Annotated in this window: 55 protein-coding genes (1 of these 55 cut by a window edge); 30 read left to right on the top strand and 25 right to left on the bottom strand. The window is 58.5% G+C overall.

Features of this window, described 5'->3' with window-relative positions; genetic code table 11:
• A protein-coding gene (locus AC3WP4_RS08255; RefSeq protein WP_102616531.1) for an MFS transporter crosses the window boundary here: on the top strand, positions 1-525 show its final stretch. The gene continues 1098 nt to the left of window position 1, outside the view; the window shows 525 of its 1623 coding nt (coding positions 1099-1623); the start codon falls outside the window, past its left edge; its stop codon occupies positions 523-525.
• Between the two features lie 94 nt (positions 526-619).
• Positions 620-1762 (top strand): FMN-dependent L-lactate dehydrogenase LldD, encoded by a 1143-nt coding sequence (lldD, locus tag AC3WP4_RS08250; RefSeq protein WP_102616530.1) that lies wholly within the window; start codon positions 620-622, stop codon positions 1760-1762.
• A gap of 215 nt (positions 1763-1977) precedes the next feature.
• Here lldD and AC3WP4_RS08245 read toward each other — a convergent pair whose 3' ends face one another.
• From AC3WP4_RS08245 to AC3WP4_RS08230, 4 genes are all read right to left on the bottom strand, one after another.
• On the bottom strand, positions 1978-4452 hold the full coding sequence (locus AC3WP4_RS08245; protein WP_102616529.1) for a TonB-dependent siderophore receptor: 2475 nt from the start codon (positions 4450-4452) through the stop codon (positions 1978-1980).
• A 105-nt stretch (positions 4453-4557) separates the two neighbouring features.
• Entirely contained in the window at positions 4558-5511 is a 954-nt protein-coding gene (locus AC3WP4_RS08240) for a FecR domain-containing protein (RefSeq protein WP_102616528.1), read from the bottom strand.
• Positions 5508-6029 (bottom strand): sigma-70 family RNA polymerase sigma factor, encoded by a 522-nt coding sequence (locus AC3WP4_RS08235; RefSeq protein WP_102616527.1) that lies wholly within the window; start codon positions 6027-6029, stop codon positions 5508-5510. The genes AC3WP4_RS08240 and AC3WP4_RS08235 overlap by 4 nt, the downstream gene beginning before the upstream one ends.
• 92 nt (positions 6030-6121) lie before the next feature.
• On the bottom strand, positions 6122-6490 hold the full coding sequence (locus AC3WP4_RS08230; protein ID WP_074875946.1) for a DUF427 domain-containing protein: 369 nt from the start codon (positions 6488-6490) through the stop codon (positions 6122-6124).
• 260 nt (positions 6491-6750) lie between these two features.
• Here AC3WP4_RS08230 and AC3WP4_RS08225 point away from each other — a divergent pair, with 260 nt between their 5' ends.
• The 4 genes from AC3WP4_RS08225 to AC3WP4_RS08210 all read left to right on the top strand — a co-directional run bounded on the left by AC3WP4_RS08225 (position 6751) and on the right by AC3WP4_RS08210 (position 10604).
• Complete coding sequence (locus tag AC3WP4_RS08225) at positions 6751-8700, top strand: DNA topoisomerase III (protein ID WP_102616526.1); 1950 nt, start codon at positions 6751-6753, stop codon at positions 8698-8700.
• 104 nt (positions 8701-8804) lie between these two features.
• On the top strand, positions 8805-9326 hold the full coding sequence (locus AC3WP4_RS08220; RefSeq protein WP_102616525.1) for a GNAT family N-acetyltransferase: 522 nt from the start codon (positions 8805-8807) through the stop codon (positions 9324-9326).
• 521 nt (positions 9327-9847) lie between these two features.
• Positions 9848-10177, top strand: coding sequence for a hypothetical protein (locus AC3WP4_RS08215; protein ID WP_074875936.1), 330 nt, complete (start codon positions 9848-9850; stop codon positions 10175-10177).
• A gap of 124 nt (positions 10178-10301) precedes the next feature.
• Entirely contained in the window at positions 10302-10604 is a 303-nt protein-coding gene (locus AC3WP4_RS08210; RefSeq protein ID WP_074875934.1) for a hypothetical protein, read from the top strand.
• On the opposite strand, the gene cynR is transcribed toward AC3WP4_RS08210, so the two are convergent.
• Positions 10590-11495: a transcriptional regulator CynR gene (cynR, locus tag AC3WP4_RS08205; RefSeq protein WP_102616524.1), complete on the bottom strand. Its 906-nt coding sequence runs from the start codon at positions 11493-11495 to the stop codon at positions 10590-10592. The two genes, AC3WP4_RS08210 and cynR, sit on opposite strands and share 15 nt — an antisense overlap.
• A 125-nt stretch (positions 11496-11620) precedes the next feature.
• Here cynR and cynS point away from each other — a divergent pair, with 125 nt between their 5' ends.
• Positions 11621-12088 carry a cyanase gene (gene cynS, locus AC3WP4_RS08200; protein WP_074875931.1) on the top strand — a complete coding sequence of 156 codons (468 nt, stop codon included), beginning with the start codon at positions 11621-11623 and terminating at the stop codon, positions 12086-12088.
• Positions 12089-12277: 189 nt separating this feature from the next.
• Positions 12278-12940, top strand: a complete 663-nt coding sequence (locus tag AC3WP4_RS08195) for a carbonic anhydrase (RefSeq protein ID WP_074875929.1) — start codon at positions 12278-12280, stop codon at positions 12938-12940.
• Between the two features lie 76 nt (positions 12941-13016).
• On the opposite strand, the gene AC3WP4_RS08190 is transcribed toward AC3WP4_RS08195, so the two are convergent.
• The 3 genes from AC3WP4_RS08190 to glsB form a co-directional block, all read right to left on the bottom strand.
• Positions 13017-13367: a BON domain-containing protein gene (locus AC3WP4_RS08190; RefSeq protein ID WP_074875927.1), complete on the bottom strand. Its 351-nt coding sequence runs from the start codon at positions 13365-13367 to the stop codon at positions 13017-13019.
• A 166-nt stretch (positions 13368-13533) separates the two neighbouring features.
• Positions 13534-15036, bottom strand: a complete 1503-nt coding sequence (locus AC3WP4_RS08185; protein ID WP_102616523.1) for an aldehyde dehydrogenase family protein — start codon at positions 15034-15036, stop codon at positions 13534-13536.
• A 162-nt stretch (positions 15037-15198) separates the two neighbouring features.
• Positions 15199-16107 carry a glutaminase B gene (gene glsB / locus AC3WP4_RS08180; RefSeq protein WP_102616522.1) on the bottom strand — a complete coding sequence of 303 codons (909 nt, stop codon included), beginning with the start codon at positions 16105-16107 and terminating at the stop codon, positions 15199-15201.
• A gap of 463 nt (positions 16108-16570) precedes the next feature.
• On the opposite strand from glsB, the gene AC3WP4_RS08175 reads away from it, so the two are divergent.
• From AC3WP4_RS08175 to AC3WP4_RS08165, 3 genes are all read left to right on the top strand, one after another.
• Positions 16571-16789 (top strand): HvfA family oxazolone/thioamide-modified RiPP metallophore, encoded by a 219-nt coding sequence (locus tag AC3WP4_RS08175; protein WP_076031394.1) that lies wholly within the window; start codon positions 16571-16573, stop codon positions 16787-16789.
• Positions 16790-16843: 54 nt separating this feature from the next.
• Positions 16844-17359, top strand: a complete 516-nt coding sequence (locus AC3WP4_RS08170) for an HvfX family Cu-binding RiPP maturation protein (protein WP_102616442.1) — start codon at positions 16844-16846, stop codon at positions 17357-17359.
• 126 nt (positions 17360-17485) lie between these two features.
• The gene (locus AC3WP4_RS08165) at positions 17486-18184 is read left to right on the top strand and encodes a dienelactone hydrolase family protein (RefSeq protein WP_102616441.1); all 699 of its coding nucleotides are present in this window, start codon (positions 17486-17488) and stop codon (positions 18182-18184) included.
• A gap of 137 nt (positions 18185-18321) precedes the next feature.
• Here AC3WP4_RS08165 and AC3WP4_RS08160 read toward each other — a convergent pair whose 3' ends face one another.
• The 3 genes from AC3WP4_RS08160 to AC3WP4_RS08150 form a co-directional block, all read right to left on the bottom strand.
• Entirely contained in the window at positions 18322-19296 is a 975-nt protein-coding gene (locus AC3WP4_RS08160) for a nitrilase-related carbon-nitrogen hydrolase (RefSeq protein ID WP_102616440.1), read from the bottom strand.
• A 263-nt stretch (positions 19297-19559) separates the two neighbouring features.
• On the bottom strand, positions 19560-20492 hold the full coding sequence (locus AC3WP4_RS08155) for a GlxA family transcriptional regulator (RefSeq protein WP_102616439.1): 933 nt from the start codon (positions 20490-20492) through the stop codon (positions 19560-19562).
• 142 nt (positions 20493-20634) lie between these two features.
• On the bottom strand, positions 20635-20835 hold the full coding sequence (locus AC3WP4_RS08150) for a YbdD/YjiX family protein (RefSeq protein ID WP_074875912.1): 201 nt from the start codon (positions 20833-20835) through the stop codon (positions 20635-20637).
• Positions 20836-21008: 173 nt separating this feature from the next.
• On the opposite strand from AC3WP4_RS08150, the gene AC3WP4_RS08145 reads away from it, so the two are divergent.
• The gene (locus AC3WP4_RS08145; RefSeq protein WP_102616438.1) at positions 21009-21494 is read left to right on the top strand and encodes an adenosine-specific kinase; all 486 of its coding nucleotides are present in this window, start codon (positions 21009-21011) and stop codon (positions 21492-21494) included.
• 67 nt (positions 21495-21561) lie between these two features.
• Positions 21562-22614: an alpha/beta hydrolase family protein gene (locus tag AC3WP4_RS08140; protein ID WP_074875908.1), complete on the top strand. Its 1053-nt coding sequence runs from the start codon at positions 21562-21564 to the stop codon at positions 22612-22614.
• 136 nt (positions 22615-22750) lie between these two features.
• Here the strand turns inward: AC3WP4_RS08140 and AC3WP4_RS08135 are convergent, their stop codons facing one another.
• Both AC3WP4_RS08135 and AC3WP4_RS08130 read right to left on the bottom strand, forming a co-directional pair.
• A complete protein-coding gene (locus AC3WP4_RS08135; RefSeq protein ID WP_102616437.1) occupies positions 22751-23320 on the bottom strand; it encodes a DJ-1/PfpI family protein in 570 nt (189 codons plus the stop codon).
• Positions 23321-23586: 266 nt separating this feature from the next.
• The gene (locus AC3WP4_RS08130) at positions 23587-24255 is read right to left on the bottom strand and encodes a polysaccharide lyase family 7 protein (protein ID WP_102616436.1); all 669 of its coding nucleotides are present in this window, start codon (positions 24253-24255) and stop codon (positions 23587-23589) included.
• A gap of 344 nt (positions 24256-24599) precedes the next feature.
• Between AC3WP4_RS08130 and AC3WP4_RS08125 the strand changes: the two genes are divergently transcribed.
• The 4 genes from AC3WP4_RS08125 to AC3WP4_RS08110 all read left to right on the top strand — a co-directional run bounded on the left by AC3WP4_RS08125 (position 24600) and on the right by AC3WP4_RS08110 (position 30156).
• Entirely contained in the window at positions 24600-25691 is a 1092-nt protein-coding gene (locus AC3WP4_RS08125; protein WP_102616435.1) for a DUF3616 domain-containing protein, read from the top strand.
• A gap of 439 nt (positions 25692-26130) precedes the next feature.
• Complete coding sequence (gene gfa / locus AC3WP4_RS08120; protein ID WP_074875900.1) at positions 26131-26709, top strand: S-(hydroxymethyl)glutathione synthase; 579 nt, start codon at positions 26131-26133, stop codon at positions 26707-26709.
• Positions 26710-26943: 234 nt separating this feature from the next.
• Positions 26944-27975, top strand: coding sequence for a glycosyltransferase family 4 protein (locus AC3WP4_RS08115; RefSeq protein WP_074875898.1), 1032 nt, complete (start codon positions 26944-26946; stop codon positions 27973-27975).
• Positions 27976-27999: 24 nt separating this feature from the next.
• Positions 28000-30156 (top strand): amylo-alpha-1,6-glucosidase, encoded by a 2157-nt coding sequence (locus AC3WP4_RS08110; protein ID WP_102616434.1) that lies wholly within the window; start codon positions 28000-28002, stop codon positions 30154-30156.
• An 8-nt stretch (positions 30157-30164) separates the two neighbouring features.
• On the opposite strand, the gene AC3WP4_RS08105 is transcribed toward AC3WP4_RS08110, so the two are convergent.
• The 3 genes from AC3WP4_RS08105 to AC3WP4_RS08095 all read right to left on the bottom strand — a co-directional run bounded on the left by AC3WP4_RS08105 (position 30165) and on the right by AC3WP4_RS08095 (position 33039).
• Positions 30165-30422 carry a DUF1652 domain-containing protein gene (locus AC3WP4_RS08105; RefSeq protein WP_074875896.1) on the bottom strand — a complete coding sequence of 86 codons (258 nt, stop codon included), beginning with the start codon at positions 30420-30422 and terminating at the stop codon, positions 30165-30167.
• Positions 30423-30627: 205 nt separating this feature from the next.
• Complete coding sequence (locus AC3WP4_RS08100) at positions 30628-32286, bottom strand: arylsulfatase (RefSeq protein WP_102616433.1); 1659 nt, start codon at positions 32284-32286, stop codon at positions 30628-30630.
• Between the two features lie 306 nt (positions 32287-32592).
• Positions 32593-33039 (bottom strand): hypothetical protein, encoded by a 447-nt coding sequence (locus AC3WP4_RS08095; protein WP_102616444.1) that lies wholly within the window; start codon positions 33037-33039, stop codon positions 32593-32595.
• Positions 33040-33263: 224 nt separating this feature from the next.
• Between AC3WP4_RS08095 and AC3WP4_RS08090 the strand changes: the two genes are divergently transcribed.
• From AC3WP4_RS08090 to AC3WP4_RS08080, 3 genes are all read left to right on the top strand, one after another.
• The gene (locus AC3WP4_RS08090) at positions 33264-34532 is read left to right on the top strand and encodes an OmpP1/FadL family transporter (RefSeq protein ID WP_102616432.1); all 1269 of its coding nucleotides are present in this window, start codon (positions 33264-33266) and stop codon (positions 34530-34532) included.
• Between the two features lie 47 nt (positions 34533-34579).
• Positions 34580-35257: a DUF3313 domain-containing protein gene (locus tag AC3WP4_RS08085; RefSeq protein WP_102616431.1), complete on the top strand. Its 678-nt coding sequence runs from the start codon at positions 34580-34582 to the stop codon at positions 35255-35257.
• Positions 35258-35320: 63 nt separating this feature from the next.
• Positions 35321-35749 carry a hypothetical protein gene (locus AC3WP4_RS08080; protein WP_102616430.1) on the top strand — a complete coding sequence of 143 codons (429 nt, stop codon included), beginning with the start codon at positions 35321-35323 and terminating at the stop codon, positions 35747-35749.
• Positions 35750-35775: 26 nt separating this feature from the next.
• Here the strand turns inward: AC3WP4_RS08080 and AC3WP4_RS08075 are convergent, their stop codons facing one another.
• Both AC3WP4_RS08075 and AC3WP4_RS08070 read right to left on the bottom strand, forming a co-directional pair.
• Entirely contained in the window at positions 35776-36678 is a 903-nt protein-coding gene (locus tag AC3WP4_RS08075) for a universal stress protein (protein ID WP_102616429.1), read from the bottom strand.
• Between the two features lie 148 nt (positions 36679-36826).
• The gene (locus tag AC3WP4_RS08070) at positions 36827-37447 is read right to left on the bottom strand and encodes a cell wall hydrolase (RefSeq protein ID WP_102616443.1); all 621 of its coding nucleotides are present in this window, start codon (positions 37445-37447) and stop codon (positions 36827-36829) included.
• A gap of 174 nt (positions 37448-37621) precedes the next feature.
• Here AC3WP4_RS08070 and AC3WP4_RS08065 point away from each other — a divergent pair, with 174 nt between their 5' ends.
• Both AC3WP4_RS08065 and moaA read left to right on the top strand, forming a co-directional pair.
• The gene (locus tag AC3WP4_RS08065) at positions 37622-38473 is read left to right on the top strand and encodes a CAP domain-containing protein (RefSeq protein ID WP_102616428.1); all 852 of its coding nucleotides are present in this window, start codon (positions 37622-37624) and stop codon (positions 38471-38473) included.
• Positions 38474-38671: 198 nt separating this feature from the next.
• Complete coding sequence (gene moaA, locus AC3WP4_RS08060) at positions 38672-39670, top strand: GTP 3',8-cyclase MoaA (RefSeq protein ID WP_102616427.1); 999 nt, start codon at positions 38672-38674, stop codon at positions 39668-39670.
• 2 nt (positions 39671-39672) lie between these two features.
• On the opposite strand, the gene AC3WP4_RS08055 is transcribed toward moaA, so the two are convergent.
• Entirely contained in the window at positions 39673-40461 is a 789-nt protein-coding gene (locus AC3WP4_RS08055; protein ID WP_102616426.1) for a DeoR/GlpR family DNA-binding transcription regulator, read from the bottom strand.
• A gap of 458 nt (positions 40462-40919) precedes the next feature.
• Here AC3WP4_RS08055 and speF point away from each other — a divergent pair, with 458 nt between their 5' ends.
• Positions 40920-43115: an ornithine decarboxylase SpeF gene (gene speF, locus AC3WP4_RS08050; protein ID WP_102616425.1), complete on the top strand. Its 2196-nt coding sequence runs from the start codon at positions 40920-40922 to the stop codon at positions 43113-43115.
• A gap of 363 nt (positions 43116-43478) precedes the next feature.
• Positions 43479-45155: an MFS transporter gene (locus AC3WP4_RS08045; RefSeq protein WP_074875878.1), complete on the top strand. Its 1677-nt coding sequence runs from the start codon at positions 43479-43481 to the stop codon at positions 45153-45155.
• A gap of 203 nt (positions 45156-45358) precedes the next feature.
• Here AC3WP4_RS08045 and AC3WP4_RS08040 read toward each other — a convergent pair whose 3' ends face one another.
• Positions 45359-45781: an HD domain-containing protein gene (locus AC3WP4_RS08040; RefSeq protein WP_102616424.1), complete on the bottom strand. Its 423-nt coding sequence runs from the start codon at positions 45779-45781 to the stop codon at positions 45359-45361.
• A gap of 65 nt (positions 45782-45846) precedes the next feature.
• On the bottom strand, positions 45847-46218 hold the full coding sequence (locus tag AC3WP4_RS08035; RefSeq protein ID WP_102616423.1) for a PH domain-containing protein: 372 nt from the start codon (positions 46216-46218) through the stop codon (positions 45847-45849).
• Between the two features lie 195 nt (positions 46219-46413).
• Between AC3WP4_RS08035 and AC3WP4_RS08030 the strand changes: the two genes are divergently transcribed.
• A complete protein-coding gene (locus AC3WP4_RS08030) occupies positions 46414-46842 on the top strand; it encodes a hypothetical protein (RefSeq protein ID WP_102616422.1) in 429 nt (142 codons plus the stop codon).
• Between the two features lie 18 nt (positions 46843-46860).
• On the opposite strand, the gene AC3WP4_RS08025 is transcribed toward AC3WP4_RS08030, so the two are convergent.
• The 4 genes from AC3WP4_RS08025 to AC3WP4_RS08010 form a co-directional block, all read right to left on the bottom strand.
• The gene (locus AC3WP4_RS08025) at positions 46861-47340 is read right to left on the bottom strand and encodes a VOC family protein (RefSeq protein ID WP_102616421.1); all 480 of its coding nucleotides are present in this window, start codon (positions 47338-47340) and stop codon (positions 46861-46863) included.
• 103 nt (positions 47341-47443) lie between these two features.
• The gene (locus AC3WP4_RS08020; RefSeq protein WP_102616420.1) at positions 47444-49213 is read right to left on the bottom strand and encodes a SulP family inorganic anion transporter; all 1770 of its coding nucleotides are present in this window, start codon (positions 49211-49213) and stop codon (positions 47444-47446) included.
• Between the two features lie 49 nt (positions 49214-49262).
• Positions 49263-50084: a polyphosphate kinase 2 gene (gene ppk2 / locus AC3WP4_RS08015; protein ID WP_074875868.1), complete on the bottom strand. Its 822-nt coding sequence runs from the start codon at positions 50082-50084 to the stop codon at positions 49263-49265.
• Between the two features lie 43 nt (positions 50085-50127).
• On the bottom strand, positions 50128-50790 hold the full coding sequence (locus AC3WP4_RS08010) for a VIT1/CCC1 transporter family protein (RefSeq protein ID WP_074875866.1): 663 nt from the start codon (positions 50788-50790) through the stop codon (positions 50128-50130).
• 347 nt (positions 50791-51137) lie between these two features.
• Between AC3WP4_RS08010 and AC3WP4_RS08005 the strand changes: the two genes are divergently transcribed.
• The 5 genes from AC3WP4_RS08005 (at position 51138) to AC3WP4_RS07985 (ending at position 56659) form a co-directional block, all read left to right on the top strand.
• A complete protein-coding gene (locus tag AC3WP4_RS08005; RefSeq protein WP_102616419.1) occupies positions 51138-52448 on the top strand; it encodes a flavin-containing monooxygenase in 1311 nt (436 codons plus the stop codon).
• A gap of 24 nt (positions 52449-52472) precedes the next feature.
• Positions 52473-52889 carry a RidA family protein gene (locus AC3WP4_RS08000; protein ID WP_008027166.1) on the top strand — a complete coding sequence of 139 codons (417 nt, stop codon included), beginning with the start codon at positions 52473-52475 and terminating at the stop codon, positions 52887-52889.
• A 153-nt stretch (positions 52890-53042) separates the two neighbouring features.
• Entirely contained in the window at positions 53043-53720 is a 678-nt protein-coding gene (locus AC3WP4_RS07995; RefSeq protein WP_074875863.1) for a DUF1028 domain-containing protein, read from the top strand.
• Positions 53717-54865: an acetylornithine deacetylase gene (argE, locus tag AC3WP4_RS07990; protein ID WP_102616418.1), complete on the top strand. Its 1149-nt coding sequence runs from the start codon at positions 53717-53719 to the stop codon at positions 54863-54865. Before AC3WP4_RS07995 ends, argE begins: the two co-directional genes overlap by 4 nt.
• Before the next feature lie 378 nt (positions 54866-55243).
• The gene (locus AC3WP4_RS07985) at positions 55244-56659 is read left to right on the top strand and encodes a purine-cytosine permease family protein (protein WP_102616417.1); all 1416 of its coding nucleotides are present in this window, start codon (positions 55244-55246) and stop codon (positions 56657-56659) included.
• The last annotated feature ends 87 nt before the right edge of the window (positions 56660-56746 follow it).

Raw genomic sequence — 56746 nt, 5'->3', positions numbered from 1 at the left:
GACCCGGTGGGCAAGGCGAAATTTGACAGCCCTTGCGACAAGGTCAAAACCTTCCTGGTGAAACAGGGCCTGCCCTATAACAGCGAAGCTCTACCGGCCGGCAGCGCCGTACAGGTGAGCGTCGGTGACGTGAAGCTCGAAGGCTACGATGAAGCGGCCCTGCGTGGCGCCGTGACGTTGGCCGGGTATCCGTCACAAGCCGATACGCAGCAGGTCAACAAGTCCATGATCGTGATGTTGATGGTGGTGCTGATCATCATTTCGGCCATGTGCTACGGCCCGCTGGCAGCGCTGATGGTCGAACTGTTCCCGACCCGCATCCGCTACACCTCGATGTCCCTGCCCTACCACATTGGTAATGGCTGGTTCGGCGGTTTCCTGCCAACGGTGTCGTTTGCCTTGGTGGTGTACACCGGGGATATCTTCTACGGGCTGTGGTACCCGGTGTTGATAACCGGGGTGAGCCTGGTCGTGGGGATGATCTGCTTGAGTGAGACCAAGAACGTGGATCTGGATAAAAACTGAGCTCACCACAATCCTTGTGGTGAGGGGATAAATCCCCTCGCCACAGGTAAGCTCGACGACATCGGCAGCCCCGCCACTCACAGACCGAGGCACCATGATCATTTCATCCGCATCTGACTATCGCGAGGCAGCACGTCGCAAACTCCCGCGTTTTTTGTTTGATTACATTGATGGCGGCGCCTACGCAGAGCATACGCTGAGGGCCAATAGCGCTGATCTGACCGGCATCAGCCTGCGTCAGCGCATTCTGAAAAACGTCGAAACCCTGAGCCTTGAAACCACCCTCTTCGACCAACCGCTTTCGATGCCCATCATATTGGCCCCGGTCGGCCTGACGGGCATGTTCGCCCGTCGTGGCGAGGTGCAGGCGGTGAAAGCAGCGGAGAACAAAGGCATCCCGCTTTGCCTGTCAACGGTTTCGGTGTGCTCGATCGAGGAAGTCTCGGCACAAAGCCAACAGCCCATCTGGTTTCAGCTGTATGTGTTGAAGGACAGGGGCTTCATGAAAAATGCACTGGAGCGGGCGAAGGCCGCCGGTGTGAAAAACCTGGTGTTTACCGTGGACATGCCCACGCCCGGCGCCCGCTACAGGGACGCACACTCGGGCATGTCCGGCCCTTTTGCATCTTCGCGGCGAATGCTTCAGGCCATGACCAAACCCGACTGGGCATTCAACGTCGGTCTCATGGGGCGTCCGCACGACCTGGGCAATATCTCGAAGTACCTTGGCAAGGCCGTAACCCTCGAAGACTACATGGGCTGGTTGGCCAACAACTTCGACCCTTCGATCAGCTGGAGCGATCTGGAGTGGATTCGTGAATTCTGGGAAGGCCCGATGATCATCAAAGGCATCCTTGACCCTCAGGACGCCCGGGATGCGGTCAGCTTTGGCGCGGATGGCATTGTCGTGTCGAACCACGGTGGGCGACAACTGGACGGCGTGCTCTCCACCACCAAGGCATTGCCGCCCATCATGCAAGCCATCGGTAATGATTTGACGGTGCTGGTCGACTCGGGAATCCGCTCGGGGCTTGATGTTGTACGGATGTTGGCGCTGGGCGCAAAAGGCGTATTGCTGGGGCGTTCCATGGCCTATGCACTGGCCGCCGATGGTCAACGCGGAGTGGAAAATATGCTGGATATCTTCGCCAAGGAAATGCGCGTCGCCATGACCTTGACCGGGGTGACCTCGATTAGCCAGATTGATGAATCCACGCTGGTGGATGCTGTTCGATGAGAGATCAAAAGCCAAAGCCTGGCGCGGTATCTGTAGGAGCGAGCCTGCTCGCGAAATACGTCCGGACACCGCGTTCATTCAGACTGCACGCGTTATCGTTCACGTCCTTCGCGAGCAGGCTCGCTCCCACAGGGGGAATGCGTACGCTTTAAGCAGCCGTGACCGAAGAAACGGATATGCCCCCCAACATCAAGTGAACAGCATCACCATCACCGTCAGAAACTCGCCTTGACCGACACCATGAAGTTGCGAGGATCACCGTAGTAATTACCGAAGGTCTCGGTACCGATAGTGGCGTAGTAACGCTTGTCGAACAGGTTGTTGCCGTTCAACGCCACCGACCAGGTGTCATCGATGCGGTAGCCGATGCGACCGTTCCAGATCGCATAACCCGACTGGCTGATCTTCTTCCCGCTGACCGGAGACACCCGGAAATTATCGCTTTGCGCATTGACACCAGCACCGACAGTGAACCGCTCGAGCGACCCGCTCAGGGCATAATCGCCCCACATGCGCAACACATGCCGAGGCACATAACTGTTGAACGCTGCGCCATTGAGACTGGTGTCGATGTCGTCGAGGGTCTTGGTCTGCGTGTAGGTGTAACCCGCGAGCAACTGGAGTCGCTCGATGACTTCACCACTGATCTCGGCCTCGAAACCCTGGGCGCGAACTTTTCCGGCGTTGACGTAGCAGTAGCCATCCGATGACGGGCAACTTGAGTTGTAGTCAGTCTGCGCCTGGTCCTTCTGGATAGTCCGGAACAGGTTGAAAGAGCTGTTCAGGCGACCGTCGAACCAGGCGCCCTTGATGCCCAACTCATAGCTCTGGCCTACGAGCGGTTTGAGAGCGGACCCGTCTTCCGATCGGAAATTGCCTTGCGGGGTAAAAATATCCGAGTAGCTGGCATAGGCCGTCAGGTTTTCGTTCAGGTCCAGCAGCAGGCCGGCAAACGGCGTGACCTGGCCCGTCTCCGTAGTGCTGGAGTGTTCCGAGGTGCCGGAATTAATGAACACCGAATCGGTGTCTGAGCTGTACCAACTCACCCGACTGCCAGCCACCAGGGTCAGAGGATCCGCCAGCTTCAGGCGCAACGTAGAGTAAACGCCCTTCTGCCGGATGACTGAATTGACCGGCCCACCGCGTGACGAGTTGTCGATGAAGTAACTGTCGTCCGGCTCCGGAATATGTTTGTCGGGATTGAACACATTCTGTCGCTGGGGCAGAAACGCCACCGAGTAGAAGTCGTCTTTTTTCGAACGGCTGGCGTTGAACCCCACCACCAATTCATGTTGCTGACCGAACGCGCCGAACTTGCCATCCACGTACGCGTCAAGTCCGTAATCGACCTGATCGTAGTCGTACATGCTACCGAGGACGCCGGTGGTGCCTACGCCGGGTGTCACCGATCCGGAGGCGAACGCGTATTTGATGTCCTGAGTGTTCTTTGTATAAACGCTGGCGACCTTCAACGCCCAGTCTTCATTGATCTGATGTTTCAGGTCGCTGAAGACGGTGGTTCGCTGGCTGCGCCAGGTGTTCCAGGAAGGGTCGAGGCAGGTCGAGCGACTGAGTTTCAGATCACTGCCGTCCTTGTAACGCGGCAGGCCGCCCCAGCAAGGGCTGGCGTCAATGTCTTCATAGGCAACGCCCAGGCCGAGGGTCGTATCGGGATTCAGATCGACGTCGAGCGCGCCGTAGTACACCTGGTCCTTGCGACTGGCGTCGTCAACAAAATAGTGTCGGCTCTGCTCGGCGACGACGGCGCGTCCGCGAATGGTGCCGGACTCATTCAGCGGGCCACCGGTGTCGACCTGTCCGCGATAGTTGTCCCAACTGCCGCCGGACAGCGTGATGTCGGTATGTGGATCGGCCTGACCGCGCTTGCGAACGAAGTTCACCCCGCCAGCGGTGCCACCCGAGCCTTTCATCATCCCCGCGGCACCCCGCAGGATTTCGACCCGATCGTAATACGCCATGTCACCGCTGAAACTGTCGGCCTGGACATAGAGATTGCCCATATCCAGCGGCACGCCGTCGTACTGGTACTGGCCCGACATCCGGAACCCGCGCGAATAGAAATATTTGCCGCCCATGGTCGAGTCGTAGACGGTAATGCCCGGGGTCTTTTCCATGACCTGATCGATGGTGTTGAGGTTCTGGTCATCGAGCATCTTGCGGGTCATCACCGTGATCGATTGCGGTGTCTCTTTCAGGGAGTGCTCACCCTTGCCGATAGTCACCGCTCCCGTCGTGTACGAACCGCTGTTCTCGGTAGTCGCGCCCAGCATCTGCCCATTGATGTTGGTAGCACCCAACTCCAGCGCCGAACCGGCAGCGGGAACTGGCCGCAGTACGTAAGTGCCATTGGCCTGGGGATTGGCTTGCAGGCCGCTGCCGCCAAGAATGCGCGCGAAGCCTTCACTGACCCCGAACGCACCTTTGAGCCCGGGAGATTTCAACCCTTCGGTTTGTCGCGCATCAAAGGAAATGGCGGCACCCGCGGCACTGGCGAAATGGCTGAGGACTTCGGTCAGGCTGCCAGGCGCAATGTCGAAGGACTGCACCGAATTTTGTTGTTGCGCCGGGGCTGCGGTCGCTGCAACTGGCCATACGCACATCGACGTTGCCACAACTAATCCGACCTTCACTGCAATCGCCAGACGACCTGGCGTGTACACCCGAGACATGCTTACCCTCCCCCAAAACCAATCAATAAAAACTCACTGAGGGATGAGCCGAACGATGTGTATGAAAAGTGCAAAGGCAACAAAACTTTTTGTGCGCTGCGTGCACTACTGCAAATCGCTGCCCGAAACAGTGACCCAGTAACGGCTGTATCGGCTGACGCGAAGGGAGAAACCGCTCTCCAGCGCGGCCAGCGCCAGGTCTGTGTTATCGATGGGGAACGCGCCGGACACCCTTAAATTGGCAATGCGCGGATCACAGCGCAGCACCCCGGTGCGATAGCGCGAAAGGTCGGCCAACAACTCGCCCAAGGGACGATCGATGGCGATGATACTGCCTCGCTGCCACGCGCCTGCCGATGCATCGTTGCGCCGTACCGTCCCCAGCGAAATGGCATTGAAGCCGATAGCCTGGCCAGCCTCGAGGCGCACTGTCGATCCACCGCCAGAGGTGACTTCCACCGCTTTCTCAAGCACCGCCACCTCGCCACTCTCACTTTGGGACCGAACGATAAAACGCGTCCCCAGCGCCAGCACCTCGCCATGGCGGGTGACCACCTTGAACGGCCGCTGCGAAGGATCGACAGCGGTGGTGACGAGAATCTCGCCCCGCAACAGTTCCAGCACGCGTTGATGAGTGTCGAAACGCAGGTTGACCACGGTGTCGGTGTTCAGCAGCAACGAACTGCCATCCGCCAGACGAAACTCCCGGCGCTCACCCACGGCGGTGCGGAAATCGGCAAGCAGGTCTTGGGTTGTTTCACTGCGCCATCCGGACCAGCCCAGCGAACCGGCCGACGCCAATACCAACACACTGCGCAATACCTGGCGGCGGGATCGCTCGGCCCCCCGCAAGGCCGGCGAAGCCAGGGCGCCCGGCACGCTGCTCATCTGCTCGCCGACAGCAGCCATGCGCTGCCAGGCCTGGCGATGTGCAGGATCAGCAACCAGCCAGTCATTCCACGCCGCACGATCCGAATCGGTCGCGACGCCGGACTGCAGCCGGGCGTACCACCGGGCGGCGATGCTGATCGCCTTTAACTCGGCGGGCGACAGGCTCATGCGAGCTGCAACCGGATCTGCATCAGGCAGCAATGTTCCATGGCCTTGGCCATGTGATTGTTGACCGTGCGCACGCTGACACTCAGGCGCTCGGCAATTTGCGGATAGGTCAGGCCATCGAACTGAGACAGGATGAACGTTTGCTTGACCTTCGGCCCCAGCCCTTGCAGCAAACGGTCGATTTCCATCAGGGCCTGCAACAGGATCGCCTGTTCCTCCAACGAGGGCTGTTGCCATTCGGGCATGGCGGCCAAGGCTTCCAGATAGGACTGCTCCAGCGAGCGCCGACGGAACAGATCGATCAGCAAGCCCTTGGCGATCATTGACAGGTAAGGTCGCGGCTCGCGAATCTCCAGCGCGTTGCGCGCCTTGATCACCCGGACGAAGGTGTCCTGCGCCAGGTCCGCCGCATCGAAGGCATTGCCCAGCCGTCTGCGCAGCCAGCCGTTGAGCCAACCGTGATGGTCGCAATACAGATCATTGACAGCGCTGCGCAGGGACAAATCGTTGACGGTCATGACAATAGAATAATTCGCGAGTGATAATGACTCGCATTGTCATCCGTGCAGGCGGTGATTGGCAATAGCCACCTTAGGCAAAAACCACCCTCTCACTCGATGTCCTTGAGCACCTCAAACGTGACTTGATCGGGATAGAAGGCCATATAGCCGCGAATCTGCTCGACCGACACTTTGGGGTCTTCATAGCTCCACACCGCGTTAGCGCCCTCATGTCCCGGGATTTGCAGACTGAAATAGCTGGCATCGCCCTTATAGGGGCAATAACTCGTGTGATCGGTGCGGGCAAAGTACTTTTCATCGATGTCTTCACGCGGTACGTAATACACCGGAGGGTAGTTGGCCTCGAGCAACACCAGCGCTCGTGCGGACGCGGCCACCTGGATGCCGTGAAACTTCACAAGCAGGCAGCCCGGCTGCTCTGCAATGGTGATGACAGGACTAGGACCGGTGCTTTTCATGAAATACGTTCCTCATGACGGTGATGGACCTGCAGGTGCGAGCGATGCGCGATTTATTAGGTATACCTCATGTTTTGCACTCATGACGGCTTCGCAGCCGAACGGGAGAGAGCCTCCTCGCCGATAGCGATCAGTGGGCTGAGAAGTCTGTGCAATGAATCGCAACGCACCAACTGTACATCCATACAGATAAAGATTGCCCCATCGCTCTTCAGCCGCCATCCTGTGCACCTCTCGACAGTTGATGAGCGATGGTGGTTATGCGGCTGTACCTCTGTGAAAAACCTTCCCAGGCCAAAGACATTGCGGCCGTCCTCGGCGCCAGGCGTCGTGGCGACGGCTGCTGGCTGGGAACGGACGTCACGGTAACCTGGTGCATCGGCCATCTGCTGGAAACCGCGCCGCCCGACGCCTATGACGCGCGTTACAAGCGATGGGTGCTGGCGGACCTGCCGATCATTCCAGAGAAGTGGAAAATGACCGTCAAGCCGCGTACGGCCAGCCAATACAAAGCGGTCAAGCGGCTGCTCGGAGAGGCCAGCGAACTGGTGATCGCCACCGACGCCGACCGTGAGGGCGAGATGATCGCCCGGGAACTGGTGGAGCATTGCCGTTATCGCGGGCCGATCCAGCGGCTATGGCTGTCGGCGCTGGACGATGCATCGATCCGCAAGGCATTGGCGGCACTGAAGCCGGGGGCAGAGACCTTTAGCCTTTACCATTCGGCACTCGGGCGCTCGCGGGCCGACTGGCTGATCGGGATGAACATGAGTCGGCTGTTCACGCTGTTGGGGCGTCAGTCCGGTTATCAGGGCGTATTGCCGGTCGGTCGGGTGCAAACGCCGACCCTGCGCCTGGTGGTGGATCGCGATCGCAGCATCGCCGATTTCGTGCCAGTCGCCTATTGGGCCATCGATGTGCAACTGCTGCACGACGGCACTACGTTCACCGCCCAGTGGCGTGCAGCCTCAGAGGTTTGCGACGATCAGGATCGCTGCCTGAATCAGGCGTTGGCGCAGCAAGCAGCGGCGGCAATCGGCACTGCGGCGAGTGCCCGGGTGATCAAACTGCGTACCGAGCGAATGCGCGAAGTGGCCCCCCTGCCCTTCGATCTGGGCACCTTGCAGGAAGTCTGCTCGAAGAAGCTCGGGCTCGGCGCCCAGGAAACCCTCGACATCGCCCAGGCGCTGTACGAAACCCACAAGGTCATCACCTATCCACGCAGCGACTGCGGTTATCTGCCCGTGAGTCAGCACAGCGAAGCACCCAGCATACTTGCTGCCCTGAGGCAGGCTGATCCGGCGCTGAACGCCTTGAACGATTTCCTCGAGCCCCAGCGTCGCTCAAGGGCCTGGAACGACGCCAAGGTCAGTGCTCACCACGGCATCATCCCCACCGCTGCGGCGAAGAATCTCGAGCGACTGGCGGGCAAGCAGCGGGCGGTCTACACCCTGATCCGCGCGCGTTACCTGGCGCAGTTTCTGCCCAACCATGAATACGACCGGACCCAGGCCGACTTCGACTGCGCCGGTGAAGCCTTGCGTGCCGTCGGCAAGCAGATCGTCGAGCCCGGCTGGAAACGCGCCCTGCCCGAGGCCCTCGCCCCGGCCAAGGGCCGGGAAGCACCGGCGCCGCAAACATTGCCGGCATTGGCTGAAGGACGTGACTGCGCAGTGGCCGACGTCAAGCTCAAGGACCTCTGGACGCAACCACCCAAACCGTTCACCGAAGGCGACCTGATCAAGGCGATGAAGAACGTCGCCAAACTGGTGGAAGATCCGCTGCTCAAACAGAAACTCAAGGACACCACCGGCATCGGCACTGAAGCGACCCGCGCTTCGATCATCCAGGGCCTGCTCGACCGGGGTTATCTGATCAAGAACGGCAAGGCCCTGGCCGCCACCCCGGCCGCGTTCAGCCTGATCGATGCCGTGCCGCGAGCCATCGCCGACCCGGGCACCACAGCCATTTGGGAGCAAGCGCTGGACATGGTGCAGAGCGGCGAGATGAGCCTGGAAGAATTCGTCACCAAACAGGCCGCGTGGATGAGCAAACAGGTGGCCCGTTGCGCCGGGCTGAGCCTGACCATCAGCGGACCGGCAAGCCCCGCCGGGCGCGGTGCAACACCGTGGAAAAACAAACGCAAGCCCGCCAAACGCAAGCCCTCGACGGGTACCAAACGCGCGGCAAAACCGGCGAGCAAGACCTGAGGGGATTTCGAGCGAGCCTGAATGGACTATGTTCTTCAGAGTCAGCTGAGATACTCCCCAAGTTACGCACCAGGCAACAACCCTGCTTTCTGCGAGGTACGATCATGGCGACAATCAGCAGCCAGCCCTTGATTGAACTGCACGCCGCACAGCGCGACGAACTGGAAACGATTGAAAACCTGATGCAGTTCTACCTGTATGACTTCAGCGAGTGGCTGCCGCTGAAGCTCGGTGAGCATGGCTTCTTCAACGCTCAGCCCAAACCGGGCTACTGGCGCAACCCCGCCACCCGGCCGTTTTTGATCAAGGTTAATGGAGGATTGGCCGGTTTCGTGACGGTGGATGATGAAACCCAAGTTCCCGGCGCCGAGTACAACATCGGCTACTTCTTTGTCAGTCGACGCTTTCGTGGCCAAGGCGTCGCGAAGTTTGTCGTTTCCGCCCTCTTGAGCCGGTTCCCCGGTCAATGGCAAATTTTCCACCTCGACGTGAATCAACCTGCGCAGCGGTTCTGGGCTCGGGTCCTGCCTGATCTCACCCATGGCGAGTTCACCCTGCATCAGCAGCCGGTAGACGGTTATCCCTGCACCGTTTACCGATTCCAGACATCGCTGCCATCGTCCTGACTGGCGCGTTCCCCTAGCGCTTTTTAATTCCAAACAACTTTGTCCGACAATATGTAGTGACCAAAAATAATCACTACAAAACCGTTGACGCCTCCGATTTGCCCTTGCATGATGCAGACGTCTCCCCGATCGGGAGTACAGGCAACACGTTTGAGCAAGCTCGTCTGACCGCCGAGCTGTTTTTCCCGGATACACGCTGCCCACAAGGCAGATTGAAGAAGCTGACCTGGCCTGAACGTCCAGTACAAGGACGAGAAGCGCTGGCGATCAATCCTCATGAAGCTTGTGACCGACCCCTTAAAAGGTTGGCAGTGGCCTGAAGGTTTTCGCTGCTTCTCCTCGTTGTGACGCTATTGCGTAGCAGTTATTCAACACGACTACATGCAACAGACGCGGGACCCCGTCAATTTGGCGGCTGACTGCTGACGTCCTGGTTTCGGTGCCAGGGATCAACTAACCGATGGGCTACCTGTATTAGCGAATCAACTTTGAAAGATCACCAAATGGTCAAGGGGCTTACTATGAATCTGAACAATCAACCCACTATCGATGAACTGGCTCATCTGTTCGCTGCGCAAAAAGACAGCCATGACAGCCATATTCTGTGGATCAGCAAGTCGGGCCAGGTGCATATCGACTGCCTGTCGCCTCACGCTCATGAAGCGGAGTTCGACAAGAACAACCAGAACCTGCTCGCCCGACTGAAGATGTACCGTCGCGGCCAAGGCTATGTCGGCAAGAAAGCCGCGGCTGACAAGGACTTCATCGGTAACGTTCTGCAAACGCTGAAACAGGCGTGGGCCTCGATGCAGAACCAGAACGAAGTTCGGGTGATTGACCGGTTCTACTGACACCTGCACACCCCATCCATAAAAAGGCCTCGCTCGTTACATCGAGCGGGGCCTTTTTGTTTGCCTCATGCGCACCAAACACCGCTATCGTTAACCGTGTGCACTGGATCATTGGAGGTTTGTGATGAACATACAACTGACAGGCTTGCTGTTACTCGTAATGGCTAGTGCTGCCCATGCAAACACCGTCACCGGCGTGCCGTTGTTCGATGCTGACTGCCCCGGCAACATCATTGTTCATGCGGATCAGGACGGACCGGTGTTGATCAATAGCAAGGAAGCCGAGACCAAAGCCATTGACGATCGCCGTTTCGAAGCCAGGGGTTCGGGCGTCATCATCTCGATCACTCTCTCCGATGACGACTCGGTCACGGTGTCCTCCACGGGCAAGGCGCCCAATGGTGTGTGTGAATTAATAGAAGACTGACGTCGTCGACTCACCGGCAGCCGCACCCAATACCAGCTCCATAAAAGCCACCGACGCTGCGCTGTGATAGTTGTTTTTGCGTCGAAGCAGCGCGGCCCCTCGTTTGGGCGACTCGCCCAACAACGGGATTTTGCGCAACGCCCGGTCCTCGGTGGCAATGGGCTCCGGAAGAATGGTGGCGATGGCCGTGTGCCGAATGACTTCCAGCAAGGTACTCACCGAATTGACCTCGATCACCACCTTCGGCGTGATTTGCTCCTGGGCAAAGTACTCATCAATGCGGGTGCGGGTAACGAAGTCGGGGGCCAGCAGCGCAAACTCCAGTTGCGCGATCTCTTGCACGGACAACGCGACCTGGCTTTCGTATAACGGGTGATCACGCCCCACCATGACGCCCAACGTCTCGGTAAACGCCGGGATCGACTCGATGTCAGCATTTCTGACCTGGGTAAACGCGATGGCGATGTCCAGTGAGTCATCCACCAGCCCCGCCTCGATGTCATCCATCGACAGCTCGAAAATCTGTAGATGGATGTTCGGATACCGCGCCAGGTAATCGCGCACCAGCGGCCCCACCAGGTAAGCCATGAACGTTGGGGTCATGGCCAGTCGCAGGGTGCCTCGGGACAAGTCCTTTACGTCATGCAGCGCACGTTTGCCTGCCTCCAGTTCCACCAGCACCCGACGAGCACATTCGATGTAGGCCTCTCCCGCATCGGTGGGTTTCACCGTGCGCGAGGTTCGATCGAACAGGCTGACGCCCAGGGTTTCTTCCAGTTGCCGGATCTGTTGGGACAGGGTCGGCTGCGAAACGTGAAGTGCCTCGGCGGCGCGGGTGAAACCGCCGTGGTCGGCGACCGCCAGTAAATAGCGCAAATGTCGGAGCAGCATGAGGAAACCACCATCTATAGGCTGTGCTTATGCGCTGCATTGTATATCGGTCTTGGACGCTATGGATCGATCGGCAGAAGATGGCTCCACACCCAAGCAACCTCACTCCCGACAGGAGAATCACCATGCAACAGTCCCACGCCTACAGCGACCCAAGCCTGGCCCTGACCACGTCGATCCTCGATGCAAAAGCGCGCAAAAACCTGTCATGGCAGGACCTGACTGACGGCACCGGCCTCGGGCTGGCCTACGTCACTGCCGCCCTGCTCGGTCAGCACCCGCTGCCGGAAAGCGCCGCCAAAGTGATTGGCGAGAAGCTGGACCTGGACGCCGACACCGTTGCCCGCCTGCAGATCATCCCGTTGCGCGGCAGCCTCTCGGGTGTCCCGACCGACCCGACCATCTACCGCTTCTACGAAATGATCCAGATTTACGGCACCACCCTCAAAGCCCTGGTTCATGAGCAATTCGGCGACGGCATCATCAGTGCAATCAACTTCAAGCTCGACATGAAAAAAGTCGAAGACCCGGAAGGCGGCTCCCGCGCGGTGATCACCCTCGACGGCAAGTTCCTGCCACTGCGTCCGTTCTAAACGGATGACAGGCGAGTCGAGTTTCCACCTGTGACACACGATTCCCTGTAGCAGCTGCCGAGCCTGCGAGGCTGCGTTCGGCTGCGCAGCAGTCGCCTGGATCTGGCGAGGACTACGTCCTCGAACGCAGCCTCGCAAGCTCGGCAGCTGCTACAAAACAATCATTTGATTCACGTAGAGGACATCGCCATGAAAGCGCTCATCGAAGGTTTTTTGAAGTTCCAGAAAGACGCCTTTCCACAACGCACCGACCTGTTCAAGCACCTGGCCACCACCCAGCATCCGGGCACGCTGTTCATCACCTGCTCCGACAGCCGTGTCGTGCCAGAACTGCTGACCCAACAAGAACCCGGTGAACTGTTTGTGATCCGCAATGCCGGCAACATCGTGCCCTCCTACAGCCCTCACCCCGGCGGTGTGTCGGCTACGGTCGAATATGCGGTCGCGGTGCTTGGAGTCACCGATATTGTGATCTGCGGGCACTCGGACTGTGGCGCCATGACCGCCGTCGCCAAGTGCACATGCATGGACCACTTGCCCGCCGTCAGCGGCTGGTTGCAACACGCCGAGTCAGCGAAAGTCATCAACGAATCGCGTCCGCACGCCAATGAAGCGGCGAAGGTGAGTTCAATGGTTCGGGAGAATGTCATCGCGCAACTGGCCAATATCCAGACGCATCCGAGCGTGCGCCTGGCTCAGGAGAAAGGCCTGTTGAATTTGCATGGTTGGGTCTACGACATCGAGACCGGTTCCATCGAGGCACTGGATGCCGACAGCCACCGTTTTGTGGCGCTCGCCGAGTATCCGGACACCTGCGCCCTTCAAGCCCGATCCATAGAAGCAGCAGCCTGAAGTGTCGATTGGCAGACAGGCGATCGACGCAACGCTCCCGGCTCACGGGAGCGTTGCACTGACACCATCGACCGGGTTATTTATCGTCGATCCTTGTTGACGATTGTGGCCGACTCTCAGGGGCCTCTTCCGCGTTGGGTGGTTGTTGAGTACTGCCTGGCGTGAACACGTGAGTCAGCAAGTCTCTGGCATCCACTTCGACAACCCCCGGAACCGAACGGGCCAAAGCAACCGCCCGCTCACACTGTTTATGGGTGTTGACGCGACCGCTCAATGCCACCGTCCCCCCATGGGTTTTCACATGGATTTGCAGGCCAAAGCTGGGTTCGGCCATTGCCAGGGCTGACTTCACCCTGGCGGTAATCCACGTGTCGTGAACGCCCCTTTCCAGATCATGAGAGTATTGTTGGAAGGAATGAAGTTTCATGGTGTAACCCTCTCTCCGTCATCTGGTGCACTGCCCGTCCCTTGGCGGTGCAACCTTGACGCTCGGGCGAGCGTTATGGACATCTGATTCGTTTCGAGTGCTCGCCACGCCCATACGGGCGCACATTAAGTATAGTGCGGCCGTTGACTGGGATCGTGGTGCCGGATCAGCGTTTGACCGACAGATCCGTCTGGGTCATGCGACTGCGGATCGTGAACACCCCATCTCCCGAGAGAATCGCGCTACGAGCAAACAGGCGACCGCTCTCCCAGTTCGAAAGCCCCAGTTCCGGCTTGTTCAGTGCGTACTGTCCGTCGACCCAGCGGGTAATCCCGTTGCCGACAAAAGGTGCGTTGACCGCGTTGTAGAAGCGTTCCTGAGCGGCGGCGTCTTCACTGATCAGCGAGACGGTGAACTGCGGGCTATAACAATTGAACAAGGCGATGGCGTTATCCAGGTCATCGACAATCTTCAAGCTGACTTCCGGGGTTTCTTCCCATTCCCACTCGCGGCCCAACTGGTCCTCGGGCAACGGTTCGGCCAACGCTTCGGTCTGATAGCCTTCGGCGCGGTACACCTCAACACTGGCGGTCTGCCAATCAGTCGGCAGGTATTGCTCGCTGCCTTCGACAATGTGCAATTTGCAGCCCTGCCCGCGTGCGGTGCCGGCCTGTTGCAGCGCGTCGAGGAACAGCGGCAACAATTCTGCGACACGGTCACGGTGAATCAGGCAGACATTCATTGTGTTGCAGACTTTGCGATCCAGCGAGTTGCGCACTACCGCGGCAAAGCGCTGGGCATCGGCATCCTTGTCGGCGATCAGCCAGGCGCCACCGGTGCCGTGCAGGCTGACGGCGGTGCCAGCCTGTTGGGCGATGCTGCCCAACTGGCTGACGGCGCGCCCCGAACCACGGGCCACCGCCAGTGACAGGCGTCGGTCGGCGAACATTGCCCAACCGGCCGCGTGATTGACGCTTTCTACCAGCGACACCGCGCCGGCAGGCAACCCTGCGTCGCTCAGTGCCGGATTCAACGCGTGGGTGACGATGGCTTGCGCCGTGCCCAACGCATCGCTGCCGATTCGCAACACCGCTGTGTTACCCGTGCGCAACACACCGGCGGCGTCGGCGAAAACATTCGGCCGGCCTTCGAAGACGAACGCGACGATGCCCAGCGGAGAAACCACTTGCTCGACTTTCCAGCCGTCATGCTCGACGCAACTGACCACCTTGCCGCGCGTAGCCGACGCATCGCGCCAGGCCCTGAGGCCGGCGATCATGTCGCGGCGCATGCGTTCATCCGCCAGAAGGCGCGTGGTGGAGCGCCCGCGGGCCTTGGCTCGTTCGATATCGGCCAGGTTGGCGGCTTCGATCAAAGCCCAGCAGGCAGGGTCTTCCAGGCGTTGGGCGAAGCGATCGAAGAACTCGCTGATGGCTTGATCGGAAACCGCGGATATTGCGCTGAAAGCCGCTTCCGCCCGCTCGATTGCAATGGCCGCCGCTTGCTGGTCGACTACCGGAATCAGTAACAATTCGCCGCTGACCTGCTCCACCAGCAAATGGTCCCCGGGCTGAAAACGCGCGGCCAATTCGGGGCTGACCACAGAGACACGATTCCCGGCGAAAGGGATAGCTGTGCCAGCGACTAGACGTTCGAGCGCAAGAGACATGAAGCGGTTTCACCATGCAGGGGGCGGTCGGAAAATGTATAGGAAAATCCCTGGAGCGTCATTAACCGCACGCCTGGCCACTGATCGAAAACCCGGCGGCCCGTTTCCTCGCTAAAAGCATTTCCGGTTTTCCAGGATGGCCGTCGAGCGGCAGTACCGTGCCTAGAAAACCGACCAGCCAATCCGCTGACTCAGCAGCTCCAGCGCGGCCATGCCCGCGAGGGAGTTGCCGGCGGTGTTCAACTCCGGCGACCAGACGCACACGGTAAATTGCCCCGGCACCACCGCGACAATTCCCCCGCCCACGCCGCTCTTGCCCGGTAAACCGACGCGATAGGCAAAGTTGCCGGCTTCATCGTAGAGGCCGCTGGTGGCCATGATCGAGTTGACTTGCTGGGTCTGGCGCGCGGTGAGGATCTGTTCGCCGCTGTGCTTGCAGAAACCATCGTTGGCCAGGAAACAGAACGCCCGCGCCAGATCCACGCAGCTCATGCGCAGTGCGCAATGGCTGAAATAACTGCGCAGCACCGCTTCGACATCGTTGTGAAAATTGCCGAACGATTGCATCAGGTAGGCCATCGCAGCATTGCGCGCGCGATGCTGGTATTCCGACTCGGCGACCTTGCCATCTACCATGACTTGCGGGTTGCCGGACAGCCGACGGACAAAGTCGCGCATCGACAGCGCCGGCGCGGCAAAGCGTGACTGGTTGATGTCGCAGATCACCAGCGCACCGGCGTTGATGAAGGGATTGCGCGGTCGCCCGCGTTCGAATTCCAGTTGCACCAGCGAATTGAACGGTTGGCCGGAAGGCTCGTGACCCAGGCGCGTCCAAATGGTTTCGCCGGAGTGTTCGATGGCCTGCACCAGGCTGAACACCTTGGAAATACTCTGCACCGAGAACAGCGTATGGGCGTCGCCGGCGCAATACAGTTCGCCGTCATTGCCGTACACCGCGATGCCCAACTGATCGGCCGGCACTATACCGAGGGCGGGAATATAGTCAGCCACCTTGCCCTGGCCGATCAGGGGACGAACTGCGTCAAGGATCTCGTTCAACAGCGCTTGCATGCAGGGTTCCGAAGTCTCGCCCCATGGGATCGCGGGGACACAGACGCTAGACGCCACTGGTCAGTGCTGGATCACAGTTTCCTGCAGGAGCATGCGATATCTGCACGACTGAAACACTACCCCTGTAGCAGCTGTCGAGCCCTAGCGAGGCTGCGTTCGGCTGCGAAGCAGTCGTGAAATCCAGCGGCTCGGTAGTCCAGGTTAATCGCGTGCACTGGGTTTACGGCTGCTTCGCAGCCGAACGCAGCCTCGCTAGGGCTCGACAGCTGCTACAGGATTTCGGGTTGGCCGAGAAATTTCAGGGTTACGTATCACAGTGTGTACAGCGCCCCTGCCGACACACCCCGCCCCTAAAACCCCTCGCCAAAGACACATCGCAGATACACCTGCTTGATGAACTGTGCCCGTCGATTGGCCGCGCCAATCAAAGCGTTCAACTCACTCAATGCTACGGAGTATCACCATGTTCAAACTCTCGACTTCTTCCTTGACCCTCGGCCTGATCATCGCTGGTGGCCTGGCCGTGTCCAACGCGGCTTCAGCCTCTGAGTCCGAGGCGTTCAGCATGAAACAACTGACCCACGGCTATAGCCAGGCCCAGGCCGACTCGGCAGAAAAACCGGCGGAAGGTAAATGTGGCGAAGGCAAATGCGGCGAAGGCAAGTGCGGCGCCAGCAAGTAACCCTTTGCGTGGGGCACCGCGGTGCCCCTCCTCCCTGACTGAACGGAGATCTCCATGACCACCTCACTCTCGTCGGCCGTAAAAGGCTTGCATCTGAAGCTCGACTGCGTCGGTAGCTGGATCGCGCCACTGACCCTGCGGGTGTTCCTCGCCTGGGAGTTCTTCGAATCAGGCCTGGAAAAATTCAATGGCGAAAACTGGTTCGCCGATATTCAGGACAACTTCCCGTTCCCCTTCAACCACGTGCCAGCCACGCTGAACTGGGAACTGTCGATGTGGGCTGAACTGATCTGTGCCCTGGCCATACTGGTCGGCCTGGGAACCCGGATCTCGGCGTTGATTTTGATCGTGGTCACGGTCGTCGCGACCGCTGCCGTTCACTGGCCGGCCGATTGGTCTACATTGAGTGAGCTTGCTCAGGGTTATGCCATCAGTAACAAAGGCCACGGCAATTTCAAACTGCCGCTGATCTATCTTGCGGCCTTTATGCCGCTGTTGCTCTCGGGTGCCGGCAAGCTCAGCCTCGATGCGCTGCTGGCTCGAGTCTACTGGCGTCGCGACAAGCGCTGAAGCGCCACCGGTATTGGCAGTGGACGGTTTCGCCGAATGATGGAAACGTATGCAGGCGCTGCCAAGCCTCAAGACAACGCAGCCCAGTAACCTTCACCCCACTCACTTGCGAAGACAGGAACCACCATGAGCGTGACCACCCAATGGATCGAGATCGACAGCGCTGACGGCAAATTCGGCGCTTACCTGGCCATTCCGCATACCCGCAAAGGCCCGGGGATCGTGCTGATCCAGGAAATCTTTGGCGTGAATGAACACATCCGCTCGGTCGCTGAACAATACGCTGCCGACGGTTACCTGGTGATTGCACCGGACCTGTTCTGGCGCAACGGCCACCGTATCGAACTGGGTTACGACGAGGCCGGCTGGAAACGCGCCGTCGACTTGATGAACGCCACCGACGTCGACAAGGCACAGACCGACATCGAACTGGCCATCGACGCCTTGAAAGCCCAACCGGGGCTGGACGGCGGTATCGCTTCGATTGGTTACTGCTTCGGTGGTTTGCTCTCGTACCACACCGCCGCCAATGGGTTGGTGGACGTGGCCATCGCCTATTACGGCGGCGGAATCCAGAATCAGCTGGACCGCGCCGATGAAATCGAAGTGCCGCTGCTGATGCACTTCGGCGAACAGGACAGCCACATCCCACTGGAAGCCGTGGAAAAGATCGCCGAACGTTTCGAGAACAACGATAACGTCGAAATTGTCGTGTACCCGGAGGCCGAACATGGCTTCAACTGCTCGCATCGCGACAGCTACAACCAACGCGCAGCGGCCGAGGCCCATGGCAATACGTTGATCTTTTTGGGTCAGGAACTGTAAGGCCGGAGTTTTTTAGCGCCTGTAATGGCCCCATCGCGGGCAAGTCGGATCATCGCATCGCACGCTCCCACATTGGAATGCATTTCCCCTGTGGGAGCGTGGCTTGCCCGCGATGGGGTCGACACGGTCTCAGCCGCTTAACGACTGGTTTCTTCTACCACCTCGCTCACCATCAACTTCGGATGTGCACTGCGTTCATGCACATGGCTCGTCGGTGTACGGTCGATCAACAGGCTCAACAATTCCGGGCGGCTGTAGTGACCGCGCGAATCCATCATGCGTTTGCGCCTATCGATCAGGCCCATGTCGAGGTCGGCGATCACTTCGCCTTCGCCTTCGGTCAGCGAGCCCAGCACCACGCCGTCCGGGCTGATGATCGCGGTAAAGCAACCACCGGAAATCGGGCCGATGGGGCAACCGGTGTCGGCCATGATTTGTGCCTGTTGTTCAGGGTTCAGCCAAGCGGTGGAGTTGACTACGAAGCACGCCGCCTCCAATGCATGCTGGCGAATGTTGACTTCCATTTGTGAAGCGAACAAAGGCCCCGCAAACGATCCTGGATACATCGCCGCATGGATCTGTTCGCCGTCAACCATCAAGGCATAACGAGCCAGCGGGTTGTAATGTTCCCAACACGCCAACTGGCCGATGCGCCCTACCGCGCTGTCGGTGGCGCGCAGGCCTGAGCCGTCGCCCATGCCCCAGATCATGCGTTCGTGATAGGTCGGGGAAATCTTGCGCCGATGCTGAATCAGGCTGCCGTCGGCGTCGAACAACAACTGCGCGTTGTACAGCGTACCGCCGTCACGTTCATTGACACCGATTGAAACCACCATGCCGGCCTGTCTGGCGGCGGCGCCGATGGCCTCGGTGGCAGCCGAAGGAACAGTGACGGCCTGATCCAGCAGTTTGAGGTGTTCAGCCGCCATTTCGAAAGGCGACTGAACGAACGAGAAGTACGGGTAGTAAGGCACGATGGTTTCCGGGAACACGGCAAACTGCACGCCCTGCTCGCCGAGTTCGAGAATTTTCTGCACCACTTTGTCGACGGTGCCTTCACGGCTGTAAAGAACGGGGCTGATTTGGACGGCGGCGGCTTTTACGAGGGTCATGGCGGTGATCTCATTGAGGGAATGGACTTCAACGAGATAAAAATTACGCCAATAATATTTAGGCCGAAATGTCGAATACGCCACCTTTTAGGACATCCCGCGCATCACTCGCGGCAATCGATGAGTAACCTGTGGCGAGGGAGCTTGCTCCCGCTGGACTGCGCAGCAGTCCCCTTCTTTTTTGGGGTAAGGGGGCCGCTTCGCGACCCAGCGGGAGCAAGCTCCCTCGCCACAGGTTCAGTGTCACGTTTGACTGACTGGCATCAACCGCGATTGGCGCGCTGGATGACCTGTGGTGGCTGGCCAAATGCGCGGATAAACGCCCGACGCATCCGCTCTCGATCGCCAAAACCGGTATCGGTCGCCACCACGTCGATGGGGTGCCGACCGGTTTCCATCATCAGACGCGCCGCTTCTACCCGCAGGTTTTCGATGGCCTTGGCCGGTGATTGCCCGGTTTCGGCATGGAACACACGGCTGAATTGCCGGGGGCTGAGGTGGGCGGCACTGGCCAGTTCCTCGACCGACAGCGCGGACTTCAGGTTCTGCTTGGCATAGGCCAACGCGGCCTGGATGCGATCGGTCTTGGGCTCCAGTTCGAGCATTACCGAAAACTGCGACTGCCCTCCCGCGCGTCGGTGATACACCACCAATTGCCGGGCGACCCGCCGCGCCACTTCCGCGCCCAGGTCGCCTTCAACCAGGGCCAATGCCAGATCGACACAAGCGCTCATGCCCGCCGCCGTCCAGATGTTGCCGTCATTGATGAAGATCCGGTCTTCCTCGACCTTCACCTGCGGGTACGCCTTCTGCAGCGCCGGCGCGTGACACCAGTGAGTGGTCGCCCGCCGACCGTCGAGCAACCCGGCCTCGGCCAGCGCAATCGCGCCGGTGCAGATCGAGCCCAGACGCCGGGTAGTCCGACTGGCGTTGCGCAAAAACGCCACCATGCCCGGGGATACCGGGCGGATCAGGTTGTCGCCCATCACCAGCAGCGTGTCGAACGAGCGCTGGTCGAACGCTGTGGTTTCCACGCCAAAACCGGCGGAAGTCTGCACCGTGCCGCCGAGCTCGGACAGCAAGGCAATGTCGTACGCCGGCTCGTCGGTGGCCATGTTGGCCAACTCGAACGTGGCGCACATGGCCAGGCCCAACACCTGAAAACCGGGGTAAACGATGAGTCCGATGGTGTGCATGGTGGCGGCTTTCTTTTGACCTTAAAAGTGGTCTGTCTGATTTAACAGCCACTGACATCGCGTCGCAAGATGGTCATCAGGTACTGATGCTGACCGGCATCGGCGGCTCGGCCATTGTCGATGCGTTGAACTATGCGAAGTTCTAGCAGCAACGGGTATTGCATTTTCCACGGCCGAAACGGGCCTCCTGACGCTCTCGAAAAAACGCTGAATAGCTCATGACCGGCTCGCCGGGATGATTGAGCGCCATTTGCGCAACGTAGTTATCGTAATCGGGCACTCCGACCATCAAACGGGCGCTCTGGCTGAGGAACTTCGCGACCTGCTGCAGTTTGCGGTACATGGCAATTCTCTCTATGAGTGGGGGCTGGCCCATGAAAGCGCACTGATGTATCTGCACTGTGTCAGCACCGGGGTCTTTTGTATTTTCAAGTATCAACCGCAGCGGCGATCAACGTCCGGCTCGTTCTCACGCTAGGCTGAAGATTAACGACATCGTGGAAGGAGGCGTTCGAGATGCAACTCAGCACGTTGAAAATCGATAAACCGGAAGCGACGAACTTCATTCTGGGGCAGACGCACTTCATCAAGTCCGTCGAGGACATCCACGAAGCGTTGGTCAATGCCGTGCCGGGAATCCGCTTTGGCGTGGCCTTTTGCGAAGCTTCCGGCAAATGCCTGGTGCGCTGGTCCGGCACCGATACCGCCATGATCGAACTGGCCCAGAAGAATGCGACAGCCATTGGCGCAGGCCATAGCTTCATCATTTTCCTCGACGATGGCTTCTATCCCGTAAACGTGTTGAACGCCGTCAAAATGGTTCCAGAGGTGTGCCGCATTTTTTGTGCAACGGCCAATCCGACTGAGGTGATTCTCGCCGAGACGGAGCAAGGGCGAGCGATTCTCGGCGTAGTGGATGGCTTCTGTGCCCGTGACATTGAAGGCGAGGAAGACATCCTGTGGCGCAAGAGCCTGTTGCGGCAGATTGGCTACAAACTTTGAGCACCTTGCGTTATAAACGGGCGCTGAACTCATACCATGCACTTGTCTAATCAAGGAAGAAACGGCATTGAAAATAGCTTTTGGCGCCCTGTTGTTGACCGGGCTGACGACTCTCGCACTCGCTGACGAGAACCCTGTCGGCTTCCACGCTTCCACACTGGCGGACTCGCACAATGACCGTGCGCTAGAAATGGTCGTCTGGTACCCCAGTGCAACTACCGCAGCCACGCAAATGATTGGTGATGATGCAGTGTTCGTCGGGGCTTCTGCCGTTCGCGACGCGCCGCCTGCTGCTGGCAAGCATCCATTGTTGGTGCTCTCCCACGGGTACAGAGGTAACTGGAGCAACCAGATCTGGCTTGCCAGTGCTCTGGCTCATAGGGGTTACATCGTCGCCGCAATCAACCACCCCGGCACTACCACTCATGACCGTAGCCCTCCAGCAGCGGCGCAGTTATGGCAGCGGCCCGTTGATTTGCGCAGAGCTATTGATGGGGTCACGACTCAACCTGAAAAATTCGGCTTGGTCGCCAATGACCGAATTGCGGTGGTGGGCCATTCACTCGGCGGCTGGACCGCCCTGGAAATCGCCGGCGCCCGGTTCGATCCAGACCGCTTCGCCCATGACTGCAAAGCCCACCCGCAGTTATCAAGTTGCACCGTCTACGCAAAGATAAACCCCGCAACCACCTCGGAATCAAAGGCCGCATTGACCGCCGATTGGCGCGATAAACGCGTCACTGCTGTGGTTACCTTGGACCTGGGCCTTTCACGGGGCATGACCGATGAAAGCCTGGCAACGCTGCCGGTACCCGCGCTGGTGATCGCTGCCGGCGTACCGTCGGAGGAGCTTCCCGCTGAGTTGGAGTCTGCCAATCTGGTCAAACGCCTGCCTTCGGCATCAAGCCGCTACGTCGAAATCAGCGATGCAAGCCATTTCAGTTTCTTGTCGATGTGCAAACCTGGCGCGCAGGCATTGCTTGAAGAAGAAGTACCAGGCGATGGCATCATTTGCCGAGATGGCAACAACGCTCGCCCGCGCGGGGAGATTCAACAGCAAATTACATCGCTGATAGCAGAGTTTCTTCAGTCGTCTATCTACAAAGAAGACAGTTTGTAGAATCGGGGTACGAGAAACTGTCGCAGTTCAAAAAAACCGCTTGAGTAGTTTCAGCGTTCAATAGGTGACAGATTTATTTTTTCGCTAAATAGATCCGTCACCTTTTATCGGATCGGCTGTTTTTACGACCAAGCGATCACCGATGTTCCGCTGCCAACATTGACCTGAACTGAGAAATGATTTCCGAAGATAGCCCGGCACCTTCGAACACTGCGCAGGTGAAACTAACGGGTGCAGGGCCTGGAGCAGTGATGATTCGGTCTGCAACCACAGCTACCGGACTGTTTCGATAAAGCGTGCCCCCTTCATAACCTACGGCATTCTGTTTCAAGAAATCAGCGCTGTTTGAAGTATGAGGAACCGTGTCGAGAAGCCCGGCCCTGGCAAGTGCCAGCGTTCCCCCACAAATACCGGCAATTGTCGCTCCACTTGAACGACTAGCGTGAAGAAAGGCCCGAATATCCGGGGCTTCTGCACGCTCCCAGACCATTCCTCCAATGACGACAACAACGTCCGGTTTCCAGTCCAGACATTCTTGCAAACTGCTATCGACCGTTACAGCCAATCCACCTTGCGAGCGGAACTGCCCCGCAACAGGAGCGAAAAACCTGACGTCGATCCCGTAAAACGGGGACGCAGTTCCAGCAATGAAAGCGTATTCCCAGTCCGCAAAACCGGGTGTCAGTATCAATCCCACGCGTGCCATCAGTCAGAATCCTCCATGAGTGCCAATAATAAATGGCGACAACAAACATACATCAGGGGCTGGTTTGGGCCGATAGATGCCCATCGCGAAACGGTGCAATCCCCCTGTATGCGCACGCAATGGTTTTGAAAGACTTCGAGGGCATCTGCCGCCCGCGCGGTTGAGTTCACTGAAAGCTAGCCACTTGGTAGCCGATCGACGAGGAAACCCACAAAAGTTTTCACCCTTCGGATCGGCGTGCCAACGGTAGTGACCTAAAGAAGCGACTAATTGTTGTGTTGTATCTCCAGCATCCTGAACGTCACTTTTCCACCCTCGGTGGGATAGCCGGTGTTGTCCTGCACATATGCGCCCGCTTTGAAATACAGTGGCTTGGTCTTCCAGCTCGGGTCGATGGTGGTTCTCCAGTTGTTTCCTGCTGCGCTGATGCCCAGCGCGCCCTTCGGGCTGAGGTGGAGCTGGTAGGAAAAGTTGCGGCCGAGCGGCACACCCGTCGCAATAGTAATGACCTGGCCCTCTTCATCGTCGGCGCGCATGCGCACCTTGGCGACAATGTTTCCCGTCGAAGCCGACGTTTTGTATTGGTATTCCAGCTTCACCATGGGACTGTTGCTGTCCTTGTTGTGAATCTGACCAATCACGATCTTGCCGGAGCTGGGCACCTGATTGACGCTCAGATTCGCCCGCAGAATGTTATCCGCCGCTGAATACTGCCAGTTGCGTAGCCTTCCATCGCTATAGGTTTCCCGCAACTCGCTGCGCGGGTAAATAGCGTTGGCCGTCCTGGAACCGGTTACAGGTGCCCAGAAAGAAAGGGTAGCGGCTTCAGAACTGAAATACTGGCCCTTGAAGCCTTGCGCCAGTCGAGGCGTTTCTATGGTGGCCGGTGGGCTGCCTTCAGGGATGCTTAAATTCCAGGTGGCGAGGTCGATCATGTCAATAATCCTGTATGCGGGGAATGTTGCGGCCACAGTTGCGCTCGAACCGACGCTATTGAGCTGTGTCAATTGGGTCTGCTGATCAGGAAAACGGTATGGCAGTAGATTGACGTCAAATGATCGTCGAGGTGATTAGTGCAGGCTTTGTGCCTGCCGGGGTTACCGTTGGTCGGCTATTTTGAACGTTGACGGAACTAATTCTGGTTGCTTGCGGCGAAGGGACCTGAGCCATCAGCGGTGCACAGGTCGGCTAGGATGAGTGGATGCACTGGACCAAGAACACGTTCAGAAGCCGGTTCTGAATAACCGGCGCGCCGCGCCATAAAAACAGGAGACCGCTCATGAGCCACCGAAGCAGTTTTGCGCTGTTGAGCTTTGATCCGGCGTTTGCGTCGTTGCGCAATGGCCTTTCGGTCGCTCAGCAGATTGACGACACACTCTGGGTGGCGAACGACGAAACCACGAGCCTGGAACGCCTGAAAATCCAGGATGCTGCGCCCGGCGGCGTCGTAAGGTGCGACGAGCACAAATCGTTTGCGCTCCTGGACTATCTGGATCTGCCCATACCGAAACAAGACGCCGAGATCGATATCGAAGGCTTGGCCTACGTCCCTGACAGTGGCTACCTTTGGGTGGTGGGCTCCCATAGCCTGAAGCGAAAGAAAGCCGAGGCCGGCACTTCTGCACAGAAGAGTATCAAGCGCCTGTCGACGGTAGAGGCGGACGGCAATCGTTTTCTGCTGGCCCGCATCCCTGTGGTGCAACAGAACGACAGCTATGTACTCGCCAGGAAAGTGGATGCCGATGGACGTACAGCGGCGCAACTGCCGGGCAACGAAACCGGTAACGACCTGACCGCGGCCATTGCTGAAGATCCTCAGCTACGCGACTTCCTGCGTATCCCGGGTAAGGACAACGGCTTCGATATCGAAGGGTTGGCGGTGATCGGCTCGCGCCTTCTGCTGGGGCTGCGTGGACCGGTGCTACGCGGCTGGGCCGTGTTGCTGGAGATAGAACCTGAGCTGAACGACGCCTCGACTGACACGCTGGTGCTGAAGAAGATCGGTCCGGATGGGCGCCGCTACCGCAAGCACTTCTTCGCGCTCAATGGGCTGGGCTTGCGTGACCTGTGCACCCGCGGTGACGATCTGCTTATCCTGGCGGGCCCCACGATGGAGCAGGACGGTCCGGTAACGGTCTTCCGCTGGCGCGGCGGTTTCGCGTCCGACGAGGAAAGCGTGGTCTTCACCGATCAATTGGAGAAGGTGCTGGAGGTGCCTTTCGGGCAAGGCAACGATCACGCTGAAGGCATGTGTCTGTTCCAATCGGGCGAGCAGCCCGGGGAGGTTCTGATGATCGTCTACGACTCTGCGGCGGAGAGTCGTAAACACGGCGATACGGATGTGGAAGGAGACCTGTTCATCCTGGATTAGCCACGCACATTTACGTCAACGCGGCCTGTAGATACACGGTGGTGTTGTCGGACTTCTCCAAACTGCTGGCCATTCCGTTACGCGACGGCTGTGACTTGATGGATGTGATCGGCCGACGCTTGCGGGCTCAAGCAGCGGAATAAATGAAAACGGGCGCCGTGACGGCGCCCGTTTTTTGTGTCCCGCCTTTTATCGTCCCTCCCCCGTGCGCAGGCCCAAGCCGCGCTCAAGGCGTCATCGCAGACTATTCTTGATCTGGGTACCCGACCGGTCGCACCGAAGGAGGTCACTCGTTTATGCGCTGTGCCCTTTTCAAAATCCGCCGCAGTTCGATCTGATGCATGAAGGCAAATCGAGCCGCGCCGTCATCGAGTTCCGATGAACTACCGGTCTGGGGCACGGCCCAGGCACTCTGTCACCCTGAAACGGAGACGCCAGCATGAGCACCTTGCAACTTCACCCCGCACTGGACAATGGTATCCAACCCGCCGCCGAGAATTTCGCCGGTGGCACCCTGCAATGCCTGTGTGCGACCGACAAGGTCGAGGTCAAGATCGACGCACAAACGCTGCATAACCACGCGTGCGGTTGCAGCAAATGCTGGAAACCGCAAAACGCGATATTCGCCGTCATCGCCGTGGTGCCACGAGATAAGGTCAGCGTCATTGCCCATGGCGAAAAACTGGAGATTGTCGACGAAAACGCAACCATCCAGCGCCACGCCTGCAAGCAGTGTCACGCCCATTTATTCGGGCGCATCGAGAACAAGGACCATGCATTTTATGGCCTGGACTTCGTCCACACCGAGCTTTCGCCACAGAGCGGATGGGCTGCGCCGGGATTCGCGGCGTTCGTGTCCTCCATCATCGAAACCGGTACGCCGCCAGCGCAAATGAAGGCTATTCGCGAGCGCCTGCGCTCGATCGGCCTGGAACCCTATGACTGCCTGTCCCCGGACTTGATGGACGCACTGGCGATTCACGTCGCCAAACAGAAAGGCCTGCTCCCCGCCGCCTGATTGATCGGTCGCCGCGGTTGCCTTTTGCCGGCCGCGGCTCCGATTCTCCCTCTAATATTGTGCAATTTGATTCGGGTGGAAAGCGGACGCTGGAGCTACCAGATCCGTCATGCCCATAGGTCTATCTATAAAACCGTTTGTCGCGGCGTTAAACCCTATTTCTCTCCTGATTGGTCGAAAAAACTGTGACGGCATGATGTTGCCAAGACCGTTGACTGATTGGGGATTGCGGTTATGAAAATCGCACAAATAGCGCCACTGTACGAATCAGTCCCCCCTTTTCTCTACGGAGGAACTGAAAGAGTAGTCGCTCATTTAACGGATGCTTTGGTCGAACTGGGACATGACGTCACCCTCTTCGCTGCGAATGGATCCCGTACATGCGCGACATTGGTCGCCGCCCGGGATCAAGCGTTGCGGCTTGACGGCACGCCCTTGAAGTCAGAATTGGCAAGCCATTTGAACTTGCTGTATGAGTTGCGCCATCGAGCGGCCGAGTTCGATGTGCTGCACTTTCATATTGATTTATTGCACTTTCCATTTTTCGAAGATATGGCCCATAAGGTCTTGACTACCCTTCATGGCCGCCTGGATATCAAGGACCTGGATGGCACCTATTCTCGATGGCCTGCCTATCCCCTGGTTTCGATCTCGCAACATCAGCGCCAGCCGTTACCCTGCGCCAATTGGATCGATACGATTTATCACGGCTTATCGCAGTCCAGTTTGACGTTCCAGCCGAGACCGGGTGCTTACCTCGCCTTTCTAGGGCGTATCTCACCGGAAAAACGTCCTGACCGTGCTATCAGCATTGCCCGCGCTGCCGGGCTGCCGTTGAAAATGGCTGCCAAGATCGATGCGGCCGATCGCGAGTACTTCGAACAGCAGATACGCCCCTTATTGACGCTTCCCGGTATTGAATTCATCGGAGAGATTGGCGACGGGGACAAGGCCGAGTTCCTCGGTAATGCCAGGGCGCTGCTGTTCCCCATCGATTGGCCCGAACCTTTTGGCCTGGTCATGATAGAAGCCATGGCTTGTGGTACGCCGGTCATCGCCTGGCGCTGCGGATCTGTCCCCGAAGTGCTTGATCATGGCGTAACCGGCTTCATAATCAATAGCGAACATGAGGCGGTTCTCGCTACCCGCCAAGTGCTTGAGCTTGATCGACAAGTGATACGTGACGTATTCGATAGACGTTTTTCAGCCAAGGTGATGGCGCAACGTTATGTCGACCTCTACCGGACACTTACCGATAGGGTTTGATTTCGTGGTGCCTTGATATAGCCCATGAAAAAAACATTTAGCGTTCCTGAACAGCCTCAACCCAAACAGTGCGCAATTGAACCCATTGCCCAAAACTTGTTTGTGCTGGTCGACCACAACACGTACCTGGTAGCCAACGCGTTTGGCGATATCGACGGCGGCGCCGTGGGCATGTTTCACCACGACACTCGTTTATTATCCAGGTACCAGTTGACCGTGGCGGGCCAGCGTCCATCGCTGCTCTCCGCAGCGGTCAGTCAAGACAATGTCTATTTTCGTTCCCATTTGACCAACCACCCGCTCCCGGCACTGGGAGAAGAAGATACGCCACGGGGGGTCATCCATATCGAGCGCAAACGCTTTTTATGGGAAGAGCGAATGTTCGAGTGCATCAGCCTTTTCAACTACAGCGACCAACCTGGAAAACTGCCGATCGACCTGCGGTTTTGCGGCGACTTTCTCGACATGTTCGAGGTCCGCGGCCAAAGCCGGCCACTGCGCGGCACCTTCTCTGAGCCTGAAATATTCGAACAAGGCGTAGTGCTTCATTACAAGGGATTGGACAATCAGCAGCGTTGCATGGCAATCAGCTTTTCTGAGTTTCCAGGACACATCAGCGGCGACAGTGCCAGTTTCCAGATCTATATCGGCGCTCATCAGAGCCACGAACTTTATATTGAAGTGGGCTCCAGCATCGTCCAGCCCGGGCGGACACGCTACCGGTCCGCCGCCGCTCAAGCTTGCCGGTCCATGCGCAGGAAAGAGCAACGAGGCGCGCGCATCAAGGCTTCTGGCCGGTTGTTCCAGGCATGGGTGAACAAGTCTCGTGCCGACCTTGCTTTACTGACGGCCGATCTTCCCTCTGGCCCCTATCCCTATGCCGGAGTCCCCTGGTACTCCACGCCTTTTGGTCGCGACGCCGTGATCACCGCTTATCAATCACTCTGGCTCAATCCGTCCCTTGCGCGAGGTGTGCTCGCCTACCTGGCGGCTCATCAAGCCAAGGAGGTTTCGACCTTCAGCGATGCCGAACCAGGAAAGATCATGCACGAGACGCGTCAGGGAGAAATGTCGAAACTCAACGAATTACCCTTTGCGCGCTATTACGGGGGCGTCGATACGACGCCTTTGTTTGTGATGCTGGCCGGAGCCTATGCAAAACGGACCAACGATCTGGCGTTCATTGATGCGCTTTGGCCCGCATTGGAATTGGCCACGCTCTGGATGGAAAGCAATGCGTTGAAGAATGCCGAAGGCTTCATCAGCTATCAGCGCGGGGAAGTCACCGGCTTGGCCAATCAAGGCTGGAAAGACAGTCATGATGCTATTTTTCATCGCGATGGCCGTAATCCCGAAGGCCCCATCGCTTTGGTAGAAGTGCAAGGTTATGCATGGCGTGCATTTTTGAGCATGAGCACATTGGCCAGACAACGAGGCAATGAACACGCCGCAGTTCGCTGGCAAAACATCGCAGTCAGGTTACGCCAGGCAGTCGAGCGGTGCTTCTGGATGGAGGATCAGCAATTTTACGCAATAGCGCTCGACGGTAATGGCAAGCGTTGTGAGGTAAAAGCTTCGAACGCCGGCCACCTGCTGTTCACCGGATTACCTTCGCCAGAACGGGGGAAAACCGTTGCCCGGCAATTTCTGACCAGTATTTTTTATAACGGCTGGGGCGTTCGAACACTCGAAACCGGAGCCGTGCGGTTCAACCCGATGTCATATCACAACGGTTCGGTCTGGCCGCACGACGTAGCCCTGTGCGCAGCGGGTATGGCCAGGTATGGCGAGCAGCTGGGCGTTGTCCGTGTCCTGAGCGGAATGTTCGAGGCAGCGACCTTCTTCGGGATGCGGTTACCAGAACTGTTTTGCGGGTTCAAGCGCGGTCCGGGTGAGGCGCCGGTTGCCTACCCGGTGGCCTGTTTACCCCAAGCCTGGGCGGCAGGCTCCATTTTTATGCTGTTGCAGGCATGTCTGGGCATCACCATCGATGCCTCAGACTATCGAGTAGTTGTCAGACAACCTCGACTGCCCATTGGTATAGACCGTTTAGAGGTGCGGGAACTGAAGTTTAATCAACACCGTGTCGATCTCGGTTTCCAACGGATCGGCGAACGCGTCGCCGCTTACATAGAGCGGCAAGACGGCCCGAATCTGATTCGGCTGGACGTAAAACTTTAAATTAGCTGTCAGCCAACAGAGTTCTGACAGGGAAGCTCTGTTTTCAAAGCCAGCATTTCACCTCGTAATTCGCTGATCAACTCCGCGATAGCACGGCTGGACGTTAGTGTTTCGGTTCTGACACCCGTGACCAACAATTCCACGTGACCCGTTGACGGGTCGATCACTTTTATCATGAGCGATCCATCCGGATTTGCGGTGCAAGTGCAAGAAAGAGGCAGAAAACCACATTCAATGATGTGGCGAAGCTCAAGTCTGGAGATCATGACTCACGCCCTCAAAGTCAAAGGTGGTTTGCGTTTCTGTCTAGTAATAATAGGCAAGCCGCCTCGCGGCTGACCGGGATCGCGACCAATTGCATCAGTGGGGCTCCGACCGGCCAATGCCTGCCTATCTCGACGTTTTTTTTAAAGAGCCCGACTCTCGACAGTGGCGACCTCCGGAGAGGCCGCCATTTTTCAGCGGGTTTGATCAGTTGCCGTTAGGCAGTGACAAGTTGATGCCTTCTTTTTTCAGCGCATCACGCACGTATTGGAATTTCTGGTATTGCGACAGCTCGATCGGTCCGTCATAGCCCATGCTTTGCAATTTGCGTGGCGGGTAATCAAGGTAGGTTTTCATCAGCTTCATGATCGCTGCCGAGATCGGCACCATGGTCCAGGTCCGCTCGGTAAAGTTGTTCATGAACAGGTCGTAGCGTTCTTGCGGGTCTTGCCACAAGTCAAAAACCTGCGGCACGGTGGCCACATACTTTTGGGCGCCTTTCCAGCCCAGGTTCGAGTCCACGGCGAGACCGCCTGTTTGTGCGCCATCGTCGCCTCGCAGGTTGAATACCGCTTTGTAGTTCCCGACACGGGCCGCGCCCGGGGACAATTCATTCTCGGTAAAGTAGAACCACTCCTTGCGCGGCGAAGGGGCGCTACCGGTGAGTACTGGCGTCATGTCGTAACTGTCGAAGATGATCGGTTGACCTTCGCGATCCTTCTCGGGCAGCTTCACTCCAGCCACTGAGGCGAAAGTCGCCATCAAATCCAGGCCACCGAGTATCTCGTGGTTTTTCGTATTCGGCTTGATCTTGTCTGGCCACACGGCAATGGCCGGTACCCGGTTCCCGCCCTCACGCACCGTGCCTTTGGTGCCGCGAAACGGGGTGTAACCGGCATCCGGATAAACGTCCTGCCAGGCCCCGTTGTCGGTGGTGTAAACCACCAGCGTGTTCTTATCCAGGCCGAGCGCCTTGAGCTTGTCCATGATGCGGCCAATATGGGTATCGAGTTCGACGACCGAATCGGCATATTTGGATTTGGACATCGATTTATGAACGAACTCCGGGGCCGGCAAGTTCGGTTGGTGCACTTTCATGAAGTTGACGTTGATGAAAAACGGCTTGTCCGATTTTGCCGCTGTGTCGAGAAACTCCAGCGCAGCCTTTTCGACATAGTTATCAAAAAAAGGAATGCCGACCACGCCGGGTTTACCCTCCACGACAGGCGTATCCACGTATTGACCATTGACCTTGAATTCTTCAACCACCTTTTCGCCGGCCTTGCCCGACAGCGCGCCTTGGGTCACCTTCTGGAACATCTCCCGGGTTTCCGGATCCATGTCGGGAAACCACGTTGGGTCGGCGTAGGTATAGGCATTCAGGTGATACAGGCCGACGTACTTCATCACGTCATAACCCTGGGCATTAGGTAGCGCGTAGTCGGCTTCGCCCAAATGCCATTTCCCAGTGAAATAGGTGTCGTAGCCGCCGGTCTTCAACACGGATGCCAGTGTCCATTCGGCTGCTGGCAAACCACCGCCCTGGCCCTGGAAAGCCACGGTGGTCATGCCGCTGCGATTGGGGATGCGCCCGGTTTGCATGGCCGCCCGGCCAGGGGTGCAACTTGGCTGTGCATAGAAGGAATAGAACGTCACACCTTCTGCCGCCAGCTCATCGATTTTGGGTGTAGGCATGCCGCGCCCGATCCCACCGCCATAGGGGCCCAAATCGCCATAACCGGTGTCATCGGAGACGATGAACAGGATATTGGTCTTTTCTGTTTGAGCGGCGTGGGCAAGCCCGTTCAATGACAACAGTGCAGCAAACACGACAGACAACTTGAAACGATCCGATAGCTTATTCATACCAGCAACCTCGTTGTTTCATTATGTTGGCCGGTGACAAGTGCACAACTGCATTGATTCTGGGTGCAACGACCACCGTGCGATTAGCCTAAGTACTGCATACAGAATCATTCCCCCTTGTTATATGAGCCCGTACGGTTTAAGGCGCACGAGGGAGTCTAGTGCGGTTTTTGCCGCTCAGCGACGGGCGCCTGTTTGGGACGCCCGTCATTTATGGCAGCTGATCAGCCACGGCGTTAGTGTCAGCTCCTTCTCACAGAGCAGCTGTCCGACCGACAACATGTTCCAGTTGTTCATCGCATCATTTCAGTGCTTTGCCTGCGCGACATCGCCGCAAAAGATATCGACGCTGCCATCTTCGGGTGATGTCCGTACGACGATGGAATATTTTCCGGAAAGCAACTCTGATGTTGCGACAGGCGCATTACGGTAAAAGCTCCAACCGTTGGACCCTGCTTCGCTTTTTGTATTGACCTTATCGTTCATTGCATAGGCGACTGGCCCGGGTTGCTGGCAACTGCCTTTATTGATGAACGTGTAAATGCGCGGGGGCAGGATGGTTCCGTTCGGAACACCCGTGATATAGAAGTCAAAATTGGTTTGATTGCCTTCGGCGGTCAATATGGCGTTGCCAGAATGACCCACATTGGCGTGGGTGGCAGCCAGAGGCAAATTCATTGAGTGGTTTGAAGCGGTACTGCAACCGAGCAGACTTGCCATGAGCAGCGCGAACGGGACGATGCGGGTATTCATAAACAACCTCCAAAAGTGGAAGAAGTGCATGGGGGAATATTGGGTATAGCTCATAACTGTTCTCAATAAACGCGCAGCGCTGGCAACTTTATTCGTATCTCGCCCCTTCCAATATCGAGAATATGAACTACCACTTATGAGTGATCGAACCATGCTGGTTCAATGTTTCTCGATGATGGCTATTACCCTTATTTCGAAAATGCACACTTGCCGGGATCTAATCCATGCAAACCAGATCAGGTGCAATGCCCGCCTTCACGTTATTGGCCCTGTGCAGTCAGCAAGCCTGGGCCGGCGGTATCATGCTCTACGAAATCGGCACCGATAACGTTGGCCTGGCCAATGCCGGTGCCGCCGCCCGTGCCCAGGGTCCTTCGACTATTGCCAGCAACCCGGCGGGACTGAGCTACCTGCCAGGCACGCAGATTACCGGTGGCTTGCAGGTGCTGTATGGCGACCTGAGCTTCGATCGCGATGCCGACACCAATGTGCCTGGCAGCGGCAGTGGCAATGCCCTCGATCCGATTCCCGGCGGCAGCTTTTTCATCAGCCATGAACTGGACGACCACTGGAGCGTCGGCTTCGGCCAGTACGCCGACTTCGGCCTGGCGGTCAACTACGACAACGAGTGGTCCGGGCGTTACTTCGCGCAAAACGCCAGCCTGGGTGGTTTGTCATTGGTGCCCAGCGTGGCGTACCGCTTTAACGAGCAATGGTCGGTGGGGCTCGGCGTAAAAGCCATGTACGGCATGCTCCAGGCCCAGACCGCGATTGACCGTTCGCCGTTCGGCTTTACCGACCGCGGGGACGGCCAGTTCAAATACAAGGATAAAGATTGGGGGTTCGGCGCCAACGTCGGGTTGATTTACGCCCCGCAAACCGGCACTCGCATTGGCCTGACCTACACCAGCAAGGTCGACCTGGATTTCGAAGACGGGCTGGATGTCAAAGGCAACGGCCCGGCGCTGGATCGCCTCAACGGCCGGAACACCCAGCTTGACATGACCGTTCCACAAACGGTCACCCTGAGCCTGTTCCAGCAACTCGACCGACAATGGGCCTTGCTGGCTTCGGTGAACTGGCAGGACTGGTCGGAGTTCGGCGACATCGCCGTGCAGGTGGACACCACGGCGCTCGGTGCCCAGTCAACCACGGTGGACGCACACTTCAAGGACACCTGGCACCTGTCGCTCGGCGCGCAATACCAGGCCACACCGCAATGGCTGTGGAACGTCGGCGTGGCTTACGACAGCAGTGCCGTGTCCGACCATAATCGCACCGTGACCGTACCGATGGCTGAATCCTGGCGCCTTGCGACAGGAGCCACCTATGCGCTGAACAAGGTCACCGACGTCAATGTCAGCTGGGCCATGATCTGGATTGGCGACATGCCGGTGGACCAGACCAAAAACGTTTCGGGCAATCGAATTTCCGGTCAATTCGACAGTGCCTGGATTCAAGCCGTGACCGGGAACATGACCTGGCGTTTTTGAGTGCTTTGCCACACCAGAACGACTTCATCCGAGGAGCACACAGCATCATGAATCTGTCCCGAAATTTGCTCATCGGTGCCACCGTGGCCGGGCTTCTGCTCGGCGGTTGCACTTCCAAAGTCACCGAGAAGGAACAGTACTCCGGCTACCTGTCCAACTACGACAATCTGCAGGAAGTAGCCACTCCCAGTGGCGGCACGACGATGCGTTGGGTGAGCCCGTCGTGGAACCCCGATGCGTACAACACGATTGCGTTCGAGCGTCTGGAACTGTATCCGGCGCCCAAGCCCAATGAGCGAGTCAACCAGCAGACACTCGATGACATCCGCAACTACATGAGCAGCAAGGTCAGGGCAACGCTGGGGCAGAAGTACCGCGTAGTGTCGCGCTCGAGTGCCGCGCCAAAAGGCTCGAAAACCTTGATCATGCGCGCGGCGATCACCGGGGTGAGCGCTTCGAACGAAGGCATGAAATGGTATGAAGTGGTGCCCATCGCCGCCGTCGTCGGGGCGACACAAGCAGCTACCGGTCACCGCGACCAGGACACCGAGCTGTATATCGAGGCCGAGCTCGTCGACGAGAAAAACAACGAGATCGTGGCCAGGGTTGTACGCAAGGTGTTCGGCAAGCAGCTGTCAAACGAGAGCCAGAAAATCACCGCGCAGGATTTCAAGGCCGCGATTGACAAGTTGAACGCCGATCTCTGGGCATTCATCCGCCGTTGAACCCTGATCCGCCGACCAACAGGCGTTGGCAGTTTAATCACTCCCGGTAAAGGAATGGCTGACATGGCTACTCATGCATTGCTTCGACTCTCGAATTTGCACAGGCCTTTATTCATCGCAGCGCTCATTGTCAGCGCACTTGCGTTAAACGCCTGCGCCACAGTGGATGCGCAGACAACCGCCTACGTCGGGGTCGAGCATCCCGCGCCGACCCTGCCCAGCGACGTGCAGATATTACGCACCGAACCGACGCGCCCCCACATACGGCTGGGTGAAATCCTCATCGATGCCAGCGTCGAACCCGCACCTCCCATCACCCAGGTTGAACAGAAGCTACGTGAAGAAGGCGCCAAGCTGGGTGCAAACGCGGTGGTGGTGGTTTACGACCAGATCCAACCCGTCGCGGCTTACGTGACGGGTCCTCTGTGGAGCCGCAACATCGATACGATTCAGGGTCGCAAGCTCAAAGGCATTGCCATCAAATACCAATGAGGAGGTGCACAGCGTCGCCAATACATTCACTGATTCGCAGACCCGCTAACGGCGAAAATGTTGCAGGGCACCTGGTACAGAACATGCTCTGTCGTACTGCCCACCCATTTGCCCAGTCCCTTGCGATGCGCATTTCCCATGACGATCACATCGGCCCGGTGATGGGCTGCAAAGTCAGCCAGGGCTTTGCCAGGTGGCCCTTCAACGAAGTGTTGGCGCTCAGTGGGCACGCCGTAGTGGTCGGCCAATGCGCTAAATGACTTTTGCAGTGACTTGCGCACTTCATTGCTGAAACCTGGCATCGTCACGGCACCAGCGCCTGCGTCGGATATATGGGTCAGCGACAGATCGTAGGCATGCAGCAAATGCAGTTCCGCGCAGCATTGCATGGACAATCCGTTCGCTGCCTGGATGATGCGCTCGTTGATGCCCGTAATCTGAGTCTCAGGTTGTGAGGGATCGACTGCCGCCACGACCACCCGCGGAAGTGGGCACCTGATTTCACTGACCAAATGCACCGCCACCGGACATTCGCGCAACAGGTGCCAATCCAGAGGCGTAATGAAAACGCGCTTGAGTGCTGATTCGTGTTGCACGTCCTTGATCACCAGATCCGGCTGCATTTCTGCCACATGTCGAAGTATTTCTTGCAGCGCAGTCCGCGTAACAAGCACTTCGGTACTCACCACGACCCCGCGCGCGCGTATTAGATCGGCCTCATCCTGCAACCATTTTTCGTTTTCTTGCTGACAGGCCTCACGAAAACGTGCACCCGCGCTCTTCAAACCCAACAGGTGGGAGTCCTCGATAAACACCGTGATGTGCAGCGCTGCGCCTGTGGCTTGGGCTATGGCGACAGCTCGCTCCAATGCCGGAGTGTGACGCATGCCTGGACCGGCTATCAGAAAGAGTCGTTGATACTGGCTCATGTAACACCTCCAAACGTTCCGGGATATCTAGCTCCCCCAGCGCTCTCGCCTGTCACACCACCGACGATTTACCATCGCCTCAACTATCGGGATCGACACTATCAATATACGCCTAAGAATGGCGAAGACCTCGCTCAGGCGAACATCCCTATTTCGCCGCCCCGGCACGCGGTTTATAAAAAAGAAACATCGAGGTCTCGGTGGTCTTGATGTATTTCCTGGCCCAAGCGGGTTTCACATTCCTGTCATGAAAATACATTGCGCCGTGGGTTCGGTCGTTCAGTTGCTTGTTTAGCGCCTTGCGCGCGATTTCCTTGGCAATCGTGTATTGGGACTCTTCCTCGACCTGATCCGAGCGTCCATCGCACCACCACGAAAACTGACAATTTCTGGTTTCAGAACCCTGCTTGACCACGGCGCATACCGTGTCCGGAAAGCCCTCATGGCCCAGGCGGTTCATGACGACACTGGCCACGGCTTCCATGTCGGTGGTCGATTTTCCTTTGGCTTCCCAATAGATGGAGCGGGCCATACAGGTGATTGCATCGTCCAGCGGCGACGCACCGGCGGGATCGACTGCCTGAACTTCGGAGGTGGTAATGGCTTGGGACTTGGGCACTGGTACATCGCTGCCCTTCTCTGCCGCTTTATGCTCAAGAACTTCGGCCTTGTCCTCAGCCATTTCCTTTTTTTGCTGCTGCTCAGACGCGATGGCCTGGCCGGTGAAAAGGGTTATTGCCAAGCAGGTGGCTATCCAGACAACTCGCATGATCGACCCTTCGGATGGAACCGCAAGCACGCCGAACTGGCGACTTTGCTTGATTGTAGTTGCCAGAATCGATTCCAACAGACGAACAAAAAAACTGTCTTCGGGCGTGAAAGTCATTGCGCTCGCGGGGCGGAAATCGCGCATCATGGGCGCAGTCAGCCCAAGGGGATATCCATGCGTTTCAAATCATCTGCTATGCGTCTTGCCACGTTGTCACTGGGGATGTTGTTTGCCGTGAATGCGTTGGCGGTCGACGAGAAACAACTGATTGATTCGATCAACCTCTACCGCAGCCAGGTGCAGCGCTGCGCAGGTCAGGTCTCGCAGGAACTGCCACCGCTGGCCGGCGACCCACGGCTGGCGCTGAACGCCAACAGCGTCGGCAATCTGCAGCAGGCAATGGCCAGCGCGGGTTATCCGATGAAGAATGTACAGGCAATCAGCCTGTCCGGGCCGCGTGATGCGCCATCGGCGATGAAAGCCATTCAGGAGAGTTTTTGCCAGATCGTGCTGGACCCGCAATTCGTCGATGTCGGCGTCAGCCATCAGGACCGCGAGTGGCGCATCGTGCTGGCGCGCCCACTGTTGAGCGCTCGCCTGGGCGACTGGCAGGCGGAAGGCCAAAAGCTACTGGCCGAGCTCAACATCGTACGCAGCCAGGCGCGCCAGTGCGGCACGCAATCCTTTGCCGCCGCCACGCCACTGGCCTGGAACGCCACGCTGGCGACGGCGGCCGAGGAACATGCCCGGTCAATGGCCAACAACAATTACTTCGATCACAAGGACCGCGATGGCCGCATGCCGGGTGACCGGGCTGAATTGGCCGGTTACAGCGGCGGGCAGGTCGGCGAGAACATCGCTGCCGGCCAGGACACCGTGCGCAAGGTGGTCGATGGCTGGGTGTCCAGCGCCGGTCACTGCGCCAACCTGATGAACCCACAGTACCGGGAGTTGGGCGCGGCCTATGCGGTTGATCCGAAGAGTGATCCGGGGATTTACTGGACGGCGATGTTCGGGGCGCAATAAGTTCGGAAGGCCGATAGAAAAAAACCGGAGCCCTGTCATGGGGCTCCGGTTTTTTTTTGCAATCTAATCCTTCATCGACCCTGTCGATCAGCCGGTCATTAATAGTGATTGGACGCCCCTCTAAAGTTGCTCTTAGTCTGCGCACAACAATTCCGGGGCTAGCGGAATACTCATTTCACGGATGCAGGCGAAGGGTTCATGTCAGAGCGAGTCTTGATCGATGGGTTCTCCAGGCGAGTGGACTATCTGCGGATGTCTGTCACCGACCGCTGCGATTTCCGTTGCGTGTATTGCATGGCCGAAGACATGCAGTTTCTGCCCCGGCAACGGGTACTGACCCTGGAAGAAATCTATCAACTGGCCGAAAGCTTCGTGGCGTTGGGCACCCGCAAGATCCGCCTCACGGGCGGCGAACCGCTGATCCGTCCAGGCGTGGTGCAACTGTGCGAAAAGATCGCCGCCCTGCCCGGCCTGCGTGAACTGTGCATGACCACCAACGGTTCGCAGCTGGGCAAGCTCGCAACGCCCTTGTTCGAGGCCGGGGTCAAACGGCTCAACATCAGCCTCGACAGCCTGGACCCGCAACGCTTTCGTGAGCTGACGCGCACCGGCGATCTGGCGCAGGTCATCAGCGGCATCGACGCGGCCAACGCCGCGGGATTTCGCCACACCAAACTCAATTGCGTGGTGATGAAGGGCCGTAACGACCATGAGATCAACGATCTGGTGAGCTTTGCCATCGACCGACATCTCGACATTTCTTTCATCGAAGAAATGCCGCTGGGCACCATTCATGAACACAGCCGCGCCGAGTCGTTTTACGCAAGCAGCCAGGTCCGTGAGAGGATCGCCGAGCGCTACACGTTGATCGAGTCCGCCGAGTCGACCCAAGGCCCGTCGCGCTACTGGCGCCTGGCCGAGGCACCGCAGATTCGCCTGGGGTTCATTTCCCCCCACAGCCACAACTTTTGTGGCACCTGCAATCGGGTTCGGTTGACGGTGGAAGGCCGTCTGCTGCTGTGTCTGGGCAATGAACACGCCGTCGACCTCAAGGCCGTGTTGCGCAGCCATCCCGGACATCCCGAGCGCCTGGAAAAGGCCATCATCGAGGCGATGAAACTCAAGCCCTATCGACACAATTTCGAAGTGAACGACGATGTCCAGGTGGTTCGCTTCATGAACATGACGGGCGGCTGAACTCACGCCTCCACCTGCACCACCTCAATCCCGAGTTTCCGATAGTCCTCGACATTACCCGACGCCACGTGGCGTTCGGTGATCAGGGTATGAATGCGCTGGCATGGCGCGACCACGAACGGCTCCACCGCCCCCAGTTTGTCGGCGGTGGTGACAGCAACGACATGGGAGGCGCTGGCGAGCATCGCCTGTTTGACCGGCACCTCATCGAAATGCAGGGAGCTGATGCCGACGTCCGGGTGAATCGCACAGACGCCCGTGAACAGCAGATCAGCCTTGATGCCCTCGATCAGCCGCAGGGTTTCATGCCCGCTGGCCGACATGGTCGCGGGGTTGAGTTGTCCGCCGGCCAGAATCACCGTAATGCCTTTGTATTCGGCCAAGGTGATCGCGATCATCGGCGAGGCGGTAATAGCCGTAATGGCAATGTCCGACGGTAGTGATCGGGCGATCTGCAGCGTCGTGCTACCCGAATCGAAAATCACAATCTGGCCGTTGTGTACCTGGCGTGCGGCGAGTTGTGCCAGGTGAGTTTTCACCTCGTCGGTTTCACTGACGCGGGTGAAATAATCCTTGCCGGTGTCCTTGGGCCGCGGCAACGCCCCGCCATGCACCCGCTGCACCAGCCCGGCGGTCGCCAGTTCCGCCAGATCCCGGCGAATGGTGTCTTCGGACACCGCGAAATGCTGGCTCAGCTCGGCCGCCATGACCTTGCCGTCACGTTCGAGAATCAACAGGATTTTTTGCCGGCGCACATGAGGGAGTTCGGCCGCCGAGTGTGAATCGTGCATGTTTTTGCCCGCTTTTGCGTGTAATTGCGTGTTTGTGCGAGACTAGCCAACTCGCGGGATAAACACAAACCAACCGGACATCAATTGTTTCGATGATACAAATCATAAAGCCGAATTTTTTATTTCTTTGTGACCTATTCAAGATGGCGCCATCACATGTGTTTTGGATGAAAACTTCATGAATCTAAATTTTGTCTTCGCCTGCATGATCGTGGTCTCGTTCGCGATTGCGTTGGGCCACGCCTGATCAGCGGAAACCAAGGGGTTGCCGAGGCAGAAGTGGTCGAGCGCCTGTCGGCAGTCCTTGGCAAAAGCCAGTAGAAAAGCCGTAATCCTTCCCAACAGGGTCTAAACCAGTGTCCACATGATGTGGATCAGGGACCATTGAAGGCTGCCTCGCTAAATTGATCTCTTGAAAAAAGCCGACAAGTGACTGTCCGCCAGGAGATTTCCCCCGCATGAAAGCAGCCCTGAAAATTGCCGCCAGTGATTCCTCGTTCGAGTGTTTCCAGACCTCCCGAGAAGTCATTCCGCTCAATCAAACCGACTACACCGATATCGCGGTTGCGGTGTTCTCTGTCGAGGATGTGATGGCGGGCGCCCTGGACACCTTGCAGCGAACCGGTTTCGACATCCCCATTTTCCTCGTTGCCTCCCCCGGTTCCGGCAACCGCGCCCGGGACGTCTACCAGCACCTGCAAGATGTACTGCTTCAGGTGAATGGCATTTTTGACCCCTCGCGCAACAACGCCGAATACCATGGCAACCAATTGGAGACCGCGGCAAAAGCCTATGAAGACAGTCTGCTGCCGCCGTTCTTCGACGCCCTCAAGCACTACACCGAGTCAGCCAACGCGACCTTCGCCTGCCCGGGTCACCAGGGCGGTCAGTTTTTCCGCAAACACCCGGCTGGCCGGCAGTTCTTCGACTTCTTCGGCGAAACCCTGTTTCGCGCCGACATGTGCAACGCCGACGTCAAACTCGGCGATTTGCTGATCCACGAAGGCCCGGCGCTGCTGGCGCAAAAACACGCCGCGAAAGTGTTCAACGCCGACAAGACCTACTTCGTGCTCAACGGCACCTCGGCCTCCAACAAGGTGGTCACCAACGCGCTGCTCACGCCTGGCGATCTGGTTCTGTTCGACCGCAACAACCACAAATCCAATCACCAGGGTGCGTTGATCCAGGCCGGGGCGACCCCGGTTTACCTGGAAACCGCACGCAATCCTTATGGGTTCATCGGCGGGATTGACGCCCATTGTTTCGAAGAAGGTTACCTGCGCGAACTCATCAGCGAAGTCGCACCGGACAAGGCCCGACTGCCACGGCCGTTTCGCCTGGCGATCATTCAGCTGGGCACTTATGACGGCACCGTCTACAACGCCCGGCAAGTCGTCGATCGCATCGGCAAACTGTGCGACTACATCCTGTTCGACTCGGCGTGGGTGGGCTACGAACAGTTCATCCCGATGATGAAGGACTGCTCGCCGCTGCTGCTGGACCTGCATGAAAACGATCCCGGCATCTTTGTCACGCAATCGGTGCACAAACAGCAGGCGGGGTTTTCCCAGGCCTCGCAGATCCACAAGAAAGATCGGCACATCAAGGGCCAGGCCCGTTATTGCAGCCATGCGCAGCTGAATAACGCCTTCATGGCCCAGGCTTCCACCAGTCCGTTTTACCCGCTGTTCGCCTCGCTGGATGTGAACGCGCGCATCCATTCCGGCCGTAGCGGCCTGCGCCTGTGGGAGGACTGTGTGAAGTTCGGCATCGACGCGCGCAAGTTGATCCTGGAAGCGTGCACCCTGGTTCGCCCCTTCGTGCCGGACACCATTGACGGTCGCCCCTGGCAGGACCATCCCACCGAAGACATCGCCAACGACATCCGGTTTTTCGAGTTCCATCCGAAGGATCGCTGGCACGCCTTCAGCGGTTACGCCGACAAGCAATACTTCATCGACCCCTGCAAGTTGCTGTTCACCACGCCCGGCATCGACCCGGTCGATGGCAGTTACACCGACTTCGGCATCCATGCCGGCATTCTCGCCAACTTCTTGCGCGAGAATGGCATCGTTCCGGAAAAGTGCGACCTGAACTCGATTCTGTTCCTGCTCACCCCGGCCGAAGACTGGGCAAAGATGACGCATCTCGCCTCGCAGATTGCGCGCTTTGAACGTTTCATCAGTGATGACGCGCCGATGAGCCGGGTATTGCCGGCCATCTATGCGCAGCACGAGGAGCGCTATCGCAACTACACCATTCGTCAACTCTGCCAGGAGATGCACGACCTCTACCGCACCCACGACGTGCAGCATTTGCAGAAGGCAATGTTCCGCAAGGAACACTTCCCGAAAAAGGCGATGAACCCGCAAGCAGCGCAGTTCGAATTCATCCGTGGCAACGTCGAACTGGTGGCGCTGGCTGACGCGCAGGGTCGCATCGCTGCCGAAGGTGCCCTTCCCTATCCACCCGGCGTGCTCTGCGTGGTGCCCGGGGAAATATGGGGCGGCGCGGTGCTCAAGTACTTCCTGGCGCTGGAAGAAGGCATCAACTCACTTCCTGGCTTCACACCGGAGTTGCAAGGCGTGTACCTGAAACAGGAAGGCGATCGCATTCGAGCCTATGGGTACGTGATCAAGACGCTCCCACATTAAGTAACGCGCACATCATTTGTAGGAGCATGGCTGCCCGCGATGGGGCCCTCGGGAACGCCAACAGCATCGCAGCAAGCTTTGCTCCTACAGGGCTGGTTTGCAGAGATCTCATTCTGAAAACAATTGCCGCGCCGGATCGCGATGCGGCTCACAGGGGGAATCGGCCTTGGGGTGAACTTGATGGCGAGTGGATATCTGCGAGAAGCCGATTATGCTTCAGTAAACCTTGCAGCGATGCGAGGCCGTCAGCCTGTGTGCATGCTTCGCGCAATCCGTAATCCGACGACTTCAGCCCCGGGGCCTGGGTGCGGCAATAAGGTAACGAGGTACTCCGGCCTATAACAAAAACGACGGAGAAGACTCATGGCCGCAATCGACAACACTTCCACGGGCAGCACGCCCCACCACGGGATCACCAAGGAGGAGCGCAAGGTCATTTTTGCCTCGTCCCTGGGCACCGTGTTCGAGTGGTACGACTTCTACCTTTATGGGTCTCTCGCGGCGATCATTGCCAAGCACTTCTTCGCCGGCGTCAATGAGACAACTTCTTTCATCTTCGCGCTGCTCGCGTTCGCCGCGGGCTTCGCGGTACGCCCATTCGGCGCCATCGTGTTCGGCCGACTGGGGGACATGATCGGACGCAAACATACCTTTCTCATCACCATCGTGATCATGGGTATTTCCACCGCCGTCGTGGGCTTTTTGCCGGGCTACGCGACCATCGGCGTGGCGGCACCGATCATCCTGATCACCCTGCGCCTGCTGCAAGGCCTGGCCTTGGGCGGTGAATACGGCGGCGCGGCGACCTACGTGGCCGAGCATGCGCCGAAAGGCAAACGCGGCTACTTCACCTCGTGGATCCAGACCACCGCGACCCTCGGCCTGTTCCTCTCCCTGCTGGTGATCCTCGCCTGCCGAACCATTCTCGGCACCGAAGCGTTCGAGGCCTGGGGCTGGCGGATTCCCTTCCTGCTGTCGATCCTGCTGCTGATCATTTCGGTGTACATCCGCCTGCAACTCAGCGAGTCACCGGTATTCTTGAAAATGAAGGAAGAAGGCAAGTCGTCCAAGGCGCCGCTGACCGAATCCTTCGCCCGCTGGGAAAACCTCAAGATCGTGATCATGGCCCTGCTCGGCGGCACTGCCGGCCAGGCCGTCGTCTGGTACACCGGGCAGTTCTACGCGCTGTTCTTCCTGCTGCAAACGCTGAAGATCGAAGCGCAGACCGCCAACCTGCTGATTGCCGGCTCTTTGCTGATCGGTACGCCGTTTTTCGTCATATTCGGCAGCCTGTCCGACCGCATCGGCCGCAAGGGGATCATCATGGCCGGCTGCATCCTGGCGGCAGTGACCTACTTCCCGATCTTCAATGCGTTGACCCAATACGGTAACCCCGACGTGTTCGTCGCACAGGAAAAGAACCCGGTCACGGTGGTCGCCGATCCCGGCCAGTGCTCGTTCCAGTTCGACCCGGTGGGCAAGGCCAAATTCACCAGCTCCTGCGACCTGGCCAAGACCGTGCTGGCGAAAAGGGCCATTCCCTACCAGAACGAGAAGGCTGAACCGGGCACCGTCGCGCAGGTCCGCATCGGCGGCAAAGTGATCCAGAGCTTCGAGGGCACCGGCATGCCGGCCGCCGACTTCAAAGCCAAGAACGACGCCTTCGCCGCCACCCTCGGTACCGCGCTCAAGGATGCCGGCTACCCCGAGAAGGCCGACCCGGCCAAGACCAATTACCCGATGGTGCTGCTGCTCCTGACCATCCTCGTAATCTACGTGACCATGGTCTACGGCCCGATCGCCGCCTGGCTGGTGGAACTGTTCCCGGCGCGTATCCGCTACACCTCGATGTCGCTGCCCTACCACATCGGCAACGGATGGTTCGGCGGATTTCTGCCGACGGTGGCGTTCGCCATGGTCGCGGCCACCGGTGATATCTACTACGGGCTGTGGTACCCGATTGTCATCGCCGTAATGACGGCCATTCTTGGCACGTTCTTCCTGCCGGAAACCAAGGATCGGGACATTCATCACACCTGAGGCTGGCGCTCGCCCTCTCCTGCCGGGGAGAGGGCGATCCAGAGACGGTCAAACGGTCTACGCGCATCGACATGGCTTCGGGGCTCTTTCCCCGCGCACTGATGATATTGCGCAGTAATGCAACTCGCACTATGTAGCAGCCGAACGCAGGCTTCGCCAGCTGCTACCAGTGCGGGGTGTTATTGATCTATTTGTTTGGCTTGTTACGAGCGCAACACGCCAATCGCCCGCCGATATTTTTCAACGCGTTCCAGGTCTTCCCACGACGGCTGCGCGATCCGCGACAAGTCGCTGTTCTCTTCCAGGTCCGCCAGTTTCACCACCCGACCTATCGGGTTCTGCGCCGCGCGTTCGACGAAGGTTTCATAGGACTCGCCCGGCACTTTAGTGACGGACTCGATGGCGGTCAGAACGGCTTCGCTGAAGCCTTCCTTGCGCAGGTCATCAAGGCTGAGGCCGCAGTCTTCGACCACGTCATGCAGCACCGCGACGATGCGTTCTTCCAGCGTGTTGACCCGCAACATGACTTTCAGCGGATGCAGAATGTAAAGGGTGCCGCCCTTGTCGACCTGGCCTTCGTGCGCGGAGGCGGCGATGGCAATGGCGCGTTCCAGTGTCTGGCTCATGTCGCTCTCCCTGGGTAATCGGCATTCGCATTGGAGCTCGCCGTAATAACCGTGAAAATCGGGGCTCAGCCCAACAGATGCTGTGAGATAAGTTTTGAAATCTCGACCATCGACGTCCTGCCGGTGAATTCAAACTTCACTCTGCCCAGCGCCGAGAAGTAGATTTCCAGCTCGGAATCCAGGTCGAAGGTGCCCGAGGTTTCCACGGAATAAGCGACGATGTTTTTGTAGGGCAACGAAGTGAAGTCTTTTTTGCTGCCGGTGACGCCTTGCACGTTCACCGCAATGATTCGCTTGTTGGTAAACACCACCCCATCGCGCATGGATTTGTAGGCATCAATGACCTGTTCACCGTCCAGCAGCAGCGCGGTGACTCGCTCCGCGTACTCGTTGTTTTGCTTGAGTTTGAAAAAGCCTTTGTTGTTGAAATCGATCATCCGCCATCCCTTCCTTAAAGAGTGTTCCCTGGATTGCCAGCGCGTGGCGCGGCGAGCATACCATCGGGCCTGCGCTTTTTGCGCCCCCTCCCACAGCGGATCCGAAACCAATGGAACCCCGCGCTTCATCGCGTTTTCAAAACCGTATCAGCGCTGATTTTGTTCAAACAAGGCGCCATTGGAGAGGAAATCGCGATGAACAGTAGACTGCTGCTGCTTCTGCTTGCCAGCCTGAGCCCGACCCTGGTCATGGCTGAAGGCTGTGATGTGCTGACCCGCTCTCAAAGCCCTTCGGTGCCGGTGGTCGAAACGCATAGCTGTTATGAGTACGAAAACATGCCGGTGAACGCGATCGATTGGTCATGCAGCAACGAGAGCAAAGAAATGCTGACCAGCACCAAGAAAAAAGTCGAACAGTGCGCCGATCATTCTCAGGCCACTTGCGTCGCCACGTTGACGCAAGAATCGCTGGCCAATCCTCACTCCACCAGCAAGGACAAGAGCAGCACATCGCTGATTATTCCGAACAATGCCAAGGTCACTACGTATTACTACGGCGCTGAGCACTTGGGTCAGGCAAAAATTGATTGCGAGTCGGGTGGAGGGCACTGGAAAACCCAGTAGCCCCCCAAGCAGGGTCGGTTAACCCTTAACAGCCGCTTCAATCGCAGCGATGTCGATCTTTCCCATCTCCATCATGGCGTCGAACGCGCGTTTGGCCGCGGCTTGATCAGGATTGGCTATCGCGGCGCTCAGAACCCGTGGGGTGATCTGCCATGACAATCCCCACTTGTCCTGGCACCAGCCGCATACGTTTTCCTGGCCGCCGTTTTCGACAATCGCGTTCCACAAGCGGTCCGTTTCGGCTTGGTCGTCGGTCGCCACCTGGAATGAAAAAGCCTCGTTGTGCTTGACCCCCGAGCCCCCGTTCAGCCCGAGACAAGGAATGCCCATCACCGTGAACTCAACCGTCAGGACATCGCCCTGCTTGCCTGCCGGATAGTCGCCAGGCGCGCGAAGAATAGTGCCCACCTCGCTGTCCGAGAAGGTTTTGGCGTAGAACGTCGCAGCCTCCAGCGCGGTGCCGTCGTACCACAGACAAATCGTGTTTTTGCTGATCATCCTGGTTCTCCAGAAGAGGAATGGGTTCGCTCATTCTGGTACGGATTGTCTCTTCGCGCACCTTGAAGGCAGGAAACCCCAAACGACTCGGCGCCGATGCGACTCAGCGCGCGCCCTCCGCTGGATGGATCATCAGGTAGCTGTCGACGGCATTGCCGATGGTTGGAAAGAACGCCGTTTCGCCAAGCCGCGCGAACAGCCCGAATCGCTTCAGCTTGTCCTTGACCGGGTCTTTCATCTCGGCCACGCACAACTTGATGCCCGCCGCGTGCAAGGTGTCGTCCAGTTCAGCCAGCATGTCGGCAGAGGTCACGTCCACACTGGTGACGGGTTCTGCCGCCACCACCAACCAGCGCACGGGCGTAGGCGATGCTGCCACCGCATCAAGCACTCGGTCATTGAACAGTTCGGCATTGGCGAAGAACAACGGCGCATCCCAGCGAAACAGCACCAGGCCGGGGATAAGGTGCGCGTCGGGATAGCGCTGGATGTCGTGGTAGCCCTTGACGCCATCGACTCGCCCCAGTACCGCGGAATACGGCCGCCAGCCATCCCACAGAAATTCGATCACAGCGATCACGATGGCCAGCCCGATGCCCTCGATCGCACCAAACACGGCCACTCCGACGGTGCAAACGATCGAGAGCCAGAATTCCCAGCGCTGGATGCGATAAATACGTCGCAGGTCAGCGATTTCAATCAGGCCGATGGCCGACGCGATCACGACCGCTGCCAGTGCGCTGGTGGGCAAGTTCTGCAACAGGTTGGGGGCCACCATCAACAGCAGGGCAACGGCCAACGCGCCGACCACCCCGGTCAACTGGGTTTTGGCGCCAGCGGCTTCGGCCACGGGGGTCCGTGAGGAACTGCTGCTGATCGCAAAGCCCTGGAAAAACCCAGCCGCCAGATTGGCAAAACCGAGCCCCGCCATTTCCTGGTTCGGATCGACATAGGTGCGGGTCCGTGCCGCATAGACACGCGAGAGCACGCTGGTGTCGGCGAACGACACCAAGGCAACGGCGCACCCGCCGATGAGCACGGGGACAATATCGGCGCGGGTAATCCAGGGGATGGCGAACGCCGGTAACCCTTGTGGCAGAACACCGAGGACCGACACACCCGCACGCTCGGCAAGGTCCAGCACACCGACGGCGATGGTCGCGCCCGCCACGGCGATCAGGATGCCCGGTACGCGCTTGAAGCCCTTGAGCAGCAGGATCACGATCAAGGTAGCGGCGCCGATCGTGAACGCAGCCCAGTTGGTCTTTCCTTCAATCACCGCGTTGAAGATTGCCCATATGTTTCTCAGCGGGCCATCGGACTCAATCGAAAAACCGAAAAACTTGGGCAGTTGGCTGATCAATACGGTCAGCGCGATGCCGTTCATGTACCCGTAGCGGATCGGCTTGGAAAGCAACTCGGTAATGAAGCCCAAACGCATGATGCCCGCCAGGATACAGACGACGCCTGAAACGATCGCCATCATGCTTGCAAGTGCGACGGCGCGATGCGGATCACCGCCCGACAGGGGCAGGACGACAGCCAGGATTACCGCGGCCAGTGAAGAATCCGGACCCAGCACCAGAATCCGGCTAGGCCCGAACAATGCATAAGCGAGTAGCGGAACGATGGTCGCATAGAGGCCATAGATGCCGGGTACGCCCGAAGCCACGGCATAGGCGATGCCGACGGGCACCAACATCGTGGTGAGCACCAGCCCGGCCATGATGTCGTGACGCAACCAGGCAATCTGGTACTCGCGCAACGTGCGAAGCCCGGGAAGCCAGCGGCTCCAGCCGGATTGCACGCTGGTATTGCGGTGTGCAATCCGGCCCGGTTCCGGGACGGGAGACGAAGCATCCGAATCGCTCATAAAGCTATGGCCTATAGGTGTACCGCGCAGATCCGCTTGAACGTGCCCGTCAGAATTTTTCGGGTACTCGCCGGTGCGGATAATCCGGCTCTTTATAGCCAGCTGGTTTCTGCCGCTTGGGCAACACCACCTCCTCGCGTGGGACTTCCTTGTACGGGATGCGGCTGAGCAAATCGGAGATGATGTTAAGACGCGCTCGCCGTTTGTCGTTGGAGTTAGCCACCAGCCACGGGGCATGATTGGTGTCGGTTGCCTGGAACATGTCGTCACGCGCGCGCGAATAGTCATACCAGCGGCTGTATGACTTGAGATCCATGGGGGTCAACTTCCAGATTTTGCGCCCATCCTTGATGCGCTCCTGAAGCCGGCGGGTCTGCTCATCTTCGCTGACTTCCAGCCAGTATTTGAGCAGGATCACCCCCGAGTCGACGATTGCCCGCTCCACCAAAGGCGTTGTCTTCAGGAAACTGGCCACCTGCTCTTTGGTGCAGAACCCCATCACCCGCTCGACGCCCGCCCGGTTGTACCAACTGCGATCGAAGATCACCACTTCGCCGGCCGCGGGAAGGTATGGCAGGTAACGCTGGACGTACATCTGGCTTTTTTCTCGATCACTCGGCGCCGTCAGCGCCACCACCCGAAAGACACGCGGGCTGACGCGTTCGGTGATCGCCTTGATCGTTCCGCCCTTGCCAGCGCCATCGCGCCCCTCGAAGACGATGCAGATCTTGACGCCCTTGGCTTTTACCCACTCCTGTAACTTGACCAACTCGACATGCAGGCCACGCAGTTGCTCAAGATAATCCTTGCTTTTAAGTTTCGCGGTTTCAGCAGCTTTACTCTTGGGGGCTTTTTTCTTGTCTTTTGCCATGTTCGAGACCTCACCAATAAACAGCCTAGGGTTTGCCATCTGCTCATCCGCCGAGGGCGATGATCGCAGTAATCAGTACAGCGCCGGTGACGGCCATCGCGAGTCCGCCTTGCCACGGTTTTGCGCCGGCATACGTCGAGAGCATCCAGCCGGCGATGAACAGCACCACAAGTCCGACCAGGTTAGACATGCGCACAGCGAGCGCTGTCTGGTCGAGCAACAGAAACGGCACGACTAGCGGAAATGTCGAGAACACCACCAACAGGAAAACGCCGAAAGCGCCCTTGAAATCATCCCAACCGAGGTTCGGTTGTACTGGCATGGATGAATACTCGACCAGGCGGCGGCGCAACGATTCCAGCTCATCAGGGCCGGCCGCTGCGGCAAGACGCGGGGGTAACGCCTCGGCAATGAGCGCTTGCCCGGCGGCGGCATCCGTCGCATCACGCAGATTGGTGCGAAGCGTACGGTTACGCGTGCGCTCGATCAGGGTTCGCAGCAAATACATCACCGCGTCTGCCAACCCCCAGGCGAGGTTGCAACCCAGCGCGGCGATCATCATCGTCCGTTCCTCCTCCTGACCAGATGTGGCCACGCTGATCGTCCCAGTGAACGTCATTGCCATGAGCAGGCCGAAAATGACCTCCGTGACACGGTCAACCGGATCAAGAACACGGGCCCGCTTTTGCTCTCCAGTGCTTTGCATGCGCTCATCCTCGCCACGGCGGCCGTGTCAGCGTGATCCTGGTTTTCAGCCGTGCCGGGGCGGTCAAGACCCGCCATCGGCAAGCACATCGAACAGCTTAGTTCAGACTTGATCTATCACAACGCGACCTATCCACAACGACTGATCTTTTGCGCTTGCACCTTGTTTTCAAGGAGATTTCTCTGAGCGCCATTCCCCGTGTCCGGACTCGATGCCGTTCTGCATCAGTTATTTATACTCAAATGCCAGCTTAATAATATTTTACCGATACCAGGGTGATCCCTAGTCTTGACCCCAAGAAATGGCAGGCCGTTACCGACCTAAATCCAACTTCGAAGGGTATTGAGATGACCACTGAAAAAATAAAAACAGATACGCTGATTGTTGGCGCCGGTCAGGCTGGCGTGGCCATGAGTGAACACTTGAGCAAACTCGGCGTGCCGCACCTGGTGCTGGAGCGCAACCGTATCGCCGAACGCTGGCGCACCGGACGCTGGGACTCGCTGGTGGCGAATGGTCCGGCCTGGCACGACCGTTTTCCCGGTCTCGATTTCGACGACCTCAGCCCCGACGACTTCGCCCCGAAAGAACGGGTCGCCGACTATTTCGAAGCCTACGCCAAAAAATTCAACGCCCCGATCCGCACCGGCGTGGACGTGCTGAAGGTTGAGCGCAATGTCGGTCGCCCGGGCTTCACCATAGAAACCTCTGAAGGCGTGATCGAGGCCAACCGCGTGGTGGCTGCCACCGGGCCTTTCCAGCGTCCGGTCATCCCGCCGATTGCGCCGAAAGATCAGCCATTCACCCAAATCCACTCGGCCGAATACCGCAACCCGGCGCAACTGCCCGAGGGTGCAGTGCTGGTCGTCGGCGCCGGTTCGTCGGGCGTGCAAATCGCCGATGAACTGCAGCGTGCCGGCAAGAAGGTGTACCTCTCGGTCGGTGCCCACGACCGCCCTCCTCGCGCCTATCGCAACCGTGATTTCTGCTGGTGGCTGGGTGTGCTGGGCGAATGGGATCAGGCCGCCATGAAACCCGGCCGGGAACACGTGACCATCGCGGTCAGCGGCGCACACGGCGGCCGCACGGTGGACTTCCGTGGGCTGGCCCATCGCGGCATGACGCTGGTGGGTTTGACCCAATCCTTCAACGGTGGCGTAGCGACTTTTCAACCGAACCTTGCCGAGAACCTGGCGCGCGGCGATGAGAACTATCTGGCGCTGCTCAACGCGGCTGACGCCTACATCGAGCGCAACGGCCTGGACTTGCCGGAAGAACCTGAAGCGCGCATGACCTTTTCCGATCCGGAATGCGTGACCAACCCGATTCTTGCACTCGACCTGGCCCAGGCCGGCGTGACCTCGATCATCTGGGCCACCGGTTTTGCCACGGATTACAGCTGGCTCAAGGTTGATGCCTTCGACGACAACGGCAAGCCAGCGCATCAGCGCGGCGTCTCGAGCGAGCCGGGCGTGTATTTCCTCGGCCTGCCGTGGCAGTCCCGCCGCGGGTCTTCGTTCATCTGGGGCGTTTGGCACGACGCCAAGTACGTGGCGGATCACATCGCCATCCAGCGTTCCTACCTCGACTACCACGACGCCGCGCAACGCGAGGCTGAAACCGTCCCGGCCGCCCAAAAAGCAACCGTCAGCGCTTGAGCCATTTTTCTTTAGGAGCTTCAAATGTCCACGCCAACCCATACCCGTATTCGCATGTTCAACACCAAGGAAACCTACCCGAACCAGAGCCTGGACAATGACCTGTGCCAGGCCGTCCGGGCCGGCAACACTGTGTATGTTCGCGGTCAGGTCGGGACTGATTTCGAAGGCAACCTGGTGGGCCTCGGTGACCCGCGAGCGCAAACCGAGCAAGCCATGCGCAACGTCAAACAGTTGCTGGAAGAGGCTGGTAGCGACCTTAGCCATATCGTTAAAACCACCACTTACCTGATCGATCCGCGGTATCGCGAGCCGGTTTATCAGGAAGTGGGCAAGTGGCTTAAGGGCGTGTTTCCGATCTCGACCGGGTTGGTGGTGTCCGCACTGGGGCAGCCACAGTGGTTGATGGAGATTGATGTGATTGCGGTGATTCCTGAGTAGACCGAGTCGCGGCCATCGCAGGCAAGCCAGCTCCCACAGGTTAGTCGTCGTACACAAATCTGTGGCCACTGAAGATCCCTGTGGGAGCGGGCTTGCCCGCGAAGGCGTCCGCCCAGACACCCACTTCGCCAAGGCAATACAAGGAACAAACCCATGACCTTCTCCATCGCAGCACGTTGCCCCGAAACCGGTCAGTTCGGCATTGCGATCAGTTCCTCGAGCATCGCCGTCGGCGCCCGTTGCCCCTGGCTGCTGCCGGGTGTCGGCGCCGTCTCCACACAAAACATCACCTTGCCGTCACTCGGCCCGGAAGTCCTCGCCCTGATGGAACAGGGCCTTGCACCGGCCGAGGCACTGGACAAAGTCCTGACCCGCAATGGCTACAGCCAATATCGCCAGATCACGGCGATTGACCATCTCGGCCGCACCGCGCATTTCAGCGGTTCGCAAACCCTGGGCAACCACAACGCCGTGTCCGGTGATCAATGCGTCGCTGCCGGCAACATGCTGGCGGACCGCGCAGTGATCGAGGCCATGGTCGAGGCCTTCGAACATGGCGAAGGCCAACTGACCGACCGCCTGCTCGCGGCCATGAAAGCGGCCATCGCCGCGGGTGGCGAAGCCGGGCCGGTGCATTCGGCGGCGGTGGTGGTGGTCGGCGAGCTGACCTGGCCGATCATCAACCTGCGGGTGGACTGGGCGGATCACGACCCGATCGGCCAACTTGAGAAACTCTGGGACGCCTATCGCCCACAGGTTCAGGACTACATCGACCGCGCCCTCGCCCCCGACAAATCCCCCGGCTACGGCGTTGCCGGAGACGACCGATGAGCAACAGCCGCGATTTGCTGAAAACATTGGTGGCGTTTGACACCACCAGCCGCGAATCAAACCTGCAACTCATCGAGTTCGTGCGCGACTACCTCGAACGCTTCGACGTGCCTTGCGAACTGCTCTACAACGACGAGCGCAGCAAGGCCAACCTGTTCGCGACCATTGGCCCGGCGGATCGGCCGGGCATCGTGCTGTCGGGGCACACCGACGTGGTGCCCGTCGACGGCCAGCCGTGGACCGTTGCGCCGTTCGAACTCACCGAGCGCGACGGCAAACTATACGGTCGCGGCACCGCGGACATGAAAGGCTACATCGCCTGCGTACTCGCTCTGGTCCCGTCGCTGGTGAACGCCACGCTGCGGCTGCCGGTGCACATCGCGCTTTCCTATGATGAAGAAGTCGGCTGCCTGGGTGTGCGTTCGTTGCTGTCGGAATTGGAAAAGCGTCCGGTCAAACCGATGCTCTGCATCATTGGCGAACCGACCGAGCTCAAACCGGTGCTGGGCCATAAAGGCAAACTGGCGATGCGCTGCGACATTCACGGTCAAGCGTGCCATTCGGCGTACGCACCGCTTGGGGTCAATGCGATTGAATACGCCGCCGAACTGATCGGTGAACTGGGGCGGATCGGCAGTCGGCTCAAAGCCCCCGAGCATCACGACGCCCGTTTCGATCCGCCCTTCAGCACCGTGCAAACCGGCGTGATTTGCGGCGGCAAGGCCCTGAACATCGTCCCCGCCGATTGCCGCTTTGACTTCGAAATCCGCGCCCTGCCCTCGCATGATCCAAGCCACGTTGCGCAGGAGCTGAAGGTTTATGCCGAGCAACAGGTCTTGCCGCGCATGCGGGCGGTGAGTGAGCAGAGTGAAATTCGATTTAGCGAGTTGTCCGCGTATCCCGGGTTGGCGACCGGTGCGCAGAGTGAAGCGGCTGAGTTGATTGCGACTTTCTGCGGCTCCCGAGAGTTCGGCACCGTAGCCTTCGGAACCGAGGGCGGCCTGTTCGACGCCGCAGGCATTCCCACAGTAGTGTGCGGCCCCGGCAGCATGGACCAAGGCCACAAACCCGACGAATTCGTCAGCCTCGAACAACTCACCGCCTGCGACACCATGCTCCATCGAATGCTGCAATCAATCAGCTAACTCGCCCCCACAAAAACGCGTCCGCAACAGGTTCCTGTAGCAGCTGGCGAAGCCTGCGTTCGGCTGCGAAGCAGTCGCAAAATCTGACGACTCGGTGCATCAGGAAAACCGCGTGCGCAGGGTTTACGACTGCTTCGCAGCCGAACGCAGGCTTCGCCAGCTGATACACGTTGCGCGGTGTTTCGACGATCCAATCCCCTGTACCCCACAGGTTTTCGGCGACCACCCGACATACATTTTTTAGCGTCTATACCCACAAACTTACTAATTTATCTCTCACTCCCCACCGCACATCATCAACTCCAACAAGAAAAGCGTCGCCCCCGTGCAGCGCTCACCGAAGTACGTCCACGTACTCAAATTGCCTTGGAGTCCGTCATGGTTACCGCAGCAACAACCTCCGCCCCGCTCATCGAAAAACACACCATCGGCTACGTGCCACCCGAAGATCGCCACGGCAAAACCCGCGACCTGTTCACCCTCTGGTTCGGCGGCAACATCGCCCCACTGCCCATCGTTACCGGCGCCCTCGGCGTACAAATGTTCCACCTGAACCTGGTGTGGGGCATCGTCGCCATCCTCGTCGGCCACCTGGTCGGCGGCGTGCTGATGGCGCTGCACTCGGCGCAAGGCCCGCAAATGGGCATCCCGCAAATGATCCAGAGCCGCGCCCAGTTCGGCTCCCTCGGCGCGCTGCTGGTGGTGCTGATCGCCGGCATCATGTACATCGGCTTTTTCGCCTCCAACATCGTCCTCGCCGGTAAATCCCTGCACGGCGTGGTCGACAGCGTGCCAGTGCCGGTGGGCATCGTCATCGGCGCCCTCGGTTCCGGCATCATCGGCATCATCGGCTACCGCTTCATTCACGTGCTCAACCGCATCGGCACCTGGGTGCTCGGCGCCGGAATCGTGCTGGGCTTCGGCTACATCTTCACCCACGTGCAGACCACCGACTTCCTCACCCGCGGCAGCTTCAACATCTCCGGTTGGCTCGCCACCGTTTCGCTCGCTGCGCTCTGGCAAATCGCCTTCGCGCCCTACGTCTCCGACTACTCGCGCTACCTGCCGGCCAACGTTCCCGTGGCCGCAACGTTCTGGACCACTTACCTGGGCACCGTCCTCGGCTCCAGCCTCTCGTTCATCTTCGGCGCCGTCGCCGTCCTCGCCACACCCGTCGGCATGGACACCATGGACGCCGTCAAACTCGCCACCGGCTCCATCGGCCCACTGATGCTCGTGCTGTTCCTGCTCAGCGTCATCAGCCACAACGCCCTCAATCTCTACGGCGCCGTGCTGTCGCTGATCACCCTGGTGCAAACCTTCGCCTACCGCTGGATCCCCACCGCCAAAAGCCGCGCAGTTCTCTCGGTCATCGTCCTCGCCGCGTGCTGCTTCGCCGCCGTCGGCGCCTCCGCCAACTTCATCGGACACTTCGTCGACATGGTGCTGGTGCTGCTCGTCGTGCTGGTGCCGTGGACCGCGATCAACCTGATCGACTTCTACGCGATTCACAAAGGTCAGTACGACATCGGTTCGATCTTCAAAGTCGACGGCGGGATCTATGGCCGGTACAACCCGCAGGCACTGTTGGCCTACGCGATTGGCATCGTGGTGCAGATCCCGTTCATGAACACGCCGCTGTACGTCGGCCCCATCTCCGAACACATCAACGGCGCTGACTTGTCCTGGCTGGTCGGCCTGCTGATCACCTCCCCGCTCTACTACTGGCTAGCCAACCGCGACACCGCCTACAAACGCCGCCTCTCAACCGGAAAACTCGCCAACTCGATCTAACTAACCCCCCAATCCCCTGTGGGAGATTCTATGGTTGAGGGAAAGCCCTCAACTGGCTTTTGGTTGATATTCGCTTTGCCCTTTCAG

The sequence above is a fragment of the Pseudomonas sp. FW305-20 genome (assembly GCF_058788075.1).
This window is presented reverse-complemented; position numbering and strand designations above follow the sequence as displayed.

Coding starts and splice junctions, on each gene's coding strand:
- AC3WP4_RS08160 (WP_102616440.1), bottom strand. CDS start 19,296: ATGACCCTCGTAAAAGCCGCCGCCGTCCAAATCAGCCCCGTTCTTTAC.
- AC3WP4_RS08035 (WP_102616423.1), bottom strand. CDS start 46,218: ATGATCGATTTCAACAACAAAGGCTTTTTCAAACTCAAGCAAAACAAC.
- AC3WP4_RS08185 (WP_102616523.1), bottom strand. CDS start 15,036: ATGTCTCTTGCGCTCGAACGTCTAGTCGCTGGCACAGCTATCCCTTTC.
- AC3WP4_RS08170 (WP_102616442.1), top strand. CDS start 16,844: ATGACCACCTCACTCTCGTCGGCCGTAAAAGGCTTGCATCTGAAGCTC.
- AC3WP4_RS08115 (WP_074875898.1), top strand. CDS start 26,944: ATGAAAATCGCACAAATAGCGCCACTGTACGAATCAGTCCCCCCTTTT.
- AC3WP4_RS08005 (WP_102616419.1), top strand. CDS start 51,138: ATGACCACTGAAAAAATAAAAACAGATACGCTGATTGTTGGCGCCGGT.
- AC3WP4_RS08080 (WP_102616430.1), top strand. CDS start 35,321: ATGGCTACTCATGCATTGCTTCGACTCTCGAATTTGCACAGGCCTTTA.
- cynR (WP_102616524.1), bottom strand. CDS start 11,495: ATGCTGCTCCGACATTTGCGCTATTTACTGGCGGTCGCCGACCACGGC.
- AC3WP4_RS08090 (WP_102616432.1), top strand. CDS start 33,264: ATGCAAACCAGATCAGGTGCAATGCCCGCCTTCACGTTATTGGCCCTG.
- lldD (WP_102616530.1), top strand. CDS start 620: ATGATCATTTCATCCGCATCTGACTATCGCGAGGCAGCACGTCGCAAA.
- AC3WP4_RS08210 (WP_074875934.1), top strand. CDS start 10,302: ATGAACATACAACTGACAGGCTTGCTGTTACTCGTAATGGCTAGTGCT.
- AC3WP4_RS08190 (WP_074875927.1), bottom strand. CDS start 13,367: ATGAAACTTCATTCCTTCCAACAATACTCTCATGATCTGGAAAGGGGC.
- AC3WP4_RS08045 (WP_074875878.1), top strand. CDS start 43,479: ATGGCCGCAATCGACAACACTTCCACGGGCAGCACGCCCCACCACGGG.
- AC3WP4_RS08225 (WP_102616526.1), top strand. CDS start 6,751: ATGCGGCTGTACCTCTGTGAAAAACCTTCCCAGGCCAAAGACATTGCG.
- AC3WP4_RS08075 (WP_102616429.1), bottom strand. CDS start 36,678: ATGAGCCAGTATCAACGACTCTTTCTGATAGCCGGTCCAGGCATGCGT.
- AC3WP4_RS08195 (WP_074875929.1), top strand. CDS start 12,278: ATGAAAGCGCTCATCGAAGGTTTTTTGAAGTTCCAGAAAGACGCCTTT.
- AC3WP4_RS08235 (WP_102616527.1), bottom strand. CDS start 6,029: ATGACCGTCAACGATTTGTCCCTGCGCAGCGCTGTCAATGATCTGTAT.
- AC3WP4_RS08130 (WP_102616436.1), bottom strand. CDS start 24,255: ATGATCGACCTCGCCACCTGGAATTTAAGCATCCCTGAAGGCAGCCCA.
- AC3WP4_RS08030 (WP_102616422.1), top strand. CDS start 46,414: ATGAACAGTAGACTGCTGCTGCTTCTGCTTGCCAGCCTGAGCCCGACC.
- AC3WP4_RS08010 (WP_074875866.1), bottom strand. CDS start 50,790: ATGCAAAGCACTGGAGAGCAAAAGCGGGCCCGTGTTCTTGATCCGGTT.
- AC3WP4_RS08165 (WP_102616441.1), top strand. CDS start 17,486: ATGAGCGTGACCACCCAATGGATCGAGATCGACAGCGCTGACGGCAAA.
- gfa (WP_074875900.1), top strand. CDS start 26,131: ATGAGCACCTTGCAACTTCACCCCGCACTGGACAATGGTATCCAACCC.
- speF (WP_102616425.1), top strand. CDS start 40,920: ATGAAAGCAGCCCTGAAAATTGCCGCCAGTGATTCCTCGTTCGAGTGT.
- argE (WP_102616418.1), top strand. CDS start 53,717: ATGAGCAACAGCCGCGATTTGCTGAAAACATTGGTGGCGTTTGACACC.
- AC3WP4_RS08155 (WP_102616439.1), bottom strand. CDS start 20,492: ATGCACACCATCGGACTCATCGTTTACCCCGGTTTTCAGGTGTTGGGC.
- AC3WP4_RS08220 (WP_102616525.1), top strand. CDS start 8,805: ATGGCGACAATCAGCAGCCAGCCCTTGATTGAACTGCACGCCGCACAG.
- AC3WP4_RS08100 (WP_102616433.1), bottom strand. CDS start 32,286: ATGAATAAGCTATCGGATCGTTTCAAGTTGTCTGTCGTGTTTGCTGCA.
- AC3WP4_RS08150 (WP_074875912.1), bottom strand. CDS start 20,835: ATGTACCGCAAACTGCAGCAGGTCGCGAAGTTCCTCAGCCAGAGCGCC.
- AC3WP4_RS08145 (WP_102616438.1), top strand. CDS start 21,009: ATGCAACTCAGCACGTTGAAAATCGATAAACCGGAAGCGACGAACTTC.
- AC3WP4_RS08245 (WP_102616529.1), bottom strand. CDS start 4,452: ATGTCTCGGGTGTACACGCCAGGTCGTCTGGCGATTGCAGTGAAGGTC.
- moaA (WP_102616427.1), top strand. CDS start 38,672: ATGTCAGAGCGAGTCTTGATCGATGGGTTCTCCAGGCGAGTGGACTAT.
- AC3WP4_RS08040 (WP_102616424.1), bottom strand. CDS start 45,781: ATGAGCCAGACACTGGAACGCGCCATTGCCATCGCCGCCTCCGCGCAC.
- cynS (WP_074875931.1), top strand. CDS start 11,621: ATGCAACAGTCCCACGCCTACAGCGACCCAAGCCTGGCCCTGACCACG.
- AC3WP4_RS08065 (WP_102616428.1), top strand. CDS start 37,622: ATGCGTTTCAAATCATCTGCTATGCGTCTTGCCACGTTGTCACTGGGG.
- AC3WP4_RS08105 (WP_074875896.1), bottom strand. CDS start 30,422: ATGATCTCCAGACTTGAGCTTCGCCACATCATTGAATGTGGTTTTCTG.
- AC3WP4_RS08125 (WP_102616435.1), top strand. CDS start 24,600: ATGAGCCACCGAAGCAGTTTTGCGCTGTTGAGCTTTGATCCGGCGTTT.
- AC3WP4_RS08020 (WP_102616420.1), bottom strand. CDS start 49,213: ATGAGCGATTCGGATGCTTCGTCTCCCGTCCCGGAACCGGGCCGGATT.
- AC3WP4_RS08000 (WP_008027166.1), top strand. CDS start 52,473: ATGTCCACGCCAACCCATACCCGTATTCGCATGTTCAACACCAAGGAA.
- AC3WP4_RS08230 (WP_074875946.1), bottom strand. CDS start 6,490: ATGAAAAGCACCGGTCCTAGTCCTGTCATCACCATTGCAGAGCAGCCG.
- AC3WP4_RS08095 (WP_102616444.1), bottom strand. CDS start 33,039: ATGAATACCCGCATCGTCCCGTTCGCGCTGCTCATGGCAAGTCTGCTC.
- AC3WP4_RS08175 (WP_076031394.1), top strand. CDS start 16,571: ATGTTCAAACTCTCGACTTCTTCCTTGACCCTCGGCCTGATCATCGCT.
- AC3WP4_RS08215 (WP_074875936.1), top strand. CDS start 9,848: ATGAATCTGAACAATCAACCCACTATCGATGAACTGGCTCATCTGTTC.
- AC3WP4_RS08070 (WP_102616443.1), bottom strand. CDS start 37,447: ATGCGAGTTGTCTGGATAGCCACCTGCTTGGCAATAACCCTTTTCACC.
- AC3WP4_RS08085 (WP_102616431.1), top strand. CDS start 34,580: ATGAATCTGTCCCGAAATTTGCTCATCGGTGCCACCGTGGCCGGGCTT.
- AC3WP4_RS08055 (WP_102616426.1), bottom strand. CDS start 40,461: ATGCACGATTCACACTCGGCGGCCGAACTCCCTCATGTGCGCCGGCAA.
- AC3WP4_RS07985 (WP_102616417.1), top strand. CDS start 55,244: ATGGTTACCGCAGCAACAACCTCCGCCCCGCTCATCGAAAAACACACC.
- AC3WP4_RS08110 (WP_102616434.1), top strand. CDS start 28,000: ATGAAAAAAACATTTAGCGTTCCTGAACAGCCTCAACCCAAACAGTGC.
- AC3WP4_RS08135 (WP_102616437.1), bottom strand. CDS start 23,320: ATGGCACGCGTGGGATTGATACTGACACCCGGTTTTGCGGACTGGGAA.
- AC3WP4_RS08025 (WP_102616421.1), bottom strand. CDS start 47,340: ATGATCAGCAAAAACACGATTTGTCTGTGGTACGACGGCACCGCGCTG.
- glsB (WP_102616522.1), bottom strand. CDS start 16,107: ATGCAAGCGCTGTTGAACGAGATCCTTGACGCAGTTCGTCCCCTGATC.
- AC3WP4_RS08240 (WP_102616528.1), bottom strand. CDS start 5,511: ATGAGCCTGTCGCCCGCCGAGTTAAAGGCGATCAGCATCGCCGCCCGG.
- ppk2 (WP_074875868.1), bottom strand. CDS start 50,084: ATGGCAAAAGACAAGAAAAAAGCCCCCAAGAGTAAAGCTGCTGAAACC.
- AC3WP4_RS07995 (WP_074875863.1), top strand. CDS start 53,043: ATGACCTTCTCCATCGCAGCACGTTGCCCCGAAACCGGTCAGTTCGGC.